Source organism: Pseudomonas sp. FW300-N1A1, assembly GCF_058789115.1.
The window spans coordinates 1-54886 of record NZ_JBYTBK010000038.1 but is presented as its reverse complement, the minus strand read 5'-3'; the positions used below and the strand labels follow the sequence as shown (position 1 = coordinate 54886).

At 60.8% G+C, this 54886-nt stretch carries 45 protein-coding genes and 2 pseudogenes; 36 read left to right on the top strand and 11 right to left on the bottom strand.

Going from position 1 to position 54886, the window contains the following annotated elements; genetic code table 11:
* From AC3WQN_RS21220 to AC3WQN_RS21170, 11 genes are all read left to right on the top strand, one after another.
* Positions 1–186, top strand: a 186-nt coding sequence (locus AC3WQN_RS21220; protein ID WP_492606953.1) for a hypothetical protein, incomplete at its 5' end; no start/stop codon positions are given.
* Between the two features lie 334 nt (positions 187–520).
* Positions 521–1312: an enoyl-CoA hydratase/isomerase family protein gene (locus AC3WQN_RS21215; protein ID WP_103400338.1), complete on the top strand. Its 792-nt coding sequence runs from the start codon at positions 521–523 to the stop codon at positions 1310–1312.
* A gap of 61 nt (positions 1313–1373) precedes the next feature.
* Entirely contained in the window at positions 1374–2534 is a 1161-nt protein-coding gene (locus AC3WQN_RS21210; RefSeq protein ID WP_103400337.1) for an acyl-CoA dehydrogenase family protein, read from the top strand.
* Positions 2535–2551: 17 nt separating this feature from the next.
* Positions 2552–4651 carry an acetate--CoA ligase family protein gene (locus AC3WQN_RS21205; protein ID WP_103400336.1) on the top strand — a complete coding sequence of 700 codons (2100 nt, stop codon included), beginning with the start codon at positions 2552–2554 and terminating at the stop codon, positions 4649–4651.
* A 10-nt stretch (positions 4652–4661) separates the two neighbouring features.
* Positions 4662–6269: a 5-guanidino-2-oxopentanoate decarboxylase gene (locus tag AC3WQN_RS21200; protein WP_103400335.1), complete on the top strand. Its 1608-nt coding sequence runs from the start codon at positions 4662–4664 to the stop codon at positions 6267–6269.
* 30 nt (positions 6270–6299) lie between these two features.
* Positions 6300–7490 (top strand): pyridoxal phosphate-dependent aminotransferase, encoded by a 1191-nt coding sequence (locus AC3WQN_RS21195; RefSeq protein WP_103400334.1) that lies wholly within the window; start codon positions 6300–6302, stop codon positions 7488–7490.
* Positions 7483–8898 carry an aldehyde dehydrogenase family protein gene (locus tag AC3WQN_RS21190; protein WP_103400333.1) on the top strand — a complete coding sequence of 472 codons (1416 nt, stop codon included), beginning with the start codon at positions 7483–7485 and terminating at the stop codon, positions 8896–8898. The genes AC3WQN_RS21195 and AC3WQN_RS21190 overlap by 8 nt, the downstream gene beginning before the upstream one ends.
* A 65-nt stretch (positions 8899–8963) precedes the next feature.
* Positions 8964–9674: an NAD(P)H-dependent oxidoreductase gene (locus tag AC3WQN_RS21185; protein WP_103400332.1), complete on the top strand. Its 711-nt coding sequence runs from the start codon at positions 8964–8966 to the stop codon at positions 9672–9674.
* Positions 9675–9886: 212 nt separating this feature from the next.
* Positions 9887–10777: a universal stress protein gene (locus tag AC3WQN_RS21180; RefSeq protein ID WP_103400331.1), complete on the top strand. Its 891-nt coding sequence runs from the start codon at positions 9887–9889 to the stop codon at positions 10775–10777.
* Between the two features lie 247 nt (positions 10778–11024).
* Complete coding sequence (locus AC3WQN_RS21175) at positions 11025–12635, top strand: mechanosensitive ion channel family protein (protein ID WP_103400330.1); 1611 nt, start codon at positions 11025–11027, stop codon at positions 12633–12635.
* A 174-nt stretch (positions 12636–12809) separates the two neighbouring features.
* A complete protein-coding gene (locus AC3WQN_RS21170) occupies positions 12810–13517 on the top strand; it encodes a phosphoribosyltransferase (protein WP_103400329.1) in 708 nt (235 codons plus the stop codon).
* Positions 13518–13521: 4 nt separating this feature from the next.
* Here AC3WQN_RS21170 and AC3WQN_RS21165 read toward each other — a convergent pair whose 3' ends face one another.
* Positions 13522–14499, bottom strand: coding sequence for a site-specific integrase (locus AC3WQN_RS21165; RefSeq protein ID WP_103400328.1), 978 nt, complete (start codon positions 14497–14499; stop codon positions 13522–13524).
* Between the two features lie 450 nt (positions 14500–14949).
* Here AC3WQN_RS21165 and AC3WQN_RS21160 point away from each other — a divergent pair, with 450 nt between their 5' ends.
* The 8 genes from AC3WQN_RS21160 to AC3WQN_RS21125 all read left to right on the top strand — a co-directional run bounded on the left by AC3WQN_RS21160 (position 14950) and on the right by AC3WQN_RS21125 (position 24081).
* The gene (locus AC3WQN_RS21160) at positions 14950–16320 is read left to right on the top strand and encodes a flavin-containing monooxygenase (RefSeq protein ID WP_103400327.1); all 1371 of its coding nucleotides are present in this window, start codon (positions 14950–14952) and stop codon (positions 16318–16320) included.
* Entirely contained in the window at positions 16320–16730 is a 411-nt protein-coding gene (locus AC3WQN_RS21155; RefSeq protein WP_003201555.1) for a RidA family protein, read from the top strand. The genes AC3WQN_RS21160 and AC3WQN_RS21155 overlap by 1 nt, the downstream gene beginning before the upstream one ends.
* A gap of 10 nt (positions 16731–16740) precedes the next feature.
* A complete protein-coding gene (locus tag AC3WQN_RS21150; protein WP_103400326.1) occupies positions 16741–17415 on the top strand; it encodes a DUF1028 domain-containing protein in 675 nt (224 codons plus the stop codon).
* Positions 17408–18577 carry an acetylornithine deacetylase gene (argE, locus tag AC3WQN_RS21145; protein ID WP_103400325.1) on the top strand — a complete coding sequence of 390 codons (1170 nt, stop codon included), beginning with the start codon at positions 17408–17410 and terminating at the stop codon, positions 18575–18577. The genes AC3WQN_RS21150 and argE overlap by 8 nt, the downstream gene beginning before the upstream one ends.
* 10 nt (positions 18578–18587) lie before the next feature.
* Positions 18588–20087, top strand: a complete 1500-nt coding sequence (locus tag AC3WQN_RS21140; protein WP_371918506.1) for an aldehyde dehydrogenase — start codon at positions 18588–18590, stop codon at positions 20085–20087.
* A gap of 73 nt (positions 20088–20160) precedes the next feature.
* Positions 20161–21606 (top strand): APC family permease, encoded by a 1446-nt coding sequence (locus AC3WQN_RS21135; protein ID WP_103400324.1) that lies wholly within the window; start codon positions 20161–20163, stop codon positions 21604–21606.
* Positions 21606–22988, top strand: coding sequence for an aspartate aminotransferase family protein (locus AC3WQN_RS21130; RefSeq protein WP_103400323.1), 1383 nt, complete (start codon positions 21606–21608; stop codon positions 22986–22988). Before AC3WQN_RS21135 ends, AC3WQN_RS21130 begins: the two co-directional genes overlap by 1 nt.
* Before the next feature lie 52 nt (positions 22989–23040).
* Complete coding sequence (locus AC3WQN_RS21125; RefSeq protein WP_103400322.1) at positions 23041–24081, top strand: ABC transporter substrate-binding protein; 1041 nt, start codon at positions 23041–23043, stop codon at positions 24079–24081.
* A gap of 131 nt (positions 24082–24212) precedes the next feature.
* Here the strand turns inward: AC3WQN_RS21125 and AC3WQN_RS21120 are convergent, their stop codons facing one another.
* Positions 24213–25124 carry a LysR family transcriptional regulator gene (locus AC3WQN_RS21120; RefSeq protein WP_103400320.1) on the bottom strand — a complete coding sequence of 304 codons (912 nt, stop codon included), beginning with the start codon at positions 25122–25124 and terminating at the stop codon, positions 24213–24215.
* A 287-nt stretch (positions 25125–25411) separates the two neighbouring features.
* Here AC3WQN_RS21120 and AC3WQN_RS21115 point away from each other — a divergent pair, with 287 nt between their 5' ends.
* The 5 genes from AC3WQN_RS21115 to AC3WQN_RS21095 all read left to right on the top strand — a co-directional run bounded on the left by AC3WQN_RS21115 (position 25412) and on the right by AC3WQN_RS21095 (position 31110).
* Positions 25412–26419 (top strand): DNA-binding protein, encoded by a 1008-nt coding sequence (locus AC3WQN_RS21115; RefSeq protein WP_103400319.1) that lies wholly within the window; start codon positions 25412–25414, stop codon positions 26417–26419.
* Between the two features lie 424 nt (positions 26420–26843).
* Positions 26844–27791: a pirin family protein gene (locus AC3WQN_RS21110; RefSeq protein WP_103400318.1), complete on the top strand. Its 948-nt coding sequence runs from the start codon at positions 26844–26846 to the stop codon at positions 27789–27791.
* Between the two features lie 22 nt (positions 27792–27813).
* Complete coding sequence (locus AC3WQN_RS21105; RefSeq protein WP_103400317.1) at positions 27814–29961, top strand: FUSC family protein; 2148 nt, start codon at positions 27814–27816, stop codon at positions 29959–29961.
* The gene (locus tag AC3WQN_RS21100) at positions 29951–30154 is read left to right on the top strand and encodes a DUF1656 domain-containing protein (protein WP_103400316.1); all 204 of its coding nucleotides are present in this window, start codon (positions 29951–29953) and stop codon (positions 30152–30154) included. The genes AC3WQN_RS21105 and AC3WQN_RS21100 overlap by 11 nt, the downstream gene beginning before the upstream one ends.
* Positions 30151–31110, top strand: a complete 960-nt coding sequence (locus tag AC3WQN_RS21095; protein ID WP_103400315.1) for an HlyD family secretion protein — start codon at positions 30151–30153, stop codon at positions 31108–31110. Before AC3WQN_RS21100 ends, AC3WQN_RS21095 begins: the two co-directional genes overlap by 4 nt.
* Before the next feature lie 76 nt (positions 31111–31186).
* Here AC3WQN_RS21095 and AC3WQN_RS21090 read toward each other — a convergent pair whose 3' ends face one another.
* From AC3WQN_RS21090 to AC3WQN_RS21080, 3 genes are all read right to left on the bottom strand, one after another.
* Entirely contained in the window at positions 31187–33307 is a 2121-nt protein-coding gene (locus tag AC3WQN_RS21090; protein WP_103400314.1) for a TonB-dependent receptor, read from the bottom strand.
* A 379-nt stretch (positions 33308–33686) separates the two neighbouring features.
* The gene (locus tag AC3WQN_RS21085; RefSeq protein WP_103400313.1) at positions 33687–34418 is read right to left on the bottom strand and encodes an SDR family NAD(P)-dependent oxidoreductase; all 732 of its coding nucleotides are present in this window, start codon (positions 34416–34418) and stop codon (positions 33687–33689) included.
* Positions 34419–34504: 86 nt separating this feature from the next.
* Positions 34505–34711, bottom strand: coding sequence for a tautomerase family protein (locus tag AC3WQN_RS21080; protein WP_103400312.1), 207 nt, complete (start codon positions 34709–34711; stop codon positions 34505–34507).
* Positions 34712–34881: 170 nt separating this feature from the next.
* Here AC3WQN_RS21080 and AC3WQN_RS21075 point away from each other — a divergent pair, with 170 nt between their 5' ends.
* Positions 34882–35802 carry a LysR family transcriptional regulator gene (locus AC3WQN_RS21075; protein WP_103400311.1) on the top strand — a complete coding sequence of 307 codons (921 nt, stop codon included), beginning with the start codon at positions 34882–34884 and terminating at the stop codon, positions 35800–35802.
* Between the two features lie 45 nt (positions 35803–35847).
* On the opposite strand, the pseudogene AC3WQN_RS21070 reads toward AC3WQN_RS21075, so the two are convergent.
* Positions 35848–36028 (bottom strand): annotated as a pseudogene (locus AC3WQN_RS21070) (winged helix-turn-helix domain-containing protein); the annotation flags it as partial.
* Positions 36029–36293: 265 nt separating this feature from the next.
* Here AC3WQN_RS21070 and mhpA point away from each other — a divergent pair.
* From mhpA to AC3WQN_RS21035, 7 genes are all read left to right on the top strand, one after another.
* Positions 36294–37952, top strand: coding sequence for a bifunctional 3-(3-hydroxy-phenyl)propionate/3-hydroxycinnamic acid hydroxylase MhpA (gene mhpA, locus AC3WQN_RS21065; protein ID WP_103400310.1), 1659 nt, complete (start codon positions 36294–36296; stop codon positions 37950–37952).
* A 2-nt stretch (positions 37953–37954) separates the two neighbouring features.
* Positions 37955–38599, top strand: a complete 645-nt coding sequence (locus AC3WQN_RS21060) for a TetR/AcrR family transcriptional regulator (protein WP_103400309.1) — start codon at positions 37955–37957, stop codon at positions 38597–38599.
* A gap of 271 nt (positions 38600–38870) precedes the next feature.
* Positions 38871–39485, top strand: a complete 615-nt coding sequence (locus AC3WQN_RS21055; protein ID WP_095144202.1) for a TetR/AcrR family transcriptional regulator — start codon at positions 38871–38873, stop codon at positions 39483–39485.
* An 85-nt stretch (positions 39486–39570) separates the two neighbouring features.
* Positions 39571–40662 (top strand): VOC family protein, encoded by a 1092-nt coding sequence (locus tag AC3WQN_RS21050; RefSeq protein WP_103400308.1) that lies wholly within the window; start codon positions 39571–39573, stop codon positions 40660–40662.
* 175 nt (positions 40663–40837) lie between these two features.
* Positions 40838–41794 carry a fumarylacetoacetate hydrolase family protein gene (locus AC3WQN_RS21045; RefSeq protein WP_103400307.1) on the top strand — a complete coding sequence of 319 codons (957 nt, stop codon included), beginning with the start codon at positions 40838–40840 and terminating at the stop codon, positions 41792–41794.
* Positions 41794–43695, top strand: a complete 1902-nt coding sequence (locus AC3WQN_RS21040; protein ID WP_103400306.1) for an acyl-CoA synthetase — start codon at positions 41794–41796, stop codon at positions 43693–43695. The genes AC3WQN_RS21045 and AC3WQN_RS21040 overlap by 1 nt, the downstream gene beginning before the upstream one ends.
* 156 nt (positions 43696–43851) lie before the next feature.
* A complete protein-coding gene (locus tag AC3WQN_RS21035) occupies positions 43852–45171 on the top strand; it encodes an outer membrane protein transport protein (protein WP_103400305.1) in 1320 nt (439 codons plus the stop codon).
* A gap of 466 nt (positions 45172–45637) precedes the next feature.
* On the opposite strand, the gene AC3WQN_RS21030 is transcribed toward AC3WQN_RS21035, so the two are convergent.
* The gene (locus tag AC3WQN_RS21030) at positions 45638–45868 is read right to left on the bottom strand and encodes a hypothetical protein (RefSeq protein ID WP_103400340.1); all 231 of its coding nucleotides are present in this window, start codon (positions 45866–45868) and stop codon (positions 45638–45640) included.
* A 175-nt stretch (positions 45869–46043) separates the two neighbouring features.
* On the opposite strand from AC3WQN_RS21030, the gene AC3WQN_RS21025 reads away from it, so the two are divergent.
* Complete coding sequence (locus AC3WQN_RS21025) at positions 46044–47705, top strand: SulP family inorganic anion transporter (RefSeq protein ID WP_103400304.1); 1662 nt, start codon at positions 46044–46046, stop codon at positions 47703–47705.
* 21 nt (positions 47706–47726) lie between these two features.
* On the opposite strand, the gene AC3WQN_RS21020 is transcribed toward AC3WQN_RS21025, so the two are convergent.
* Entirely contained in the window at positions 47727–47915 is a 189-nt protein-coding gene (locus AC3WQN_RS21020) for a ribbon-helix-helix protein, CopG family (RefSeq protein ID WP_095144208.1), read from the bottom strand.
* Positions 47916–48363: 448 nt separating this feature from the next.
* On the opposite strand from AC3WQN_RS21020, the pseudogene AC3WQN_RS21015 reads away from it, so the two are divergent.
* Positions 48364–48623: pseudogene (locus AC3WQN_RS21015) on the top strand (IS3 family transposase); the annotation flags it as partial.
* A 166-nt stretch (positions 48624–48789) separates the two neighbouring features.
* Here the strand turns inward: AC3WQN_RS21015 and AC3WQN_RS21010 are convergent.
* On the bottom strand, positions 48790–49074 hold the full coding sequence (locus AC3WQN_RS21010) for a hypothetical protein (protein ID WP_103400302.1): 285 nt from the start codon (positions 49072–49074) through the stop codon (positions 48790–48792).
* Between the two features lie 554 nt (positions 49075–49628).
* On the opposite strand from AC3WQN_RS21010, the gene AC3WQN_RS21005 reads away from it, so the two are divergent.
* The gene (locus AC3WQN_RS21005; protein WP_103400301.1) at positions 49629–50804 is read left to right on the top strand and encodes a sensor histidine kinase; all 1176 of its coding nucleotides are present in this window, start codon (positions 49629–49631) and stop codon (positions 50802–50804) included.
* 680 nt (positions 50805–51484) lie between these two features.
* On the opposite strand, the gene AC3WQN_RS21000 is transcribed toward AC3WQN_RS21005, so the two are convergent.
* Entirely contained in the window at positions 51485–52783 is a 1299-nt protein-coding gene (locus AC3WQN_RS21000; protein ID WP_103400300.1) for a cation:proton antiporter, read from the bottom strand.
* A gap of 177 nt (positions 52784–52960) precedes the next feature.
* On the opposite strand from AC3WQN_RS21000, the gene AC3WQN_RS20995 reads away from it, so the two are divergent.
* Complete coding sequence (locus AC3WQN_RS20995; protein WP_103400299.1) at positions 52961–53695, top strand: Crp/Fnr family transcriptional regulator; 735 nt, start codon at positions 52961–52963, stop codon at positions 53693–53695.
* A 246-nt stretch (positions 53696–53941) separates the two neighbouring features.
* On the opposite strand, the gene AC3WQN_RS20990 is transcribed toward AC3WQN_RS20995, so the two are convergent.
* Positions 53942–54496, bottom strand: a complete 555-nt coding sequence (locus AC3WQN_RS20990) for a Crp/Fnr family transcriptional regulator (RefSeq protein WP_256587279.1) — start codon at positions 54494–54496, stop codon at positions 53942–53944.
* Positions 54497–54886 lie beyond the last annotated feature (390 nt).

Genomic DNA, 54886 nt, shown 5'->3' with positions numbered 1-54886 from the left:
CCTGCACTGATCGGTGGAGAAGTCGGTTTCGGCAACGATGATGTTGATTTGATCGCCGAGGGTCATCGGGCTGCTCCCCGAACGACATCGTTGAAAAAGGTCGTCTCGCAGGACGACGCGCAGGGAGCGAAGAAGCAGGTCCGTTGTGACATAGGCTTTCCTTGTCTGAAGTGCCAAGCACCCTAAGCAAGGAGTAGGGAAGGGATAAATCAGATGTTTCGGTGTTAGGTGTAGGACAGGTCTATTTGTGTCCTTTTGATTGTGACCTTCACAAAAGAGCTGTGGGAGCGGTCTTGTTTAATCGTTCATTCCTTGTTGTGTCGTCAGTTGTGCGAAGTTGTAACAGCACAATCCTCGTCATACCGAATAACAAAAAATATTCCTTTAAATACAGACGGATAAGACATTTTTATCCCTGTTACAGGGACTTTTTCGACCAATTGCCGCCTTGCTGAACACTCGTTTAGTATGGCCGCAAGTCGCCTCACCTCATGCCAACCACAACCATCCGAGGACTCGCATGACTACCCATTCTTCTCTGCTCGCCCAGGTCGAAGCAGGCGTTGCCTGGATCACCCTCAATCGTCCGGCCCAGCGCAATGCACTGGACATCCCGACACTCAAAGCCATTCACACGTTGCTCGACGGCTACAACGCCGATCCCGCGGTCCGAGTCGTGGTACTGACCGGCAGTGGCCGCAGTTTCTGCGCCGGTGCCGACCTCGACGAGTGGGCCGCCGCCGAAGCCCGGGGTGCGCTGGAAAGCTACGGTTGGACGCAAACCGCCCATGCCCTGATGGCCCGCTTGTACAGCCTGGAAAAACCGACCATCGCCGCGATCAATGGCACCGCCGTCGGCGCCGGGATGGACCTGACCCTGTGCTGCGACTTGCGCATCGCCGGGCAGTCGGCGCGCTTCAAGGCCGGCTACACCAGCATGGCCTACTCGCCGGACGCCGGTGCCAGCTGGCACTTGCCACGCTTGATCGGCAGCGAACAGGCCAAGCGCCTGCTGTTCCTCGACGAATTGTGGGGCGCCGACCGTGCCTTGGTCGCCGGGCTGGTGAGCGAAGTCTGCGCCGACGAGCAGTTGCTCAGTGTCGCCAGCGAACTGGCCGCGCGCTTGGCCAATGGTCCGACGTTCGCCTTTGCCCAAACCAAGCAGCTCATGCGCGAAGGCGCTGATCGTAGCCTGCCGGAACACCTGCAAGCGGAGCTCGCGGCCGGCTTGCTCTGCGGTCGCAGCGAAGACGGCAACGAAGCCCTGCGCGCCGCCATGGAAAAACGCCCGGCGCGCTTTATCGGTCGCTGAAACCTGGGCCGCCATTGCCTTGCACACCTCTCTATCCGTACAACGAACAACAGGTAGCACCATGAATTTCCAACTGACCCAAGAACAAGAAATGTTGGTGGACGCGGTACGCAGTTTCGTCGCCAAGGAACTGCTGCCCCATGAGGAAGCGGTGGATCGTGCCGACGAAGTCTCCCCCCAACTGGCGGCGCAGATTCGCGGCAAGGCGATCGCCGCCGGGTTCTATGCTTTCAACATGCCGGAAGAAGTGGGCGGTGGTGGCCTGGATTACCTGTCCCAGGCGCTGATCGAGCGTGAGCTGTCGAAGGTGTCCTGGGCGCTGCATGTGTTTGTCGCCCGCCCGTCAAAAATTCTCATGGCCTGTACCGGCCAGCAAATCAACGACTACCTGTTGCCGTGCATCCAGGGCGAGAAGATCGACTGCTTCGCCCTCACCGAGCCGGGTGCCGGTTCCGATGCCAATGCAATCAAGACCCGCGCCGTGCGCGAGGGCGACGACTTTGTGCTCAATGGCAGTAAGCACTTCATCAGTCACGCGGGCCACGCCGATTTCGCCATTGTCTTCGCCGTGACCGACACCTACGAACACAACGGTCGCAAGCGCAACGCCGTGACGTCGTTCCTGGTGGACCGCGACACCCCGGGCATGACGATCCGTCGTGGCCCCAAGTGCGTGAGCAACCGGGGTTACCACACCTACGAGATGTTCTTTGACGACTGCCGCGTGCCGGCCTCCAAGGTGTTGGGCGAAATCGGCAAGGGCTGGGACGTGGCCAATGCCTGGCTCACCGCCGGACGCGTGATGGTGGCGGCCAACTGCGTCGGCCAGGCACAGCGCGCACTGGACGTGTCGCTGCAGTGGGCAGCGGATCGCAAGCAGTTCGGCCAACCCATTGGTACCTATCAGGGGGTGTCGTTCAAGCTGGCGGACATGGCCACGCAGATCCGTGCGGCCGAGCTGCTGACCCTGCACACCGCGTGGAAAATGGACCAGGGCACCATGACCGACGGCGAGGCCGGCATGGCCAAGCTGTTCGCCAGTGAAGTGCTGGGGCGTGCGGCCGACGAGGCGGTGCAGATTTTCGGCGGCATGGGCCTGATGGACGAAGGTCCGGTGGAGCGCATCTGGCGTAACGCGCGGATCGAGCGGATCTGGGAAGGCACCTCGGAAATCCAGCGCCACATCATTTCCCGTGAACTGCTGCGGCCCTTGCTGCGCTGATCGGCCTGGAGAATCCCATGTCCCAGACTATACGTGACAATCTCAAGCGCCTGCTCGCGCCGCGCCACCTGGCGTTTGTCGGTGGCCGCAGCATGGCCCGTGCCCTCAAGCGCTGCGCCGACGGTGGCTACCGTGGGCAAATGTGGCTGGTCAATCCGCAGCACGACAGCCTCGAAGGCGTGTCCTGTGTGCGCAGCATCGCCGAACTGCCGTGCGGCCCGGACGCGGTGTTCATCGCCACCAACCGTGAGTTGACCCTGACCTGTGTCGCCGAGCTGGCCGCCATCGGCGCGGGCGGTGTGATTTGCTATGCCTCGGGCTTTGCCGAAACCGGCGCCGAAGGCCAGGCCCTGCAACAGCAATTGCTCGAGGCCGCGGGCAACATGGCCTTGCTCGGCCCCAACTGCTACGGCTTGCTCGACTACCTGCACAGCTCGGCGCTGTGGCCGGTGGCCCATGGCGGCCAGGCGGTGGAGAAGGGCGTGGCGGTGCTGACCCAAAGCGGCAACTTTGCCTACAACCTGTCCATGAGCGATCGCTCGCTGCCGGTGGCCTACATGGCATCGGTCGGCAACCAGGCACAACTGGGGGTCGCCGAATTGATGGACGTGCTGCTCGACGAGCCACGCGTTACTGCCATCGGCTTGCACCTCGAGGGCCTGAAAAACGTTCCGGGGTTCGCCCGCGCCGCACACAAGGCGCTGGAGAAGGGCATTCCGATCATCGCCCTGAAAACCGGGGTCTCGCAGATCGGCGCCGAACTGGCCCTGAGTCACACCAGTTCGCTGTCCGGCTCCGATGCGTTGTACGACGCGCTGTTTGACCGTCTCGGGGTGATCCGCGTCAGCGGCCCGGTGAGTTTTGTCGAAACCCTGAAAGCCGCCGCGTGCGGCAACCTGCCGGCGGGCAACAGCCTGATCGCGCTGGCCTGTTCCGGCGGCGATGCCGGGTTGATCGCCGACTATGCCGAACGCAACGACTTGAGCCTGCCCACGCTCGATGAAAGCCAGCGCGCAGCGTTGGCACAGGTGCTGCCCAGCTATGCCAACCTGGTCAACCCACTGGACTTCACCACCGCGATCTGGGGCGATGGCGATGCCTTGAACCGCATGCTCGACAGCGCCCTGGGCACCGAAGCCGATGCGGCGATGCTGGTGCTTGACTACCCGTCGGAGTCCACCGGCGAGCGCAAGGAGTGCGACCTCCTGCTGGAGCTGTATTGCGCGGCGCTGGTGCGCCATGGCAAGACGGGCTTTGTCACCTCGGCCTTCCCCGAACTGCTGCCGGCCAGCGCCCGTGAGCGCTTGCATACCCAGGGCGTGGCAGCGTTGCAAGGCGTTGAGGACGGGCTGACGGCGTGGGGTCGTATCGCCGGCTATCAGCGCAATCGCCAGGCGTTGCTGGCGCTCGGTGAGTCGGCGCTGGTGCCGCTCTGTCCTAGGGCGCTTGCCGGTGAGGGCCGGGTGCTCAATGAGTGGGACGCCAAGCAGGCCTTGCGCGGGTTTGGCCTGCCGACGCCCAACGGAGTACTGAGTACCCCGGACACGGCACTCAGCGACGCCGAGGCACTGGGTTATCCCTTGGTGCTCAAGGCCGTCAGCGCACAGTTGCCCCACAAGACCGAAGCCGGCGCCGTGGCGCTGAACCTCAAGGATGGCGTGGCCTTGAGTGCCGCTCTGGAAAAAATGCGCGCCAGCATCGGCGATTACGCACCGGGCGTGCCCTTCGATCAACTGCTGCTGGAACCCATGGCCATGCCGCCGCTGGCCGAGCTGATCGTCGGTATCAAGCGCGAAAACGATTTCTGCCTGGCCCTGGTGATTGGCGCCGGCGGCATTCTGGTGGAGTTGCTCAAGGACAGCCGCAGCCTGCTGTTGCCCACCACCGATGGCGCCATCCGCAACGCGGTGTCGAGTCTGCGCAGCGCCGCCTTGCTCCAGGGCTTTCGCGGTCGCGAGACGGCGGATCTGGACGCGTTGGTGGCGGCGATCCGTGCCGTGGCCGACTACGCCTGCGAAAACGCCGGGCAGTTGCTGGAACTGGATGTGAACCCATTGTTGGTCGGTGCCCAAGGCACGACGGCGGTCGATGCGTTGATTCGCCTCGGCCATGTGTGAGGATTTGAACATGCAAACAACACCTTTGACCGGTGGCCAGGCGCTCGTACGTCTGCTGGCCAACTACGGCGTCGATACCGTGTTCGGCATTCCCGGGGTGCACACCCTTGAGCTGTACCGTGGCTTGCCCGGCAGCGGTATCCGTCATGTGTTAACTCGCCATGAACAGGGCGCCAGCTTCATGGCCGACGGCTATGCGCGGGTCAGCGGCAAGCCGGGCGTGTGCTTCATTATCACCGGCCCCGGTGTGACCAATGCCGCCACCGGTATCGGCCAGGCCTATGCCGACTCGATCCCGATGCTGGTGATTTCCAGCGTCAACCACACCGCCAGCCTCGGCAAGGGCTGGGGCTGCCTGCACGAAACCCAGGACCAGCGGGCCATGACCGCGCCGATTACGGCGTTCTCTGCGGTGGCCCTGACTGCCGAAGACCTGCCGGAACTGATCGCCCGTGCCTATGCGGTGTTCGACAGCGAACGGCCACGGCCGGTGCACATCTCGGTGCCGCTGGACGTGCTGTCGGCACCGGTCGCCCGCGACTGGAGCAACGAGGTGGTGCGTCGTCCGGGGCGCGGCATACCGGCGGCCACTCTTCTGGACGAGGCAGTGGCCAAGCTGCACGGCGCCAAACGGCCGATGATCATCGCCGGTGGTGGCGCCTTGAATGCAGCGCCGCAGTTGCAGGAACTCAGCACCCGACTGGCCGCGCCGCTATTTACCAGTGTCGCCGGCAAAGGTCTGCTGCCACCGGACGCCCCGCTGAATGCCGGTTCGGTGCTGTGCGTGGAGCCGGGCTGGAACCTGATCGCCGAGGCCGATGTAGTGCTGGCGGTCGGCACGGAAATGGCCGACACCGATTTCTGGCGCGAACGCCTGCCGCTCAATGCCGAGCTACTGCGGGTAGACATCGACCCGCGCAAGTTCAACGACTTCTATCCATGCACCGTGGCGTTGCATGGCGACGCGCAACAGACCCTCCGTGGATTGCTTGAGCGCCTGTCACCGGATGTGCGCGACGCCAGCGCGGCGATTGCCTCGGTCACAACACTGCGCGAAGCGGTGAAAGCCGGCCATGGTCCGTTGCAGTCGATTCACCAGGCGATCCTCGACCGCATCGCCGCCGAACTGCCAGACGACGCCTTCATCAGCACCGACATGACCCAGCTGGCCTACACCGGCAACTACGCCTTCGACAGCCGGGCACCGCGCAGCTGGCTGCACCCCACGGGCTACGGCACCCTGGGCTATGGCTTGCCGGCCGGCATCGGCGCCAAGTTCGGCGCACCGCAGCGTCCGGGCCTGGTGTTGGTGGGTGACGGTGGCTTTCTCTACACCGCGCAGGAACTGGCGACCGCGGTCGAGGAACTGGACAGCCCGCTGGTCGTGCTGTTGTGGAACAACGACGCGCTGGGGCAGATCCGCGACGACATGCTGGGGCTGGACATCGAACCGATCGGCGTACTGCCACGCAACCCCGATTTCGCCGCCCTGGGCGGTGCGTTCGGCTGCACCGTGACCCAGCCGCAGAGCCTGGCCGAGCTGCAAACCGATCTGCGCCACGGCTTCCAGCGTAACGGCGTGACCCTGATCGAACTCAAGCACGCCTGTGCTCACTGATTTTCACTTTTGACTTGCGGGGATAGGGCCATGCGCTTTTCCGATCTGACTCAACGTATCGCCGGTGACGGCGCCGCCGCCTGGGATATCCACTACCGCGCACTGGCGCTGCGGGAACAGGGCGAAGACATTCTGCTGTTGTCGGTGGGCGACCCGGACTTCGACACGCCAGTGCCCATCGTGCAGGCGGCCATCGACAGCCTGCTGACCGGCAACACCCACTACGCCGATGTGCGTGGCAAACGCGCCTTGCGTGAAGCCATTGCCAGACGGCACCAGCAACGCAGCGGCCAGTCGGTATCGGCGGACCAGGTCACCGTGCTGGCCGGTGCGCAATGTGCGCTGTTCAGTGTTGCCCAGTGCGTGCTCAACCCGGGCGATGAAGTGATTGTCGCCGAGCCGATGTACGTCACCTATGAAGCGGTGTTCGGTGCCTGTGGCGCAGTCGTCATTCCGGTGCCGGTGCGTTCCGAGAACGGCTTTCGGGTCTTGCCCGAAGACGTGGCGGCACGCATCACCCCACGGACCCGGGCGTTGGCGCTGAACAGCCCGCACAACCCTTCGGGCGCCAGCCTGCCGCGCACCACCTGGCAGGCGCTGGCCGAACTGTGCATCGCCCACGACCTGTGGCTGATCTCCGATGAGGTCTACAGCGAATTGTTGTTTGAAGGCGAGCACGTCAGCCCGGCGAGCTTGCCGGGCATGGCCGAGCGCACCGCGACCCTCAACAGCTTGTCCAAGTCCCACGCCATGACCGGCTGGCGCGTCGGCTGGGTGGTGGCGCCGCCGGCCCTGGCCGTGCACCTGGAAAACCTCGCTTTATGCATGCTCTATGGCTCCCCGGATTTTGTCCAGGACGCCGCCGTGGTGGCGTTGCAAAGCAACCTGCCGGAACTGGAAGCAATGCGCGAGGCCTATCGCCAGCGGCGCGACCTGGTCTGCGAGCAGCTCGCCGATTGCCCCGGCGTGCGTGCCTTGAAGCCTGACGGCGGGATGTTCGTGATGGTCGATATCCGCTCCACCGGGCTCAGTGCCCAAGCCTTTGCCGACCGATTGCTGGATCGTCACGGCGTCTCGGTACTGGCCGGCGAAGCCTTTGGCCCCAGCGCGGCCGGGCATATCCGCCTCGGGCTGGTGGTGGGGGCCGAACCCCTGCGCGATGCCTGCCAGCGCATCGCCCGTTGCGCTGATGAATTGATGGAGGCTCAGGTCCATGCTTGAACACAAGGCGCTGTTTATCGATGGCCGCTGGCAAACGCCGTCAGGGCAGGGGATTGCCGAGGTCATCAACCCGGCCACCGAAGAAGTCGCCGGCAGCGTGCCGCTGGGCGATGAGCGCGACGTAGACCGCGCCGTAGCCGCCGCGCGCCGGGCTTTTGCCGGCTGGTCGCGGACACCCTCCAGCGTGCGTGCCGGCTACATCCGCGCCCTGGCCGAGCAACTGCGCACCCGGGCCGACGAGATGGCCGGAGTGATCACCGCTGAACTGGGGATGCCGGTGCAATGGTGCCGTTCGGTGCAGGTGGACGGGCCCATCACCGGGCTTGAGCAGTATGTCGAATTGACAGGCTTGATGGACGAGGTCCGCGAGGTCGGCAACTCCCTGGTGATCCGCGAACCGGTGGGCGTCTGTGCCTTCATCAACCCGTGGAACTACCCGCTGCATCAACTGATCGGCAAGCTGGCCCCGGCGTTGGCCGCCGGCTGCACCGTGGTGGTCAAGCCGAGCCAGGAAACCCCGCTGCACGCCTTCCTGCTGGCGCAGATGATCGAGGCCATCGGCCTGCCTGCCGGGGTGTTCAACCTGGTCAGCGGCCCGGGCTCCAAGGTCGGCGAAGCACTGGCCAAACATCCGGACGTGGACATGGTGTCGTTTACCGGCTCTACCGGTGCCGGCGTGCGTGTGGCCCAGGCGGCGGCACCTTCGGTGAAACGGGTGTGCCTGGAACTGGGCGGCAAGTCGCCGCTACTGATTGCCGAGGACGCCGATCTGGCCGCCGCCGTGCGCTACGGCGTGCAGGACGTGATGATCAACTCCGGCCAGACCTGCACGGCGCTGACCCGCATGCTGTTGCCGGCCAGTCGTTACGCCGACGCGGTGGAACTGGCGCGGGCAGAGACCCTGAGCCTGACGATGGGCGATCCCCTCGATCCGCAGAGCTTCCTTGGCCCCATGTGTTCGGCGGGGCAACGACGCACCGTGCTCGATTACATCCGTGTCGGCCAGCAGGAAGGCGCACGCCTGCTGTGTGGTGGTGACACGGCGCAGGCGTTCGAGCGCGGTTACTACGTCAGCCCGACCCTGTTCGCCGACGTCGACAACCGCATGCGTATCGCCCAGGAAGAGATCTTCGGTCCGGTGCTGTGCCTGATTCCCTACCGCGATGAGGAACACGCGATCCAGCTCGCCAACGACTCGCCCTTTGGCCTGTCCAGCGGCGTCTGGGCCGGCAGTGCGCAGCGGGCGCTGCAACTGGGTCGTCAGCTACGGGCCGGCCAGTGCTTCCTCAATGGTGCGGCGTTCAACTATCAAGCGCCGTTCGGCGGCTATAAACAGTCGGGCAACGGCCGCGAATGGGGCGAAGAGGGGCTTGGCGAGTTTGTCGAAGTCAAGGCGATCCAGCTATGAGTCCCGATGACTTTTCGCACAACCCCGCAGTCACCCCCTACGCGGCAAACGTCTAAGGAATCACCATGAAAGTACTGATCGTTCACGCCCATCCCGAGCCAAATTCCTTCACCGCGGCCTTGCGTGACCAGGCGGTAAGCACCCTCGAAGCCCAGGGCCACGAGGTTCAGGTCAGCGACCTGTACGCCATGGACTGGAACCCGGTGGCCAGTTGCAATGATTTTTCTTCCCGGGAAAACCCCGAGTACCTGGTGTATGCCCTGGAGCAACGCCTGGGGGTGAAGAGCCAGTCACTGGCGGCGGACATCCAGGCTGAACTGGACAAGTTGCTGTGGGCTGACCTGTTGATTCTCAACTTCCCGATCTTCTGGTTCTCGGCCCCGGCCATGCTCAAGGGCTGGATCGACCGGGTGCTGGTGTCCGGCATCTGCTACGGCGGCAAGCGGTTCTACGACCAGGGCGGCTTGAGCGGAAAGAAAGCCCTGGTGACCGTGACCCTGGGTGGCCGCGAGCACATGTTCGGCGAAGGCGCGATTCACGGGCCGCTTGAGGACATGCTGCGACCGATCCTGCGCGGGACCCTGGCCTACGTGGGTTTCGACGTGCTGGAGCCCTTTGTCGCCTGGCATGTGCCGTACATCAGCGACGAAGCACGCCAGGCGTTCCTGGTTGACTACGGCCAGCGCCTGCAACGCCTGGAAGACGAGCAGCCGCTGGAATTTCCACGGCTGGCGCAGTTTGACGAGCAGTTGCATCCACTGGCCGTGGATGCCTGACTGACTCCCCCTGCGGGAACGCTCTGCGTGGGAACGCCTCACCGGACGCTCCGCGTCTGCTCTTGGGACGCAGAGCGAGGAACGATCATGTATGTCTCATCGGGCAGCACTAGGCGCCGACGATGCATGCGCTTGATCGGGATCAACGAAAAAAGCCGCCAGAGGTTCGGTCTTGGGTCAATACTTCCTATATGCCACTCAGGAGTCAGATCATGGGCCAGTATCAACGCTTGTTACTGATCATCAACCCGACCCTGCGCCAGTCTCCGGCGATCCCGCATGCCGGTGCCCTGGCCACGGCCAGTGGCGCGACCTTGCACATTGTCGCGTTGGTCAAGTCACTGCACATTCTGGCCCTGCTCGAGGAGGGGAATCGGGCCACGGCGCGGGCGGCTTATCTAAAGGACCAGGACGATTGGCTGCATGACCAGGCGCAACGACTGCGCGCCAGCGGGATCGAGGTGACGGCCGAAACCGCATGGTCCGACGACCTCGAGCGGGACATCCTGGATCACGTCACCGAGTGGCAACCCGACCTGCTGATCAAGCAAGTGCAGCACGAGTCGTTGCTCAAACGCACATTTTTCACCCCGCTGGATTGGCATTTGTTGCGCCACTGTCCGGTGCCGATCTACCTGGTGGGCGCGCAAGGGCATGCCTTGCCGCGCAAGATCGTGGCAGCGATCGATACCGCCACTGACTCGCCGCAGCGCAACGAGCTCAACGAGCGGATCATCCAGCAGGCTGAACGCCTGGCACTGCAGTGCGATGCCGAACTGCACCTGCTCGTGGCCTCTGACATCAGCGCGGAGTTCCTGGGGGACGCGGGTGGAGGCGGGCTGATGCTGGGAGAGCTGACACTGCAGTTGCGGCGGGATCTGGAGCGGTCGTTTCAACGGAGCGCCAACCATTTCAGCGTGCCCTCGGAGCGTCGCCATTTCATCAAGGGCGGTCCGGTCAAGGTGCTGGCCGAGTTCGCCCACCAACATCAGATCGATGTGATCGTAATGGGCAGGAACCAGTCGTCTGGCCTTGAGAAACTGATCGGCAGCACCACCGAACACGTGCTGTACCAGGCGTCCTGCAGTGTGCTGGCGGTCTGATGGAGTGGTCTGATATCGCTATCTCAAGCTTGGGATCAACTCGCAGTCGGAGTTGTTCGCACCGTTCATCGAGTGGCTGCGTCAGGACTGAGCGGTCACGCCCTCGATTGCCTCGCAAAGTTCGCGGGCGAATCTGACAAGCCCTCGGCGCTGAACTACGCTGCGCTGCATGTCCGGTCATGGGGATGACCCGGATAACGATCATTATGGATATCGCCCTGGAACCGGTGGCGTAAGGAGCTGGAACATGGGGAACAGGGCGCTGGCAATGTTGCTTGCGGCGTTGGGGGTGTTCTGGTCGGTGGCGCTGTGGGCGGCGGATGAGTCCCAGGCGACGGATCCGACGGCGGAGCTGAAAGTCGCCAACCGCAGCATCATGGTGTTTCGCGCCACCGTGCTGGGTGAGGCACCGCAGGCACGGGTCAACCGGGCGAGGGTGGTGATCAACGAGGCGCTGGCCGAAGGTGAGAACCTGGATGTCAGCCTCGACACGGTCCAGAACAGCTACCTGGTGCTGCTGGGCAACAAACGGGCCTTTATCGTCGCACCCAAGGACGTCGATACACTGCAGTTCGCCTCGGTGCAGCAAGCGGCCGAGAGCGCGGCGCAGAATCTGCGCCAGGTGGTGTCCGAGACCCGGGAAGCCCGCAGCCTGGACATGATACTCAGGGCCTTGATCGCCGTAGGCATTGCCACCGGTATCTATATCGCACTGCTCTGGGGCCTGTTTTACCTGCGTCGCAAGCTGCTCGATCGGTTGCCCGAGTTGATGCAACGGCATACCGCGGCCCTGAAAGTGGGGCGTGTGCAGATCATCGACGCCAACTACCTGTACCCCTTGGTCGGTCGGCTGTTCTGGCTGGTGCGCTGGGCGCTGGTGTTGTTGTTCAGCTACGAATGGCTGGGGTTCGTGCTCTCGCGTTTTCCCTACACCCGCCCTTGGGGCGAGCGCCTCAACAACTACCTGCTGGATGTAGCCCGCTACTTGTTCGAAGGCATCATCGGCGCGATCCCAGGGCTGGGCGTGGCGCTGGCGATCTTCTTCATCGCCCGGGGCGCGAGCAGTTTGAGCAAGCGGATCTGGCGGCGCATGGCAACGTCCGGAACCTTCAGCTGGCTGAACCACGAAACCCTGCAACCGACCATGCGCCTGACCTCCCTGGCGATCTGGCTGTTCGCCCTGGCGATGGCGTATCCCTACCTGCCGGGCGCCGGCACCGATGCCTTCAAGGGCTTGTCGGTATTGCTCGGCCTGATGATTTCCCTGGGCGCCAGCAGCGTGATCGGGCAGGCCGCCGCCGGCTTGATCCTGACCTATACCCGCACCCTGCGCCCTGGAGAATTCGTGCGCATCGGCGACCATGAGGGCACCGTGACCGAACTGGGCATGTTCACCACCCGGATCCGCACCGGCCTGGGGGAAGTGCTGACCATCCCCAACTCGATGATCACCAACACCGTGACCAAGAACTACTCACGCACCGTGCAGGGCCCCGGCTACGTGGTCGACACCACCGTGACCATCGGCTACGACACCCCTTGGCGGCAGGTGGAAGCCATGCTGCTGGAAGCCGCCAGGCGCACCAACGGTGTACTGGAGGTTCCCGCGCCCCAGGTGTTCCAGACCGCACTGTCGGATTTCTACCCCGAGTACCGCCTGGTGGCCCAGGCCATCCCCAGCCAGCCTCGTCCGCGAGCGGTGCTGCTGAGCGAATTGCACGCCAACATCCAGGACGTGTTCAACGAGTACGACGTGCAGATCATGTCGCCCCATTATCTGGGCGACCCGCCCGAGGAAAAACGCGTGCCCCGCGACCAGTGGTTCAAGGCGCCGGCACACAGCCCCGACAAGTCTTGAGTGTGTTGATTCAGGGCCACTTTCCCGTCGGGGAAGGGCCCGGGGGCAGACGTCGTGGTACGTTTGCGCTCGCCCCCCCAGTGTGCAGAGCTTGATAAATAACCATGGAAAACCACACTTCAGAGGAGGAATCTGGATGAGCGTGGGCGCTTGATTGCGTCAGGAGGTGTTCAAATGACTCATAGCCCCTCAGTTCAAACCATCTTGCGTGACCGTGCCGCCGCCGGCCAGCGCCTGGTGGAACCGCTGCTCAGATACGCACAACGATCCGACGTGATTGTCCTGGCCTTGCCACGGGGCGGGGTGCCGGTCGCCTATGAAATCGCCACGGCCCTCAAGGTCCGGCTGGACCTGATGCTGGTCCGCAAGCTGGGGGTGCCCACCCACCAGGAGTACGCCATGGGCGCGATTGCCAGTGGCGGCATTCAAATCGTCAATCAGGACGCGTTGCGGGCCAACCGAATCGAGCAAAGCACCTTCGATGCGGTGGTCGCCCGGGAAACCCGGGAGCTGCAGCGTCGTGAACAGGCCTACCGGGCGAACCGCGCGCCACCCGTACTAAAGGATCAGGTGGTGATTCTGGTGGACGACGGCCTGGCGACCGGCGCCTCGATGATGGCCGCGATCCAGGCCGTGCGCCGGCACGGGCCAGCGCGCTTGGTGGTGGCGGTGCCGGTGGCGCCGCTGGACACGCTGGAGGCATTGCGCGACGAAGTGAACGAGCTGGTGTGCCCGATCATTCCCGAGTGGTTGGTGTCGATCGGGTACTGGTACCAGAACTTCGAGCAAACCTCGGATCAGGAGGTGATCGATCTGCTGCAACGGGCCTGGCAACGGGAGGCCGAGAGCGGCGCGGGCCCTGAAGGGCAGGCCAATGAATGAGGGCCTAGCCTGCCGGCAGGGTGCCGGTCGTGTACGTGGTGAGCGCTGACGCCTCCTTCAGGGTGTTGGAGGCCAGCTCGCCAAAGGATGCCGCGGGATCGACATAACGCAGGGCCGACTTGACGTCCTTCCAGCCCACATAGTTCATGATCGCCTTGATGTCCCAGCCATTGGCGGATGCCCAGGTGGCGAAGCCCCTGCGCAACGAGTGGCTGGTGTAGAACGGCGCGGGCACGCCGGTGCGTTGAAAAACCCGGCGCAGCAAGGGGATCAGGCTGTTGGTGTTGAACCCGTCCTCGGCCAGGTTGCCCCAACGATCGAGTTTGCGAAACACCGGCCCATAAGCCATGCCCGCGGCGGTAATCCAGTTCGAGTACGCCTCGACCGGGCAGAGTTTTTTCAGCGCAGGGGTGCGAAAGGTGGTGCCCAGGTGCTGGCGATCGCCTTTGCTGTGGGGCAGGTAAAAGGTGATCCCCGAGCCCGGGTCGACCTGGACATGCTCGACCCTCAGGCGTGACAGCTCATCGCCGCGAAACCCGCGCCAGAACCCGATCAGCACCAGCGCGATATCACGCCGGCTGCGCAGCACGGTCGTCAGGTCATGCCGCTCGGCGGCCTGTTGCGCTTCGTGCTCCAGCCAATTGACCGCTTGCTCCAGGTGCTGCAGGAGCAGGGGAGGCGCCTGCTTTTCCCGGGCCGGATGCAAGGTCCGGATGCCCTTGATCATTTGCCGCACCGCCGGCGTCTTGGTCGGGTCGGGAAATCCCTGGGTGATATGCCACTGCGCCAGGGCGGCCAGGCGCTGCTTCAACGTGCTGATGGCATGCTGGTCGGCGTACTCGGCCAGGTAACGCACGATGCTGTCGCCGGTCGCCGGCAGGAACCCGCCCCAGGTCACTTCGAAGTGCTCCACCGCCGCTCGGTAGCTGCGCCGGGTGTTTTCCCGGGTACCGGCCTGCAGGTAGCGGTCTACCTTGTTCATCTCGAAATTCCTCCACGGCACGCCCGCTGTGTGCTCGTGGCAGTAAATCCTAAAACTGGGCAAACAGCAAAAGTCCTTGAGAAATAACGGGTTGGCGCTTTGCAGATGACGAAAGCGGGGATGCCGAGCACAGGCCCTGTGGCGAGCGAGCTTGCTCGCGCTGGGGCGTGAAGCGCCCCCCTTCCAACAAGACCATTGCAGTCTTTCAAACACGACCCGGTGACCCTTTCGGGGCTGCTGCGCAGTCCAGCGCGAGCAAGCCACGGGACAGCGCACATCCCCGCAACCCCCTGTGCCCGGGCCTTTGCGCGGGAGCAGCTTTTTCCTCGTCAGCAATGACAAAAATCATAATTTCGCAAATTCCCGCCTCCCAACAGAATGCCGCCAACACCCCTTGCACCGATAGCCGCAACCGTAAAACAACAATGATCAGCCTCAGAGGCGGCAGCCATGGTCGATCTGAATCAACCCAACTTTCAGAAGTACACAGCCATGACAGTTGAAAAAAGACACATAGATACCCTTGTCGTTGGCGCCGGTCAGGCCGGCGTGGCCATGAGTGAACACTTGAGCCGACTGGGCGTCCCGCACCTGGTTCTGGAGCGCAACCGCATCGCCGAAGCCTGGCGCACCGCGCGCTGGGATTCGCTGGTGGCCAACGGCCCGGCCTGGCATGACCGCTTCCCTGGTCTCGAATTCCAGGGCCTGGACCCGGACGCCTTTGCCGGCAAGGAACAGGTCGCCGATTACTTCGAAGCCTATGCCCGCAAGTTCAACGCACCGGTACGCACCGGCGTGGACGTGCTGAAGGTGGAGCGCAACAGCGGTCGGCCGGGGTTCACCGTTGAAACCTCGGAGGGCGTGATCGAGGCCAACCAGGTGGTGGTGGCGACCGGTCCCTTCCAGCGTCCGGTGATCCCGCCGATCGCCACTGAAGTGCCAGGCATCACGCAGATCCACTCGGCCCAGTACCGTAATCCGCAGCAACTGCCAGAAGGTGCGGTGCTGGTGGTGGGGGCTGGCTCGTCGGGCGTGCAGATTGCCGATGAACTGCAGCGTGCCGGCAAGCAGGTCTATCTCTCTGTGGGGGCGCACGATCGTCCGCCGCGCGCCTATCGCAACCGCGACTTCTGCTGGTGGCTGGGCGTGCTCGGCGAATGGGATGCGGAAGTGGTCCAGGCGGGGAAGGAGCACGTGACCATCGCGGTCAGCGGTGCGCGTGGCGGCCATACGGTTGATTTCCGCCGGCTGGCCCATCAGGGCCTGACGCTGGTCGGGCTGACGAAGGCGTTCGCCGATGGCGTGGTGACCTTCAAATCGAATCTGGCGGACAACATTGCCCGCGGCGATGAGAACTACCTGGCGCTGCTCGATGCGGCCGACGCCTACATTGCGCGCAACGGCCTGGACCTGCCGGAAGAACCGCAAGCCCGCGCCTTGCTGGCGGACCCACCGTGCCTGATCCAGCCCATTTTGCAACTGGACCTGGCCGAGGCCGGGGTGACCTCGATCATCTGGGCCACCGGTTACTCGGTGGACTACAGCTGGCTGAAGGTCAACGCCCTCGACGCCAACGGCAAGCCCCGGCATCAACGCGGGGTGTCCAGCGAGCCGGGGGTGTACTTCGTCGGCCTGCCGTGGCTGACGCGCCGGGGCTCGGCATTTATCTGGGGCGTGTGGCACGACGCGAAGCACATTGGCGACCACATCGTTAAGCAGCGCACCTACCTCGCTTATCGCGATGCCTCGCAACGCCAGGCAGAGCCCGAGCCGACGTCCGTTTCACCGGTCCACACCGCCAGCCTCATGGGAGTCCGTTAATGCCTACTCATACCCGCATCCGCATGTTCAACACTAAGGACACCTACCCGAACCAGACCCTGGACAACGACCTGTGCCAGGCCGTGCGCGCCGGCAACACGGTGTATGTCCGTGGCCAAGTGGGGACCGATTTCAACGGTCAGCTGGTGGGCCTCGGCGACCCTCGTGCCCAGGCGGAACAGGCCATGCGCAACGTCAAGCAACTGCTCGAGGAGGCCGGCAGCGACCTCAGCCATATCGTCAAGACCACCACCTACCTGATCGACCCGCGCTACCGCGAGCCGGTGTACCAGGAGGTCGGCAAGTGGCTCAAGGGTGTGTTCCCGATCTCCACCGGGCTGGTGGTCAGCGCCCTGGGCCAGCCGCAGTGGCTGATGGAAATCGACGTGATCGCGGTGATCCCCGAATAAGGAGTCAATCATGACCTTTTCCATTGTCGGCCGCTGTGCCGAGACCGGTCAGCTGGGCATTGCCATCAGTTCCTCGAGCATTGCCGTGGGGGCTCGCTGCCCCTGGTTGCGCGCCGGGGTCGGCGCGGTGTCGAGCCAGAACATCACCTTGCCGGCCCTGGGGCCGCAGATTCTGGACGGGCTGGCCGTTGGACTGACCCCGGACCAGGCGTTGGACCGTGGCTTGAGCAGCAATGGCTTCAGCCAGTACCGCCAGGTGGCGGTGGTCGATGCCCAGGGCCGCACGGCCCTGTTCAGCGGCAACCATGCGCTGGGCACGCACAACGCGCTGGCCGGCGTGCAATGCGTGGCGGCCGGCAACCTGTTGGCCAGCCGCGCCGTGATCGACGCCATGGTCACGGCATTTGAAAGCAGCGAAGGTTGTCTCGCGGCGCGCTTGCTCAGTGCCTTGCAGGCCGGCCAGGGCGCCGGCGGGGAAGCCGGGGCGGTGCACTCGGCGGCGCTGTCGGTGGTCGGTGACCTGACCTGGCCCATCGTCGACCTGCGTGTGGACTGGGCCGAGGACAATCCGATCGGCGAACTGGCCAGGCTCTGGGACGCCTATCAGCCCCAGTTGCAGGACTACCTGACCCGCGCCCTCAATCCGACCCTGGCCCCCAGCTATGGAGTGCCCGGCGATGAGTGAGCTGCGCAGCCGGGCCCTGTTGGCGCAACTGGTGGGCTTTGCCACGGTCAGCCGCGACTCCAACCTGGAGCTGATCGCGTTCGTCCGTGACTACCTGCACGGCCTGGGCGTGGATTGCCAACTGATCTACAACGCGCAGCGGACCAAGGCCAATCTGCTGGCCACGATCGGCCCGAAGGTGGCTGGCGGCATCCTGTTGTCCGGGCACACCGACGTGGTGCCGGTGGACGGACAGGCCTGGACGGTCGAACCGTTCTGCCTGAGCGAGCAGGGCGGCAAGCTGTTCGGGCGTGGCACGGCGGACATGAAAGGTTACCTGGCCTCGGTACTGGCCGCCGTGCCGGTGTTTCTCGAGAGCCAACTGCGGCGCCCGGTGCACCTGGCGTTTTCATACGACGAAGAGGTGGGATGCCTGGGGGTCCGCAGCTTGCTGGAGGCCCTGCCAGCGCATATCCCGGCGCCGGCGCTGTGCCTGATTGGCGAGCCGACGGAGCTCAAGCCGGTGCTCGGCCACAAGGGCAAGCTAGCGATGCGGTGCCATGTCCGAGGGGCGGCCTGTCATTCGGCCTACGCGCCGTATGGGGTCAATGCCATCGAACAGGCCGCACGACTGATTGGCCGGCTGGGGGAGATCGGCGCGGCGTTGGCCGACCCTCGGCGGCATGACGAGCGCTTCGACCCGGCGTACTCCACCGTGCAGGTGGGGGTGATCGAGGGCGGCACGGCCTTGAACATCGTGCCGGCCGATTGCCGCTTCGACTTCGAAGTGCGGGCGCTGCCGGACTTCGCCCCGCAAGGGGTGGTGGAGGCGCTGCAAGGCTACGCCGAGCAGACGCTGCTGCCAGCGATGCAGGCGGTGAAGGCCGACAGCGCCATCCACTTCGAAACCCTGTCGGCTTACCCGGGCCTGGCGACACCGATGGACAGCGCCGCCGCCCGGCTGATCGCGAGGCTGTGTGGCAGCGATGCCTTTGGCACGGTGGCGTTCGGTACTGAAGGGGGCCTGTTTGACCAGGCGGGCATCCCCTCGGTGGTCTGCGGCCCCGGCAGCATGGAGCAGGGACACAAACCCGACGAGTACGTCAGCGTCGAGCAAATGGCGGCCTGTGACCGCCTGATGGATCGCCTGGCGGTCTACCTGAGTGAACCGGACGATGAATAACGACAAGGTAATGACGGTGAACGATTTCAATCAATGGAAAGCCCTGGCGGCACGGCAGCGCTTGATCGACACCGCGCTGATCGACGGCGCACCCTGTGAAGCCGCGGACGGTGCACGGCTGGCGGTGATCAACCCGGCGACCGGCCGAGTGCTCGCCGAGGTGGCGGCCTGCGCTGAGCAGGATGTCGACCAGGCCGTGCGCAGCGCCCGACGCGCGTTTGCCCAAGGCCCTTGGGCGCGCATGGCGCCGACTGAACGCAAGGCGGTGTTGCTGCGCCTGTCGCAGTTGATGTTGGCCCACCGCGAGGAACTGGCGCTGCTCGATTCGTTGAGCATGGGCAAGCCGGTGATGGACGCCTGGAACATCGACGTGCCCGGCGCTGCCCATGTGTTCGCCTGGTATGGCGAAAGCCTGGACAAGCTGTATGACCAGGTCGCGCCCACGGCGGCGAATGTGTTGGCCACCATCACCCGGGAACCACTGGGGGTGATTGCGGCCGTGGTGCCGTGGAATTTTCCGTTGGACATGGCCGCCTGGAAACTCGCCCCGGCACTGGCCGCGGGTAACAGCGTGGTGCTCAAGCCTGCCGAGCAGTCACCGTTCTCGGCCTTGCGCCTGGCTGAACTGGCGCTGGAAGCCGGCTTGCCGCCCGGGGTGCTGAATGTGGTGCCGGGGCTCGGTGAGCAGGCCGGTCGCGCGTTGGGCCTGCACCCGGACGTGGATGCGCTGGTGTTCACCGGATCCACCGAAGTCGGCAAGTACTTCATGCAGTACTCGGCGCAGTCGAACCTCAAACAGGTCTGGCTGGAGTGCGGTGGCAAGAGCCCGAACCTGGTGTTCGCCGATTGCCAGGACCTGGATCTGGCGGCTTCAAAGGCAGCATTCGGGATCTTCTTCAATCAGGGCGAGGTGTGTTCGGCCAACTCGCGCCTGCTGGTGCAGCGCTCGATCCTTGATGAGTTCGTCGAGCGCCTGATCGCCCAGGCGCGCCTGTGGCAGCCGGGCAATCCGCTGGATCCGGCGAGCCGCGCCGGGGCCATTGTCGACACGCGCCAGGCCCGGCGAATCATGCAGTACATCGAACAGGCCACCGCCGAGGGCGCTCGCCTGGTGTGCGGTGGCCGGCAGCTGACGGTCGACGGTTCGAGCAACTTCATCGAGCCGACGATCTTTACCGACGTACACGCCGGGATGCAGTTGGCCCGGGAAGAAGTGTTCGGCCCGGTATTGGCGATCACCGTGTTCGATGACGAGGAGCAGGCGATCGCTCTGGCCAACGAACACATCTACGGGCTGGCGGCGTCCGTCTGGACCGACGACCTGAACCGCGCGCACCGCGTGGCGCGGCGACTCAACGCGGGCACGGTGTCGGTCAATACGGTGGATGCGCTGGATGTCACGGTGCCCTTTGGCGGCGGCAAACAGTCGGGCTTTGGCCGGGACCTGTCGCTGCATGCGTTCGACAAGTACACGCAACTCAAGACCACCTGGATTCAGTTACGCGGCTGACGGCCCGATCACCGGGCATCCGCCGTACAAACAATCGATTTGTTCTCCCTACAACAACAAAACGGAGCAACCGATGGACAGTTCCTCAAGCGTGCCGCTACACCCCCTTGCCCCGGCGCAGGCCGGCCCCCGCAAACGCCTGGGCTTCAGCGCCCTGTTGGCGGTTGCCGTGGGCCTGGTGGTCTCCCAGGGCGTCATGGTCCTGATGCTGCAAGGTGCCGGGATCGCCGGCATGGGCTTTATCGTACCGCTGGCCCTGGCCTGGCTGTTGGCCCTGAGCTACGCCTGTTCGTTCTCGGAACTGGCGCTGATGATTCCCCGCGCCGGCAGCCTGAGCAGCTACACCGAAGTCGCCATCGGCCAGTTTCCGGCGATTCTCGCGACCTTCTCCGGTTACGTGGTGGTGGCGATGTTCGCCCTGTCGGCCGAGCTGCTGCTGATGGAGTTCATCATCGACAAGGTCTACCCGCACTCGATGCCTCCCCTGAGCGTGGCCTTCGGCGTGCTGTTGCTGTTCACCGTGCTCAACCTGTTCAACATCGACATCTTTGCCCGCCTGCAGACCGTACTGGCGCTGGTGATGATGGTGATGTTGCTGGTCATGGGCCTGGGCGCGTTGACCAGCGAAGGGGCTGGCAGTGTCTCGTCCCTGGTGGCGACATCGGGCTGGAACCCCATGGGCCTGGGGGTGATCGCACTGGCCGCGATGGCGGTGTGGGGCTTTGTCGGGGCCGAGTTCGTCTGCCCGCTGGTGGAGGAGACCCGGCGCCCGGAACGCAATATCCCGGCCTCGATGATGGTCGGCCTGACGGTGATCTTCCTGATCATTGCCCTGTATTGCGTGGGCGCGCTGCTCACCGTGCCGCAGGCGGAGCTGGCGAGCAATGGCCTGCCGCACTACCTGTTCGCCACCACGGTGTTCGGTGAAGCGGGGCAGGTGTTGCTGGTCACCGCCGCGATCACCGCCACCTGCAGCACCCTCAACAGTTCCCTGGCGGCGATCCCGCGCATGTTGCTGGGCATGGCCCAAAGCGGCCAGGCGTTTGGCGTGTTCAAGCGCCAGGGCAAACGCAGCGGCGCCCCTTGGGTCGCGGTGCTGTTCGTGTCTGCCGTCACCGGCCTGCCATTGCTGCTGATGCACGACAACCCGGACGCAATCAATCGCCTGCTGTTGGCGGCGGCCCTGGCCTGGCTGCTGGCCTACATCATCACCCACATCAACGTGATCGCCCTGCGTCGCCGTTACCCGCATGTGCACCGGCCGTTTCGCACGCCGTTCTACCCGTTGCCGCAGCTGTTCGGCATCGCCGGCATGCTCTTCGCCATCTGGCACGTGTCACCGAGCCCCGAGATGACCGTGCCGATCTTCGCCAGCGCCGGCGTGGTGCTGGCCATCGTCTCGCTGATCGCCGTGGTGTGGATCAAATGCGTGATGCGCAAGCCACTGTTCAGGCCCGAGCCGCTGGAGCCTGCGCTGGGCAGCCGTACTGACAACCTCAATAATCAAGGAGAGCTGTAATGAACGCAAAACTCGACACCCCCCGCAGCACCCAGGACTACCAGGCGCTGGACGCGGCGCACCACATCCATGCATTCCTGGACCAGAAGGCACTCAACGCCGAAGGCCCGCGGGTGATCGTGCGCGGTGAGGGCCTGGCGTTGTGGGACAACGACGGCAAGCGCTACCTGGACGGTATGTCGGGCCTGTGGTGCACCAACCTCGGCTACGGCCGCAAGGACCTGGCCGCCGCTGCCAGCCGCCAGTTGGAACAACTGCCGTACTACAACATGTTCTTCCACACCACCCACCCGGCCGTGGTGGAGTTGTCCGAGCTGCTGTTCAGCCTGCTGCCGGATCACTACAGCCACGCCATCTACACCAACTCCGGTTCCGAAGCCAACGAGGTGCTGATCCGCACCGTGCGCCGTTACTGGCAGATCCTCGGCCAGCCGCAGAAGAAGATCATGATCGGGCGCTGGAATGGCTACCACGGCTCGACCCTGGGGGCCACGGCGCTGGGCGGGATGAAGTTCATGCACGAGATGGGCGGGGTGATCCCGGACGTCGCGCACATCGACGAGCCGTACTGGTTCGCCCACGAAGGCGACCTGAGCCCGGCCGAGTTCGGCCTGCGCGCGGCTCGCCAGCTGGAAGAGAAGATCCTCGAACTGGGCGTCGAGAATGTCGCGGCGTTCGTTGCCGAGCCGTTCCAGGGCGCCGGCGGGATGATCTTCCCGCCGGAAAGCTACTGGCCGGAAATCCAGCGTATTTGCCGTCAATACGACGTGCTGTTGTGCGCTGACGAAGTGATCGGCGGCTTTGGTCGCACCGGTGAATGGTTTGCCCACGAACACTTCGGTTTCGAGCCCGACACCCTGTCCATCGCCAAGGGCCTGACCAGCGGCTACATCCCCATGGGCGGCTTGATCCTGTCCAAGCGCATGGCCCAGGTGCTGGTGGAGCAGGGCGGAGTGTTTGCCCACGGCCTGACCTATTCCGGGCACCCGGTCGCGGCGGCGGTGGCCATCGCCAACCTCAAGGCCCTGCGCGACGAAGGCATCGTCACCCGGGTCAAGCAGGACACCGGGCCTTACCTGCAGCGTTGCCTGCGCGAGGCCTTCGACGACCATCCGTTGATCGGCGAGATCCAGGGCACCGGCCTGGTGGCCGCCCTGCAGTTTGCCGAAGACAAGGCCAGCCGCAAGCGCTTTGCCAACGAAAACGAGATGACCTGGCAATGCCGCACCTTCGGCTTTGAAGAGGGCCTGATCATTCGCTCGACCCTGGGCCGGATGATCATGGCGCCGGCACTGGTGGCCAGCCATGCCGACATCGACGAACTGGTCGACAAGACCCGTATTGCCGTAGACCGCACCGCCCGCGCCTACGGTCGCCGTTAAGCAGTCCGCGCCGGCTCGTGCGGGCGAGCCGGCATTCCCGAGGAACCGATCCATGTCCAGATCCTTGCGTTGCAGTGTTCCGTTTGCCTTGGCGCTGTTGTGCGGCAGTGTGTCAGCCGCGCCCCAGAGCCTCACCGTGATTTCATTTGGCGGTGCCACCAAGCAGGCCCAGGACAAGGCCTACTTCCAACCCTTCAACGCCAGCGGTGCAGGAAACATCATCGCTGGCGAATACAATGGCGAGCTGTCGAAGATCAAGGCGATGGTCGCGGCGGGTCACACCAGCTGGGACGTGGTCGAAGTCGAAAGCCCCGAGTTGCTGCGTGGCTGTGAAGAAGGCCTGTTCGAGAAACTCGACCTGACGCGCCTGGGGGATCCGGCGCATTTCGTCCCCGGAGCGCTCACCGAGTGCGGGGTGGCCACCTATGTCTGGTCGATGGTCCTGGCCTTTGACCAGAGCAAGTTGAGCAAGGCACCGGGGTCCTGGGCGGACTTCTGGAACGTTGCCGAGTTTCCCGGCAAGCGCGGCTTGCGCAAGAGCGCCAAGTACGCCCTGGAAATCGCCTTGCTGGCCGACGGGGTCAAGGCCGACGACCTGTACAAGGTGTTGAACACGCCCCAGGGGGTGACGCGGGCCTTTGCCAAGCTGGACCAGCTCAAGCCGAACATCCAGTGGTGGGAGGCCGGCGCCCAACCGGCGCAGTGGCTGGTGGCGGGGGATGTGGTGATGAGCGCGGCCTACAACGGGCGGATTGCCTCGGCGCAAAAGGAAGGCATGGCGCTGAGTATCGTCTGGCCCCACAGCCTGTATGACCCGGAGTACTGGGCGGTGGTCAAGGGCACGCCGAACAAGGCACTGGCCGAGGACTTCATCGCCTTTGCCAGCCAGCCCCAGACCCAGAAGGTGTTTTCGCAGAACATCCCCTATGGGCCGGTGCATCGTCAGGCGCTGGCACTGTTGCCGCCTGCGGTGCAGGAGCAACTGCCGACCGCCGCCGCCAACCTGGCCGACGCGCGGGCGGTGGACGCGGAGTTCTGGGTCGATCATGGCGAAGAGCTAGAGCAGCGCTTCAACGCCTGGGCGGCTCGCTAGCTAGAATGTAGGAGCGAGCATGCTCGCGATGGATGTCAACGATAACGCGTGCGTTCTGAATAAACGCGTTGCGCTTGAGTTCATCGCGAGCATGCTCGCTCCTACTAATGCGGCAGGCATCAAGCGCGGCCTCACATCAACCATTGCGCAAACTGTTCCTTGCAGTACTCCACAAACAACTGCGCAGGCTTGGTCAGCTGCGCACGTTTGAGCCAGCCGGCGACCAGCGCCGAACCCGTGACGTCCTCGGCAATCTCCACACAGACCAACTGCTGGCCATCGTAGGTGCTGCTTGAGTGTGGCCGCGTCACCAGGACCGCGAAGCCGAAGCCCTGGCCCACCATGCCGCGCACCATTTCGATCGACGGCGAGCTGAAGACGATGTTCGGGGTCAGCCCCAGCTCTTCGAAAATACTCACGAAGTAGGTTCGGCTCGGCTGCACGTCCAGCAGGATCATCGGCTCGAGCGCCAGGTCACGCAGCGACACCTGGGCCTGGTCGGCAAACCGGTGCCCCACCGGCAGCAAGGCATAGGGCCGTTGCGGGGCCATCAGCGCTTCGGTCTCGATGGTGCTGTCCAAATCGTGTTCATAAAAGATCGCCAGGTCGAAGCGCCCACCCGTGAGGCCTTGCACCAGTTCCTGCTGTTCGCCGTCCTGCAGACGAATCTCCACACCCGGGTAGCGCTGGTGAAAACCGGCGATCAGGCGCGGCAGGTAGAGCGGGGCGACGGTTTCGAAGCAGCCGATATCGATCTGCCCGCTGACCACATCGTTGTCGGCCAGCGCATTCTGCTCGAACTCCCGCGCCATGCGCAGCAGTTCCTGGGCTTTGCGGTAGAAGCGCGCGCCGCTGGGAGTCAATGACACGCCCTGGGCGTGGTGACGGATCAGCAACTGCACACCGAAACTGTCTTCCAGGCCCTTGATGGCCGTGGAGATCGACGGCTGGGCGATGTACAGCTTGCGGGAGGCTTCTGCAACGCTGCCACATTCGACGGTGGTGACGAAGTACTTCAACTGACGCAGGGAATAGGACGCCACGGCGTACCTCAGGCTTGGGGTTTTACCTACCTTACTCCGTCCGGCGCCTGGCGGGGTGTGGGTGCTGCTACGGATTTTGCTGGGCATTGAAGACATTTAAGCGTGCGCGTCTCCGGGCCGGTCCTGGCGTACTGGATCACACGGGTAAACGCGGTTTTGACGATAACAGATGCGATAACGCTCAATTATTCAATCAGATAAACACGCCCATTAGCACCGTTGGATTTGACATGAATGGAATGTATATACATAGTATGTAATACAGTACGAAATCGTAGGAGCAACACATGGCCCGTGGCGGCGTAAACAAGGCAATCGTGCAGAAAGCGCGGGAGGCATTGCTGGCGCGTGGAGAACATCCAAGCATCGATGCCGTACGGATAGAGCTGGGCAATACCGGCTCGAAAACCACGATTCATCGTTATTTGAAGGAGCTTGAAGACCTCGATCTGCGCCGTGGCGCGCCCCAGCAGACCCTCAGCGACGAGCTTGGCGAGCTGGTCTCGCGTCTGGCGTTACGCTTGCAGGAAGAGAGCGAGGAGCGCATCGAACAGGCCCTGAAGGTGTTCCAGGTCGAGCAGGCCGCACTCAATGAACAACTCAGCGCCAGCCAGGCTGCGCTGGCGCACCTGCAACAGCAGCACGATATCCAGCGTGTCGCCCTGGAAACCGAGTCCGGCGAGCTGCACACCTGCCGTACGACCTTGCAGGCCGAGCAGACTCGCAATGCACGGCTGAGCCAGTCGAACCTCGACCTTGAGGTGCACCTCAAGGACAAGCAGGAGCAAGTCCGCTCCCTGGAAGAAAAGCACCAGCATGCCCGTGATGCGCTTGAGCACTACCGCGCCGCGAGCAAGGAGCAGCGGGAGCAAGAGCAGCGCCGGCATGAGGGGCAGTTGCAACAGGTGCAGATGGAAATGCGTCATCTGCAGCAGACGCTGATCATCAAGCAGGATGAAGTGACGCAGTTGAACCGGGATAACGAGCGCCTGCTCACCGAAGCCCGGCAGCAGCATAAAGCCAATCTGGGACTGGAGATGGTGGTGGATCGTCAACGCAGTGAAATCGGTGCGCTGAAGATCCAGGTGGCGCAAGTGGAGGGCGGCAAGCAGGTGTTGCTGGAGCAGGTCGCGAGCTTGCAGCGCAAGGTTGGCGAATTGAGCGATGCCTCGGCCCGTCAATCCGCCGAGATTGCCGAACTGGTGAAAACCCTGGAGGCGGTTGAACATCCTCCTGAGGACCGGGCAGAGGGGAGCCGATCAGTAGCGCCAGACAGCGCCGCCGATCACCTGTAGCCGCACGAGTGTATCGGCCTGAAGTCGTAGACCCTGATCGACATCGCCGGCAAGCAAGGCTGTCGAACAGGCCCTGAGTGATCGGGGCCTGTTTGTGTCGACGGTCGTCGGTCAGCCCTGGCAGTCATTGCCTATATACCTTGCCCGACGACGCGCAACACCCCCAACCCAGCGGCTACGCTTAGGGGAGAAGGCGAACGCATGCCCGATTCATCCGCTGTTGAAGGGCGCGTAGCCGTTTGAACCGAAGGGCAGGGCACACACGATGAACCGGCCAGAGGTGCTGATCGCTGGGGTTCCAACGCTTTTCGAGGCCCATAGCCGGCCGGCCGCTGGGCGCATTCTCGAACAGCTACGCGCCCTGCTTAACGCCATTCAAGACTGGCTCACGAAACCCTGGTCCTGGTTATCCGAGAGATAAACGATGAGTAATCAAGAATCTCCCTGTCAGTTGTACACCTCCTGGGACTGCCCGGTGCAGGAGGGCAGTCGTGCAATCCAGCGGATCACCGCGCGGGCCGCTGAAGTGGGAGGCGGAATCACGGTCAACCGCCTGATGCCCTCGCGCCAACGACGCATGATCGGTGCCTGGTGTTTTCTCGATCACGCCGGCCCCGCGGTGTTTGAAAGCAAGGCCGGCCTGCGCGTCGGTCCGCATCCGCACATTGGCTTGCAGACCTTCACCTGGATGATCAAGGGCGAGGTCCTGCACCGCGACAGCCTGGGCAATGTCCAGGTCATTCGCCCCGGCCAGGTGAACCTGATGACCGCCGGGCGTGGTATCACCCACACCGAAGAATCCCTGCCCGATGAGCATCATCTGCACGCCGCGCAGTTATGGATTGCCTTGCCCGCGGCCGACAAGGAGTGCGCGCCCGCGTTCGATCACTATCCGGACCTGCCGGGCTGGGTCGACGGCGGGGTACAGGTCATCCTGCTGGCGGGCACCTTCGCCGGTCGCACCGCCCCGAGCCGTATCTATTCACCGCTGGTGGGGCTGGACCTGTCGAGCCAGGGCGCGGCCTCGATTCGATTGGCCGTGGAGCCGCGCTTCGAGTACGGCATCCTGCCGCTGGAAGGCGCGTTCACGATCAACGGGCAGGCCTTTGCCAGTAACGAACTGGCCTACCTGGGGCGCGGCCTCAATGAGATCGAGCTGTCCTGCGCGACGGGCTCGCGTGCCTTGCTGTTGGGGGGCGAACCCTTTGCCGAGGACATACAGCTGTGGTGGAACTTCGTTGGCCACAACAAGGAGGATATCGCCAAGGCCCTGGAGGCCTGGAACAGCCGGGACCTGGCGCGCTTTGGCGAGGTAGAAGGGTTTGACGGGGCACGTCTGACCGCGCCTGCGTTGCCGTGGCAACGCGTGTGATGAGCCGCCTCGGCGTTTCCCGATGCAGCCACTGATCCATTACTTCAAGGTCGTGTTCAACCCCGGCCTCGGGGTGTTGCTGTTTGCCTTGCGCACCGTCGTCGCCGGCCTGCTGACCTTGTACCTGGCGTTCATCTTCGACCTGGATCAGCCCAAGTGGTCGGTCATGGCGGTGATCATCGTCAGCCAGCCGCTGGGAGGCATGGCCCTGCAGCGCAGTTTCTCGCAAATCATCGGCACCACGGTGGGCGCTGCGGTCGCGGTGTTGATCATGGCGGTGTTTCCCCAGGCACCGCTGCCGTTCATTGTCACCCTGGCGCTATGGCTGGCGTTGTGTACCGCCGGGGGCACCTTGCTGCGCTACACCAGCTCGCATGCCTTTGTCCTGAGTGGTTTCACGGCGGTGGTGGTGGCCTTGCTGGCGGTGCCCGAGCAGGAAAACACCTTGATGCTGGCCATTACCCGGATCACCGAGACCCTGCTGGCGGTCGCCTGTGTCTGCGTGGTCAGCCTGCTGACGGCGCGGCCGGAGGCGGTGGCCCGGGGCTACTTTGCCAAGGTCGACCAGGTCCTGAAACTGATGGCGCAGCACGCGGCGGCCGTGATCCGTACCGAAGAAAGCGAAGCGGACTTTCACAAGCGCCAGTTGCAACTGCTGGGTGAGATCAGTGCCCTGGAAGGGCTGCGTCGGCACTTGTACTTCGATGCCCCGCGTTTGCGCAGTGCCAACGGCCTGGTGCAACTGCTGGGCAATCAGTTGGTGTTGTTGACCTCACGCCTGACCGTGTTGCGCCATCAGCGCAAACTGATCGGTGAACGCTGGGAAGGCGAGTTTCCCGAGCATATCCAGCGGCTGCGTGAAGACGAGCTGGTGTTTCTCGACGAACTGGCCAGGCAAGGGCGCTCGCTGCCCAACGAGGCTCGGCATCAGTTCAAGGTGCTCCAGCAACGGTTTGATCACCTGGCGGAACAGGCCGAACAACTGAGCGAACGCATGCCGGCCACCTTGCGTTCGCTGGCGTGGGCGTTGCGCTGGGAGCAGGCGCGCTTGCTGCAACAGCTCGAAGAAATCCTTGAGCTGAGCGACGCCATCCAGAGCGGACGTGAAGCCAGCTGCGTGTACCCGCAACCACGTAGCAACCCCTTGCACCTGGACGTTCGCCTGGCGGCAATGAACGCGACCCGTGCATTCATTGCACTGCTGGTGTCCGGCTTGATCTGGATCGAAACCGGCTGGGACGGCGCCCGTGCCGGGATGATTCTGGTGGGCATCCTGTGTTCGTTGATGGCCACCTTTCCACGGCCACTGTTGGCCAGCCAGAATTATGTCCGGGGCTTAGGGTTGGCTGTGGTCGTGTCAGCGCTCTATCAGTTCATGCTGGTGCCGGCGGTCACTGATTTCGCAATGCTCGCCTTGATCCTGGTGCCCTTGCTTTACGTGATCGCGGTCGGGCTGGCGAGCCCGGCGACTGCGGGGATCGGCATGGGGCTGGGACTGTCGACGTTCCTGATGGTCGGCCCGCAGAACATCGGGGCCTTTCAGAACAGTGCGATCCAGTGGTTCGAATTCACCGGGGCCTACGTCTGCGCCGGGGTACTGTCGCTGCTGGTCTATTCGTGGGTCTTTCCCTTCAATCCGGTGCAGCGCATCAACCGGCTGTACCGTGAGACCCGAGAACAGGTCTACCTCCTGCTCAAGACCTCGACCGCCGACCAGCAGCAGTTCGCCTTTGAAAGCCGCATGGTCGATCGCCTGACGATGATGCTCGGGTTGTTGCCGGCGGCCAACGACTCTCGCAGCCATCAACGGTACGAGGTCAGCCTGGCGTGTATGTCGCTGGGTGTCGCCCTCAATCAGCTCAAGCAACAAGGCCAGGACAATGGGTTGCTGAGCCCACAGGTCAAGGACCGCTTGCAGTCGATTCTGCACCAGACCGGCCGCTACGTCGCAGATCGGCCGGGTATCGATCTGGATCAGCTGACGGATGAACTGCACGCCCTCGGAGAGGAGCTCGACCAGCTGCATTCCGGCGAACGGGCATCCGGTCACTCACAGCTATGGTCCGTGTTCCGCATCCGGGTCGCACTGTTGATCGTGGCCTCGTTCATCGAACGCTATCGCGCGTTTCTTCAACCCTCGGACATGGGAGTGCCGGTCCTTGCCCATTGATTTCGAACTGGGCGGCGTCTACTTGCCGCCGATTGCCCAGGCCCTGCTGTTGGCGCTGCCGGTCTTCCTGTTGCTGGACTGGGGCATACGGCGCAGCGGTCTGTTGAAGTTTGTCTGGCATGAAGCACTGTTCGAAGGGGCGCTCTATGCCTGCGTGTGCGCGGTGGTGATTTTGCTGATGGGGGCCTCATGACTGCGAAGAGAATCGTTGCGCAACTGGTGACGCTGGTCGTTGTCGCACTGGCCGTGTTGCTCGGCTGGTTCGCCTGGGAGCATTACACACGGTCGCCCTGGACCCGGGACGCGCGGGTGCGTGCCGATGTGGTGACGCTGTCCGCCGATGTCTCGGGGCGGATTGTCAGCTTGAAGGTGCAGGACAACCAGCATGTGGAAAAGGGCCAGTTGTTGCTGGAAATCGATCCGGCGCGCTATGCACTGGCGGTCGAACATGTCCGGCGCTCGGTTGAAGTGGCCAAGGCGACTCAGGGTCAGTCGCAGGCGGCGATCATTTCCAGCGAGGCCCTCCTCAAGCAGCGCCAAAGCGAGGAGCGCAGGCGGCGCGAACTCAAGCAGGGCTTTGCGATCTCTGGCGAAGAGTGGGAGAAATCCAGCACCGAAGTGGCCGTGGCACAGGCCGAGCTGCTGAGCAACCAGGCCAACCTGAGCCTGGCGCAAGCCAATGTCCAGCTGGCCATGGCGGTATTGACCCAGGCCGAACTGAACCTGCAACGCACCCGGGTGATGGCGCCGGTCAGTGGCTATGTGACCAATCTGCTGACCCGCGAGGGCGACTACGCCAGTGTAGGCAGTGCGCTGTTGGCGCTGGTCGACAGTGACTCGTTTTATGTCAGTGGTTACTTCGAAGAAACCAAGCTGCCGAGGATCGAGGAGGGCAGCAGGGTGCGGATTGAGTTGATGAGTGGCGAGACCTTCGGTGGCGTCGTGCAGAGCATCGCCTTTGCGATCAGCGATCGAGAGAACCTGCCGGGCAGTCGCTTGCTGGCCAACATCAACCCTAGCTACACCTGGGTCAAGCTGGCCCAACGGGTGCCGGTGCGGATCGCGATAGACCCACAGTACGCCGGCAAGGGGCGCCTGCGCGCCGGTACCACCGCCACGGTGACCGTACTTGAGCCAGCGTCCCGTTGACGGCACGCGGTTGCAGTAACACATAAATATGCCCGGCAGTGTTGCAGTGCCGGGCACGGGTGCTTGAGGTTGGCACTCAGAAACGGTAGTTGGTGCTCAGTTCCAGCGTCCGTGGCGCGCCGGGCGTGATCAGGTCCACCGAACCATGCGCCGAGGCGTAATAGTCCTCGTCGAAGACATTGCGCAAACGCAGGGCCATGTCCCACTTCGGCTGGTTGTACAGCAGCGCGGCGTCCACGGTCGTGTAGGCCGGCATGACCACGTTGTTATCCAGGGATGTATAGCGGTCATCCACGTAGTTGGCGCCCATGCCCACTCGCCAGGTTTGTGTCAGCGAACGCACCAACCACAGGTTGGCACTGTGGCGTGGGGTCAGGGTCGGCACCTGGCCCTCGTTGGGGACACCGTTGGTACGGCTGTTGGACTTGGTGATCTCGGCATCAAGATAGGCGTAGCCGGCATAGACCTGCCATTTGTCACTCAACTGCCCGCTGGCGGTCAGCTCCAGGCCGTCAGTGCGCTGCTCACCGGCCAGCACCAGTTTGGTCGGGTTCGCCGGGTCGGTGGTTTTCATGTCGGTACGTTCCAGCCGGAACAACGCGGCCGTCAATGCCAGGCGATTGTCGAGCAGGTCCCATTTGCCGCCGATCTCGTAGTTGGTGGTCTGCTCCGGTTTAAGTTCCTGGTTAGTGGTACTCAGGGCGAACATTTCGGCCGAAGGCTGGTAGGAACGGCTCACCGAGACGTAATAGGACTGGATCTGATCAGGCTGGTACACCAGGCCCACTCGCGGGCTCCAGGTGGTGTCGGTGCGCGACATTTGATTGTTCGTCAGGTCATCGGCGTATTCCTGGTCGAACACGTCATAACGCACACCCACCAGCGCCTTCCACTGCGGTGCCAGTTCGATCAGGTCCTGCACGTAAAATCCGGCAGTGTCCTGGGTATTGGTGCCCTTGGCGGTTTGCCGGTTGGCCTGGAACGGCACATCGACCAGTCCGTTACGGTAGACCGGGACCTGGGCCACGTTGGTCTGGCTGAACACCGACTGATCCTTCACCTGGCGCCCCAACTCCACGCCATACAGCAGGTTGTGGTTCATCCCGGCGAGTACGGCGCGCTGCTTGAGCTCGGTCTGGTTGAACCAGCCGTCTTCCTTGCGTTGCACATTGCCGCGGTTGAGTTTCACCAGCAACTCACCATTGGCGGCGGTGACGAAACGCGTCGGGCTGGAGTCCGCCAGTGTGTTGTTGCGGTCAAGGTCATAGTGGTAGTAGCGGCTGGTATTGCTCAGGGTGAAGTCGTCGTTGATCCGGTAATTGGCACCGGCGGTGAACGAAAACACTTCGCTGCGGGTGTAGTCGTCATCCGGGTCGGCGGAACCGAAGCGCTTGTCGCGATCCACATCGACCGGACGGTCGCCTTGCGCCGGGATGCCGAAGTCGATCAGGCGCTCGTCATACAGGTAGCTCGCGCCCAGGTTCAGTTCCAGGTCGTCGGACAGCTTGAAGTAGGCCGAAGGCGCGATGGCCTTGCGGTCGATGTAGCCGTCATCGCGGAAGGTGTCGCTGTTTTCCAGCGCGCCCGTCACACGCACAGCCTTATCGCCCTGTTGCTGATCGGCCCAACCGGCGTCGAACTGAGTACGTTTCTTGCCCTCGCTGTCGACCGTGGCACCGACTTCCTGCTTGGGGGTGAAGTTGGGCATCTTGCTGATGCTGTTGATCAGGCCACCCGAAGAGCCACGGCCATAAAGCACCGCCGCCGGCCCCTTGATCACTTCCACCCGTTCGACGTTGGACAGATCACGGAAGTACAGCGCATCGTCGCGAATGCCGTCGACGTACATGTCGCCAATGGCGCTGAAGCCGCGGATGGTGACCTGGTCGCGCTGGCCATCGCCATTGGACAGGCCGACTCCCGGGACATTCTTGAGTACGTCTTCCATCGACTGGGCCCCCTGATCCTTGATGAGGCTCTGGGGGATCACGTTCACCGTTTGCGGGATATCGCGTAGCGGGGCATCGATCTTCAGCGCGCTGCGGCTCTCGGTCGGCATGTAGCTCTGTTCGCTGTACTCACTGTTCACAGCGGTTGCCGGTAGGGTAAGAGCAGACTCCGTTTCTGCCTGTAACTCAGGTACGACCAGAACGCCCAGCAACGACAGAGAGGCCGGGTAAATGCGCGATAGAGACACCGTTGACACCTTTTGTATGAATTATCGCGCGAATGATAACGATTATCTTTCGATAGTAAATACATATCGTTACGATTTGAGAGAGTGATGCTTCTTTGTACGAACGTACCCGGCGAAGCACTCAAAAAGGGGAGGCATGGCCTTAATGCCAGTCAGTCAAGGCCAGGGTGCCCAATGCCCCTCCCGTGGCGAGGGAGCTTGCTCCCGCTGGGTTGCGCAGCAGCCCCAAAACGATAGCCGAGTTCATTCTGAAAGACCGCGGTGGCATTGTTGGGCGCGCTTCGCGCACCAGCGGGAGCCTGCTCCCTCGCCACGGGCCTCTCACTCAGTTCAAGACGTTTCTTGACTGACCAGCATTCAGCTTTCTTCTTTCAGGCTATTACCACTTGCCGGTGCTCATGCCGCCGTCCACTGCCAGGACGACACCTGTGGTGAAGTCCGCCTTTGCCAGGTAGAGCACAGCCTCGGCAATTTCCTCAACAGTGCCGACCCGGCCGGACGGCGCCAGGTTGTTGAGGAAATCACGAGCGGCCGGGGCGTGCATGGGCGTGTCAATGATGCCGGGGGCGACTGCGTTCACCTGGATGTTGTGCGGTGACAGTTCCAGGGCCAGCGCCCGGGTCATCTGGTTGATGCCACCCTTGATCAGCACCGGCAGGGCGGCCGGTACATCGATGTTGGGCTGCAGGGCTATGGCCGCGGAGATGTTCACGATGTGCCCGCCACCTTGCCGCTGCATATGTGCGGCGGCCACCTGGGAGGTGTAGACCACGCCCCTGAGGTTGGTGTCCAACAGCGTTTCCAGGTCTTCTGACGTGTAATCGATGAAAGGTTTGGGCAAGAAAAAGCCGGCGTTGTTGATCAGGACTTCGACGCTGCCAAAGGCTTCAATCGCCGAGTCGAAGATCTTTCGGGCAGTAGCGGGATCGGCCACGTCGCCAGCGACGCCCATGAAGTTGTGCGGACTGCCCAGGCTGGCGGCGGCCTCTTGCAGGCGCTCGGGGGAGCGACCGGTACCGACGACGTTGTAGCCACTATCAATGAAGGCTTTGGCCAGACCCAGGCCGATACCGCTGGATGCACCGGTGATGACGACGGTTTTCTTGCTCATGGGTTTCCTCGCAAAGTGGTCACAGAGCTTGTTGTAGCGGCGGGTCAGGGGAGGTCCCTGCTCGGGCAGGAGTGTTGAAACGAATGTCAACCAGGTGGGTTCTTTCGGTACTCGGTCGTCGTCATTCCGGCGTAACCCCAGTTATCGGTGTCGACTTCCTCGATAACGATGTGCGTGAGGTCAGGGCGCTTGCCCAGTACGCGCTGCAGGGTGTCTGTGATCTCGGCGATGACCTGGGCTTTCTGCTCCCGGGTAACCCCGTCACGAGTGATTCGAACGCTTACGAACGGCATTTCAACCTCCTTGGAGGGTTGGTGAGTAAGACCTGGGCAAGCAACTCGGCGCCTCCCCCGACCAGGCCGAAGGGCGTCGGGATCGACTGCGTGACGTGAACTATATTTGTACCCTCGAAGCCGATAAAGGTAGTCTCTGACACTTCAGTTGATACGCAGTGTAATGAAACGTGAAACGTCACTTTGATGACATCCAGCTGGGCAGCATCGAGCTCTTCTGTATGGCTGTGGAGGAGGGCAGCTTCACGGCCGCGGCACTTTCGGCCGGGGTTACCCCGGCGGCGGTAAGTCGGACAATTTCGCGACTGGAGGAACGCCTGGGCACGCGGCTGTTCGTGAGGACGACCCGCAGTATCCGACTCACGGAAAGCGGTCGAGCCTATTTCGAGCAGTGCCGGCAGGCGCTGACCCAACTGGTCGAGGCGGAGCGCGAAGTGATGGGCAGGCAGCTCGAACCCGCCGGCGAACTGCGCATCAGCATTCCCACGACTTACGGCCACTACCGCATCCTCCCGCTCTTGTCCCGTTTCCGGGAGCGCCACCCCGGGGTGAAGATCGATATCCACCTGAGCAATCGCAACATCGACTTCGTCGGGGAGGGCTACGACCTGGCGATCCGCGTGCGCGCCCAGCCCGACTCGACACTGATCGCCCGGCACCTTGAAGATGCGCGTCTGGTGGTGATAGCCACGCCGGAGTACCTGGCCCGGGCTGGCACACCCACCGCCTTGGACGACCTTGCCAGGCACGACTGCATCCAGTTCGAGCTGCCCAGTAGTGGACGCCGGATTTCCTGGCTGTTCACTGAGAACGGCAAGGAGCAGGAGATCCTGGCCGAAGGCAACTATTGCTGCTCGGACGATGTACTCGGCGGAGTCACCCTGGCCAAGCACGGCGCGGGCCTGTTCCAGACCTATCGCTTTATCGTTGAGCGAGAACTGAAGGAGGGGTCCCTGGTCGAGGTCCTCCAGGATTTCGGCGGGCGTTCCCGCCCCTTCACCCTGTTGTACCCTGGCAGTCGCTATGTTCCGCTGCGCCTGCGCGCGTTTATTGACTTCCTGATGGAGTGCAAGCAGGAGTGGAAGGTCTGAGCAGGCGGGCAGGGCGCGAGGCTGGGGGAGTGGGGTGAACCCCGCGACCAACCAATCCTTGGTCACCAGCGATCCAGGTTGGCGTGCAAGTGCGCACAGCAGGGTGAAGGGCGGGCGTCAACGGCACGGCTTCTCCGTTACGTAACAAGCACGCGTTGGTCTCGTCGAGCTCGAACTCGACGAAACAGAGCTGGACTGGGTTCGGATGGGGCTGCGGACGCGCCACGTTGGATTCCTGAAGTCAAAAACATAATTTCTAGCACTGGGCCATTACTCCAATAACAACGCTGATCTGCTCAGAAGCCAAGCCTCACCGGTCGGAAACTGGCCCTCGGCATAGCCCACATGACCTCATCACGGTGCGGTAATGAACCAAAAATGGTAATGACTAAAATATCAATATTGAAATATATCTCAATTCTACATACCTTCACCTTGCCTGACGATGAGATCTCCACGTCTCACGACTTCAATCACAACAAGGGCTCGAGATGAACAACAACAAGAAAGGTACCGAACTGCCTCCCACCGCTGTCGATGTGCTGGTCGTCGGTAACGGTCCGGTAGGGGCGACAATCGCGGCGCTGCTCGGCCGCTATGGGGTAAAGACACTGGTATTGGACAAGACCCATGAGGTCCTACTAATGCCCCGCGCCATTGCTCTGGATAACGAGGCGCTTCGCATCCTGCAACTCGCCGGATTGTCGGAAGACGCTTTCGAGAAGATCGCTATCCCTGAAGTGAGGATGCACTCCCCGGTCCTCGGGCAATTCGGTCGGGCCAATACCGCGGGATGCATCGACGGCCATCCCAAACTGGTGACTTTCTATCAACCCGACCTCGAACACGCGATGCGCAGCCAGGTTTCCCGGCTGAAGACAGTGACCAGCCTGGGAGGATTCGAGCTCGAGAATCTGGTCGAGGAATCAGATTGTGTCGTCGCCACCGTACGGGGCGATGATGGCCAGGCGTATCCCGTTCGCGCCCAATACCTGGTAGGTGTGGATGGCGCAAGCTCCAGGGTCAGGGCACTGATTGGCCAGGAATTCGAAGGACAGACCTATGGTGAGGATTGGCTGATTGTCGATGCCAAGAACCGGCATAAGTCAGCGATCGATCACGTTGAGTTTATCTGTGATCCACGGCGTCCAACGCCGCACATGCCCGCTCCCGGCGGAAGGGAGCGTTGGGAGTTCATGCTACACCCGGGCGAATCCCGGGAAGAGCTGGAAAGCCCCGAAAGCATAGCCCGACTGATCGCGCCATGGATCAATCCGCAGGAGCTGGAAATCGAGCGAAAGGCGGTGTATCGGTTCCACGCGCGCTGCTGTAACAGATTCAGCAAGGGACGCATCTTTCTCGCGGGAGATGCAGCCCACATCACCCCCCCATTTGTCGGGCAAGGTCTCGTAGCGGGACTGCGCGATGCAGCCAATCTTGCCTGGAAACTGGCGTGGGTCCTTCGCGGTCAAGCCGCGCCTTCAATACTCGAAACCTATGACGTAGAGCGTCGCCCCCATGCCCAGGCGATGATCAATCTGGCGAAACTCATGGGCCGCCTGGTGATGCCGAGAAACAAGGTCGCCGCTTTCTTCATCCACGGCCTGATGCGCACGCTGGCGTTGACTCCCGCAACCAGAAAGTACTTCGAGCAGCTGGACATCAAGCCAAAGAACATCTTCAAACAGGGTCTGTTCGTGCAGCATCGTCGTGGCGACAAGCTGGTTCGTGGCAGTCTGTTTCCCCAAGCCTGGGTTCGCAACATGCAACAGCAGATCCAACTGAGCGACGATGTACTTGGAGACAACCTGACCCTGGTGGGATTCGGTGTTGACCCGTTGTCACTGCTGACCGCTGCTCAGGTCGTTTCCTGGGACAAAATGGGAGGCCACTTCTTGCAGATCGGACCCTGCGGCCAGCGCTCCGGCAGCGGCTGCGACTTCATCGAAGACCTGAACCATGGCATCCTGCCGCTGGCTGCCAAAGGCACGCTGGTTGCGGTTCGCCCCGACCGTATCATCATGCACCACGCCCCCGGCTTCGATGCAGGCAGTCTCGTTCGAGACTGTATGGGCCTGTTGGCTAGCGCCGACGCCACAGCCGATAGCGTTTCCATTACCATAAACGAGCCCCCTCGATTAAGAGCCTGAAGATGCCTTCCCCCACTTTTCCTTCAGAAGCAACTGAGCAAGAGCCTCTCACTCGGGGGCACAAGAAGCGTGAGCGCACCCGTCGCGGCCTGGTGGATGCGGCATTGCGTCTTGTCGCACGTAAGGAGGTGGGGGAGATTGCACTGCTCGATGTCGCCTCGGAGGCCGCGGTATCCAACGGCACCATCTACAACTATTTTCGAACGCGCGACGAAGTACTCGAGGCGGTTGGCATCGCCATGGCGAGTGAGTTCTCCGATGCCATTTCCGCCTTGAGTTCGGGCGTGCACTGCGGTGCACAGCGGCTTTCGATTGGAGTGCGCATGTTCGTATGCCGGGCCGCGTACGACCATCAATGGGCCAACGCACTGCTGCGCATCATCCATTCCGATCAGGCCATGCGCTCGCGCTTGGCTGCCCATGTGCTTGGCGACCTGCGTGAAGGCCTGCGCGCGGGCACTTTCACTTATGAGGACGAGGGGATCGCCCTGGACATGGTCGTATCGTGCACAACCGGAGCCATGCGCTCGGTTGTCGAGGGGCGTGCGGTGGGGGAGCACGACCAGCGGGTCGCCGAGATGATTCTCAAGGCTCTGGGCGTAACACCTGCCAGAGCCAAGAGAATCGCCGGTAAGCCGCTACCCTAGTTCCGATGTCATCTCGGCCCGCCAAGGTTTACAGGGGCCGGTTTGACGGCCTTGCTGAGATTTGTATTGAACACGTACGTTCAATAATTTCAGTGTGAAGAAATCCAAGCCCCCCCCCCATAAATCTTGCCGTATCCCTCGTAAGCGCGGTTAATTCGAGGGATGCAGCGCTTTATATCATGGTGAATCGGACCTGATTCAAAAAACAGGGTTGACTAAGAATGAACACGAGCGTTCAATTGATCCATGAGATAATCCTGGAGAGAGAACCGTGGAATCCCTGAACCCAACACAGCGCCGCATTCATCAAGCCGCTTTTCGCCTGTTCGCTGAAAGAGGCACCTCACAAGTGAACATCCTCGACCTCGCGCAAGAGGCGGGAGTGGCGCGCGGAACGGTCTATAGCAACATCGACAGCATGGAAAGCCTGTTCGAGGCGGTCGCCAGTCATCTCGCGAGGGAGATGCATGAGCGCGTCAACAAGAGCTTCAACTCCCTCTCCGATCCGGCTCAGCGCCTTGCCAATGGCATTCGGTTCTTCATTCGTCGAGCTCATGAGGACTCCCAGTGGGGGGCGTTCATCCACAAATTCGCCATGAGCAATTCTTCGTTGCGCGAAATGTTCAGCAGCCAAGCGACTACGGATCTTCTGAACGGACTTTCCACTGGGCGCTACACGTTTGCGCAGGAGCAATTGCTCTCGGTACTGACGCTCATATCGAGCAGCGTTCTTGGCTCGATTTTCCTGGTGCTGGAAGGTCACAGAACGTGGCGAGAGTCGGGCTCTGATACCGCCGAGCTGATATTGCGGGCATTGGGTGTGCCGCCAGAGGAGGCGCGTGCGTTGGCGACCATAGAGTTGCCGGTACTTCCGTCTCTCGACTGAGTTCGTAACTGGCTTAACTGGACAAACCCCTGATTTTTCAGGGGTTCGGGACAGCTTTGCCCTAAAAACCCGGAAAACAAGAACAATGAACAACAGAATTGAATTGCACCGGTTGGCGACACCACACCCCGCGCGGCATCCGCAACCGACGGTAAAGGCCCAGGATCTGACTCACCTGATTTTCCAACGGCCGGACTTGAATGAGGCGGCGCGTTTCCTGACCGACTTCGGCCTGACGCTAGGTCGGCAGGACGCCGATACGCTCTATCTACGGGGCACCGACGCCACTTCATATTGTTATCGCGTCCATCGTGCCGAGCATGCACGTTTTATCGGGTTCGGACTCGCAGTGCAGTCTCTAGAGGATCTGGAAAAACTCACTCGAATCCCAGGTGCGTCATTGGTAGAGAAGTCGGAACATCCCGGCAAAGGGTATTGCGTCAGACTGACTGACCCATCCGGTTTCATTGTGGAAGCTGTTTGCGACCAGACTCCAGGCAAAACTCTGGCACATAGAGCTCCTCTGCACTGGAATCTGGCGCACGAGCAACCGCGAATCAACGCCACGCAGCGCCCGCCGATTGCTCCCCCTGAAGTACTCAGGCTTGGCCACATCGTGATCGAAGTGGCCGACTACCAGGCGACCTGTGCCTGGTATACGCAGCATTTCGGGTTTATTCCCAGCGATGTGCAGGTACTCCCCGATGGCACACCTATCGTCGCTTTCATGCGCCTTGATCTTGGTGACATTCCCGCGGCTCACCATACGCTCGCGATAGCGCAAGGGTTCATGGCGACCTATAGCCATAGCGCCTATGAGGTCGTCGATGCCGACGCGGTGGGCATGGGGCAACGGGTCCTGCGAGAGCGGGGTTGGGAGCACTCATGGGGAATCGGTCGGCACATCCTGGGCAGTCAGATTTTCGATTACTGGCAAGACCCTTGGGGTGATAAGCACGAGCACTACTGCGATGGGGATATTTTTACGGCCAAGCAGCCTACGGGCATACATCCCGTGAGTCCCGAGGCAATGGCGCAGTGGGGGCAGCGCATGCCCAAGAGTTTCACAAAACCCAAGATGAGTTTAATCAATCTGCGAGCACTGATCTGTAACCTGCGACGCAGCCCGGACTTAACCATTCGCAAGTTGATAACGCTTATGCGGATGTTCGGGTAGAGCTGCCGTCATGTCGGGCAAATCTACTCGGTATGGCCGGCGAGACATGCTCAAAGCCGGCGCTTTGATCGCCGGCGGTTCGTTGATCTACAGCATCGCCAGCCCACCCTCAGAACAACACCTCAGTTCTCGTGCCACCGAGCGCGGGACAAACGCCGCTCCAGGAGTACCTTCAATGTCTGCTGTACACGTAGTCCGCTTTGAATTTCAGAACGGTGTCCACTGGGGCGTGCTTCGCCAAGGCCGTATCACTGTGGTTCCCGGTGCTTTTGAAACCACCGGTGACTTCATTCGCCAGAACAGTATCGACGACCTCGCTCAACTGAAAGGCCCTGAGCTGGAGGAGGGCGAAGTAAAGCTGCTGTCGCCGGTGACCCGTAACCAGCAGTTCCTCTGCCAGGGCGCCAACTATCGTCAGCACATGATCGAGTCGGGCATGGACCCGGATGCGAAGAAATTCAACATGATCTTCACCAAGGCGACGAGTTGCCTGGTAGCGGCTGACAGCGACCTGATCAAGCCGCGCACCGTGCGCTTTCTCGACTACGAAATTGAACTGGGGCTTGTGATGAAACGCGCGATCACCGGCGCTGTTTCTATCACCGACGCCAATCTGCATGAGTTCATTGCAGGCGTCGTTATTGTCAATGACTACTCGGCTCGTGACATTCAGATTCCCCAGATGCAGTTCTACAAGGGCAAGAGCTTTCGCACTTTTGGCCCGGTCGGTCCTTACCTCTGTCTTCTGGATGCCAAAGACATGCATTACCTCAAAGCACTGCAGCTGCGCCTGACAGTCAACGACCAGGTGCGACAGAGCGACAGCACGGCCAACCTGGTTTACGGTCCGGCTGAAACCCTTACCGAACTCTCCTCAGTGCAAGATCTTGCCGTTGGAGACCTGATCGCTACCGGCACTCCCGCGGGTTGTGCGTTAACGATCCCTTCACCTGCGAAACAGCGCATTGCGGCCCTGATGCCAGAAGCCACCAAGTGGAAACTGTTTCTCAAGGCGCAGGAGAGCCGGCCGCAGTACCTCAAGCCCGGTGACGTGGTCGAGGCGCGCATTCGCAGCGCCGATGGTGTGGTCGACCTCGGAGTGCAATGCAACCGAGTCGTGGGGGAAGCCTGATGGTTGTGCAGACCCTGAACGACATCGAAAGTCTCGAACGAGTCCCCTTGTCGGAGCGTGGCCTGGCTTCCAGCACTTATGACGCGCTGCGACAGGCGGCCGAGTACTTCCCTAAGGCACCGGCGCTAAGTTTCTTCGCCGATGCCGCCGATTTCAAACGTACCTACGAGTGGAACTACTCCCAGCTCTTCGCGGATATCACCCGCGCGGCAAATGCCTTCCATGACCTGGGCATAAAACCGGGAGAGGTGCTTGCCTTCGTCCTGCCCAACCTGCCGGAAACCCATTTCACTATATGGGGCGGGGAGGCGGCGGGCATCGTCATGGCGATCAATCCTCTGCTCGAGGCCAAGCAGATGGCTGGCTTGCTGAATGCCGCGAAGGTATCCGTGGTGGTAACGCTTGCGCCGACTGGGGGCAGTGATCTGTGGCCCAAACTGGCTTCGCAGCTGGATCAGCTACCCACGGTCAGGTCTGTCGTTTGGGTCAGCATGGAGCCCTATGTCGTCGAACCTGTGCGTGGGACTCTAAAAGCCGTGGCACTCAAGGAGCGAGACTTACACAGGGGGATCGCGATCCACGATTGGCAATCGCTGATGAATACTCAGCCGCACACACACCTGAAAAGCGGTCGACAAATCCGCCAGGATGAATGCTCCTCCTATATCTGTACTGGCGGCACCACCGGGCTCCCCAAGATCGCCGCGCGTACCCATGGTTCGGAAGTATTCAATGCATGGGCTGTGTCCGCTCATTTGCAGCCACGCAGTGGTGGTCAGGTTATCTTTTGTGGCCTGCCGCTATTTCATGTCAACGGACAACTGGTTACTGGACTGATGCCTTGGACTCAAGGCGACCATGTGATCCTCGGGACGCCTCAGGGGTATCGTGGCGAGGGGGTGATCCCACGATTCTGGGAGATGGTCGAGCACTTCGGTATCAACCTCTTCTCCGGCGTGCCAACTGTCTATGCAGCACTTCTGCAAAATGAATGGCAGGGCCGCGACCTATCCAGTCTTCGCTTTGCAATGTGTGGCGCCGCACCCATGCCGGCTGAGCTTTTCCGAGAGTTTGAGCGCCGGACCGGGGTAAAGATACTTGAAGGTTACGGTCTTACTGAGGGCGCCTGCGTCTCCTCAATCAATCCACCCCATGGCGAGCGCCGTATCGGCTCCATCGGGATACGGATCGCCTACCAGAATATGCGCGCGGTCCTGCTCGATGATTCTGGAGAGTACCTGCGCGACGCTGACGTGGATGAGACCGGCCTCATCACGATCAGTGGTCCGAATCTCTTCGAAGGCTATCTGGAGGAGCGTCATAACCAGGGCCTCTGGATCGATGTCGACGGTCGGCGCTGGCTGAATACGGGCGACTTGGGTCGCCAGGATGCACAGGGTTACTTCTGGCTGACCGGACGCAAGAAAGAGTTGATCATCCGCGGCGGCCACAATATCGATCCCAAGCAAATCGAGGAGGCGCTGCAGGCGCATCCCGCCGTCGCCTTAGCCGCGGCGATCGGCAGCCCCGACGCCTATTCGGGCGAGGTGCCGGTCGCCTACGTTCAACTGCGCCCCGGGCACACCTGCAACGCTGAAGAACTTGAGTCGTTCGCTCAACTCAACATCAGCGAGCGGGCTGCAGTTCCCAAGCGCATTGAAATCCTCGAAACGTTGCCACTGACTGCCGTGGGCAAGATATTCAAGCCCGCCTTGCAGCAGCGCGAGATCGCCAGGGTAGTCCAGCAGGAAGTGGAGCGCCTGTGTCTGCAGGAGATTGCGGTAGACGTGGTGCAGGATGGTCGTCGTGGGCTAGTCGCATGCATACGGGCCGGGGCCGATGAGGAAAAGCTGGCCCGCCTTCTGGGTCGCTACAGCTTTCAAGTGGAATGGCTTAAATGAGCCCGAATTAGCCACCGTAAGCCCCGCAAACATGTCTTGGTGTTGTTCAGCCAGGGCCTTTGCACAACTTCGGTCAACTTCAACTGGCACTGACAAGTGCACAGGAAGGCGAAGCCTTGCCTGCGTGCAATCAAAAAAATAATAAAGAGGTGGAAAATGAAACTGAATAGTCGTGCGATCCCTTATTTCTCCGCTCCGCGAGCAAGTGCTGCCTGGATTAAGTTTGTCGGCGCCATTGCAATTCTCACCACCTCAACAACCGCGGGCGCCAATGGCATTGCCCTTAATGAACAGAGTGCAAGCAGTGCGGGAACTGCATATGCGGGAAGGTCGTCTTCCGCGTTGGACGCCAGCACCATCTTTGGAAATCCAGCGGGCTTGACCAAGTTGAAGCGTAGTGAGATTTCTGGCGGAGCCGCGGTCATCTCGGTGAGCGACGACATTAGTGATGCGCAGAGCAGCGCCTCAGGAACGAATAAAGGGGACTCGGTACCTTTGGGGGCCGTGCCCTTCGCCTATATGTCGACGCCGCTTGACGGTCGTTTTTCGATTGGTCTGGGCCTTTATGCTCCGAGTGGTCTGATCAATGATTACGAGAGCAGTTTTCAGGGCCGCTACCATGGTTCCTATAGCACGACCAAGGAAATAACCCTGCAGCCCACCATCGCCTATCGAATCAATGATTACGTGTCCATTGGTGGCGGGCCGACCATAAACCGTTTCAATGCAAAGCTTCAGAATTACCTGGCCACCGGCGCCCTGAACAACGGCGAGGACACACTGGTTACCATCAAAGGCGATGACACGGCACTTGGCTATAACGTCGGTATCTTGGTTGACTTTACTGAGGCTACCCGTTGGGGGATTAACTACCACTCGAAGGTGGACTATGAACTCGAAGGGCATACTGAGGTTTCCGGCTCCCCGAGCGTTATCCCGCTGGACGGAAAGTATGAAAACAAGATAGACCTCACTATGCCCGAATCAGTGGACACGTCCATCACCCATCAATTCAATAGTCGCTGGACGGGATACCTGGGGACCACTTGGAAACGTTGGAGCCGGATCCAGAAGGTCGAGGCAGTCAACAGCGGTCTTTCCCCTTTGGGGCAGGCGGCTGGCCTGGGACGTGTGACCGAAGAAATGAACTGGCGCGACACTTGGGCCACGGCAGTTGGCGCCTCCTATCAATTGAACCAACAATGGCTACTGCGCGCAGGCTACGCCTATGATCCGTCGCCCATTAGAAATGCCGATCGCAGCGTGCGCGTTCCAGTTGGGAATCGCCAGGCCGTGACCTTGGGCGGTGCTTATTCGCCGAATCCCGATCTGACGATAGACTTTGCTTATGGTTATCTCTGGGATTCCAAAGTTTCCGTAAAACAGTCGAACAACTCCGGTCTTCAGCCTGAATACAGTGCCAAATATGACAATAGTGCGAATGGAGTTTCAGTGCAGGCAACCTATCGGTACTAATCGACAGGACTCCATTTTTAATGGAGTCCATTTGCACAAATCTTCCGCTTTTAATCGATAGGCGACTATCCCTATGGGCGTGATGCAGTTCCGCCTGTCAATCAGCACCAACTGCCGCGAATACTTTCGCGGTAGTTGGTGGGTTGTCGGCAATAACCCATTCGAGAATGTGCCGGTCGCGACGGGCAGCAAACGACCCAAAGTTGCCGGTAATTTTTTTCTATAGAATCAGGGGTAATTCAAGGTTCCAGTCAACCATGAGTGCTCTCTGGATGATCTCTTCGAGGGTAAACATCCGGAGCCTCGATTCTCTCCTTGAGCTTGGCAGCATAGTCCTGAGCACTTTTTTCACCACGAAACTGCACACGTCTGGTACCGAAACGTACGGACCAAGGAGCTTGGCTTTGACTGGGTAGATACTCGCCCCACACTGACATGATCATGTCTCCAGAGTGTGACCCAAGGGTTAAAAGTGGATTTCAGCAGTCTTGAGGCCCAGATCCCGAAGCTCGACGATTAAGTCATCCAGATGCCCGAAAGACTCGACCTCTTCGTTGTCATCAACCAAGAAATAACTTCTCCCAGCGTCCTTCTTGAAAAACACAATCCACTCCTTGGGGTTGGTCGGGTTTGCGATCACATGGGTGTCGAAGGTCACGCCTTTGGCATGTTTGGTTTTCACAGCTTTACGATTCATGTCTGTCACCACGCTACGCGCGTTCTCAAAATTCTCTATTTGCAGTGCATGCCCGTCCAGCTCCATCTGAGCTTTCACTATAAACATCTCCAGCCGCACGAAGCAGTGGATCTAGGGCATTTCAATTATCACTGTATGTTAATACCATGCACATGCATCCACTGAGGAGCTAGCCATGATTGCGATAGGTGAGGCATGGAAGGTGGGGTTGTTAGGGCGAGGACACTGGCTTCGCAATATGGTGTCTGGTGTTATCGTCGGGGTCGTGGCGCTCCCTCTGGCAATGGCGTTTGCCATTGCATCTGGCGTCAAACCTGAGCAAGGCATCTACACCGCAATCATCGGTGGCCTGCTGGTTTCGCTCTTCGGGGGAAGCCGCTTGCAGATTGCCGGGCCGACAGGTGCGTTCATCGTGATTCTGGCGGGAGTCACGGCCGAGCATGGTGTTGACGGTCTGCAAATCGCGACGATGATGGCGGGGGCCATGTTGTTATTGCTGGGGATGGCCCGGCTCGGTGCAATCATTAAGTTTATCCCCGATCCGGTGATCGTCGGATTCACTGCGGGCATTGGGGTGATCATCTGGGTCGGGCAGTGGAGAGACTTTTTCGGTTTACCGAAGATCAGTGGAGAGCACTTCCATGAAAAGCTCTGGCATCTGCTCCAGGCCCTGCCGGATCTTCATATCGCCACGTCCCTGCTGGCGGTGCTTAGCCTTTTCCTAGTTATCACCGCGTCCAAAACTCCCGGACTCAAACGAGTACCTGGCCCGCTAATCGCAATGGCGGTCGCTACAGCGATACAGTCAACCTTTCATTTCAAGGGGGTAGCCACAATTGGCAGCGCTTTTGGTGGCATACCTCAAGGCTTGCCAGGGTTGAGCCTGCCCGAAATTACGCTGTCCCGCGTCATCGATTTGATTGGTCCGGCGTTCACTATCGCCATGCTTGGAGCAATCGAATCGCTGCTGTCCGCGATGGTGGCCGATGGCATGGCGGGTACCAAGCACGATTCCAATCAGGAGCTGATCGGTCAGGGCGTGGCCAACCTGGTCACGCCGTTGTTTGGCGGCTTCGCCGCTACCGGGGCCATTGCCCGCACTGCAACCAATATCCGTAACGGCGGCACGAGCCCGCTGGCTGGTATTACGCACGCAGCCACCTTGGTGCTTGTTGTTCTGTTCCTGGCACCTCTAGCCTCAAACATCCCGCTGTGCGCCCTGGCCGCCATTCTTTTCGTGGTCGCGTACAACATGAGCGAGTTGAAGCATTTCAAGCGCATGGTCCAACGGGCTCCACGCGCAGACGTAGCTATCCTGCTCATCACCTTCAGCCTCACCGTGTTCAGCGACTTGGTGATCGCCGTGAATATAGGCGTCATTCTTGCCATGCTGCACTTTATGCGTCGCATGGCCTCATCTGTGGAGGTGCAACAGGTCGTCGAGCACGAGCTTGAAGAAGAGCTGAGGGCCAACGGGCATGCTCGCCTGCCGCAAGGGACATTGATATATACGATTGAAGGGCCATTGTTCTTTGGCGCGGCTGAGACCTTCGAGCGTGTGTTGGCTCAGACCCATACCGACCCACGCCTGCTGATTATCCGTTTGAAGCGCGTACCGTTCATGGATATCACTGGCTTACAGGTGCTGGAGGAGGTGATTCAGCAGCTGCACAAGCGGCATATCGTGGTGAAACTTTGTGAGGCGAATACGAAGGTGCTTAACAAGCTCGATAGGGTGGGCATCTTGCAAGAAATCGGCACGGAGCATTACCACACCGACTTCAACACCGCGCTGGCTAAAGCTGTCAGTCTCGCAGAGGGCATGTCGGCCCTCTAGAGGCTAACTGCTCGTGTTGGGTTATAACTTGGTGCTGATGGCATGCTTACTCTTGGTCGAATAACTGGCACCATGAGTGTCCAGGTAGTCACGAATCAGCTGACGTACCACCTGCGAAGGCGTCAAGTCTTGTGCTGCACAGAGCTCCTCGAAAGCTTTTTTCTTGATGGGATCAATGAGCACAGTGAGGCGCGCAGTCTTGCTTTCCATGGGGTATTCAATCACTCAAGTCGCTAGATGTTAATCAAATTGTAATTTCCTTGTTCGGTGCTGTCACTGTTGCGGCCGTGGGTTGTACGGTATCTCGGCTTAATTCCTAGAAAGCAATTGGCGCCTACGGTGGATGAGGAAGCGGATGTGCGTTGACTCAATATGGATAACTCCCGCCCGCGAGCAAGAGAGCGGATTTATTCTAAGCGGATCGACTGTCGGCAGCAGGTCGATTGTGCTCAGTCATGAGCGACCGGGAAAGACTTCACGGCTATCCTGAGTTTTTAGTTGTGATTTGTGTGCAGGGGCAGACAGGCCAGCGTTTTTTGGCGTCAAAACCTGGTATTGAATGTTGCTTTCAATGATGACTCACCCTCTAGTGAAGAGCGCTCTTATGGTGCTCCACAGGCCTTTAAGGATAAAGCCCGGTGGCCGTATGGAAAGTAGCAGCAGTCGCTTAAAGAAGATGTATGCCGAGGAGCGCCTCAAAGCCGAAATCATCCAGGAAGCGATGGCAAAAAAGTGGTGAAGCCATCTCGGCGACGAGAGATGGCGCAGCACGCTGTACGCTCAGGAAAAATCAGCATCAAGCTGGAGTGTATGGCCTTCGGGGTCAGCCACTGCTGCTATCGCTACCAACCGCGTCTGTCGACGGAAAATGCCGAGATTGCCGATCACCTGATTCGGCTTACGCATAACCAGCGTAACACGCGCAAAACCAACGCCCAGATAGACCATGGCGCTGCTCAGCAAGACGCGAGCAAGCAGCGTTCTAGCCAACACCATGGTGATAAGCAAGGCGCCAAGCAGTAATGACCGGAAGGCTACTGAGATGGAGTTCTACTCTAAGTGGGCTTTCTTGAGCTGAGCCCAGCTAGACGTAGGGTTGACCACCATATCCCCTTGGGAGTCGCTGCAGCCCCGGCATGGCGGTGAGCTTGTCCTTCCAGGCTTCGCGCCAATTATTAGAGATGTGAAGGCCCTTGGCTTTCCGCGCGGCTCTGCGCGCTGCGTTGCGGGCATCTTTGCGGGCATCTTTGAATGCGTCGGTGCTACGACAGCTGCGGCATTTCACGCGCCTCAGTTCAGTGGTTGAGATTAGATTATCGCCATGATGGCCGCAGGCGAGATGTCCGGCGACCTTGAAGTGAGTGATCATTGGTAAGCTTCCTCGTGGTGAGTGCGGTGCAGGGAGCAATCCGATACGAAGCACGGGAGCGCCCCCAGTAATCCAGTTTTTCGAGTCTGACGGATAGTGGGCCGATGTTCTGTTCGCTGAAGCACATATCGGCGGCAGATAGTGGACTGAACCGGTGCTGGCCGGCCAGGAAAGTACCGTGCTCGGCCATCTGTTCGGCGCTAAACAACTCCGAAAGCCGTTGAAGCGATGCAAGTGCGCGGGGCCAAGGGTTATCCATAGTGACCTTGCTGAACGAGGTCGGGCTGGAAAGTCAGTTTGCCAATGCCTCGCGCCGGGGTCTGTTCGGTAGCGAACAGACCCGTTACACCGTTGTACTCACTCTAGAGCCTGTCATTTACAGTAAGCCGGCAGACGCCGGTGCCGGAGTGCGCCATGAAACAGTCACTGAGGCCTTTTCTCGCCATCGCCCTGATGACCCTGTCGTTGCTTGGTGCGGGCCTGCGCAGCACAGCCAGTGCCACCACTGCAGATGATCTGGACGAAGCTTGAACCTCTTATTGGACTGCACAGTGATGCCAAACCAAAATGAGTCTAATCCTGCAGCAGAACTACCCTGTGGCGACGCTGATCAAGGGTTGCTTCTGACCGCAGAAAACGGGTGCATCGAAAGTGCGAACCTGACGTTCTGCCGCTGGATGGGCTACTCGCAGCAAACACTGCTTGGCATGCGCATTCAAGAGCTGATGAGCCTAGAAACTAGGACTTTTCATCAGGCGTACTGGCAGCCACTCATGCAACTTCAGGGGGGCGTAGCCAACGTAAAATTCGACCTTATGCACCATGATGGATACAAGATGCCGATGATGTTGAGTGCAATAAGCTGTGCGCATTCCAATGGTGCTTTTCATGAGTTGGCTCTTTTTAAGGCAGAGGATCGGCACAAATATGAGCTGGGGCTGGTCAATGCTCGCTTGCTCGCTGAGGGGCACTTGACCAAGAACCTGAAGACCCAGCGCTCCAGGGAGATCGCGGAAGGTAAGCTACGTACTGTGTATGCTGCCGCCGAAGATCGGGCGCTCTTTGCTGAGCAGATGATCGGAATTGTCAGTCACGATTTACGCAATCCGCTTTCAGCAATAAGAATGGCGGCCGAAATTCTGTCGCGTCGTGATCAGGATGCCAAGACTACCCAGATGCTGGGCCATATTAGCCATTCCGTCGAGCGTGCCCAGCGACTTGTAGCTGACCTGTTGGACTTTACGCTGGTTCAGGTAGGGCGCGGGATTACAGTGGATCGCAAGCCGCTAAGCTTCCATGAGGTGGTTGCTGACTGCCTTGAAGAAATTCGGCTTTCATTCCCCAAAAACGATCTGGTCCATCTAAGTAGCGGCCTGGGGGAATTCTCCGCAGACAGTGATCGGCTGTATCAGTTGGTGGGTAATCTTGCGGCCAACGCTATCGCCTATGGTGCAAAGAGTTCAACTGTCACTGTGTCCACCCACATTGAGGACGACACAGTGACTATTTCTGTGCACAACTTCGGGACACCGATTCCTGCGGCACTGCTGAACAATCTGTTCGAGCCGATGATCCGTGGTAGTCATGACAATGCAGAACTACGTAGTGTCGGGCTGGGGCTGTTTATCGTTCGTGAAATCGTAAGAGCTCATCATGGTGAAATTGCTGTCAGCTCTACCGCGGCGTCGGGAACCACATTCATCGCAACCTTCCCGCGGCTTGGGGGCTAGTTTTTGTGTCGTTGTTTCGCCGCTTGAATAGGGTGGCGGTGGAACCATAAGACCGCTAACGACCAGTAGCTCGCCTTCACCTGCGCATCATGTTTTGACTTTTTACAGGAGCGACTATTTCGGCCGCTCTCTGCTCGCCAGAAGACTGGAAACATTGTGTGCTTTCCGGATAATTCCTACAGATCTTAGGGGGAGTGAAAGTGTATTTTTACTCGCTCGCCTGACTCACGGGATCTTTACCGACGCATGGACTGCAGGTTTTTTTGCATCGGGCGAGCACCTTCAATCAATTGTTCACCTGCATTTGGAGTACACCATGTTCCTCCTGCCCATCACCGCCCCGCTTTACATGGCCTGGCTCATCTTTCCTGTGGTGAGGGCAGGGGAGAGAGTTACGATACCTCACAAGATAGCGCTCGATGTAATCGTCTCTAACGCTGATCTTGGCCGCCTTGTTACATTTACCGAAAATGTGAGACCACAAGTTGCCCGTGGTATCCGGCCGTAAATCTCCCATTGGTCTTTGCATTAGCTTTCACCCTTTATGATGGAGGCCCGGTGGGCGTACATCATTGCATCGGGCTGGAGTGCATTGTGACTGCGCAGACAGTTGGCGTCGGTGGTAAGCGTTGGCGTTGCCAGGTATGCCTGGAAAGGGCACATCAGCGTTATTGCAAGTGTTAGTCTTGCTGCTCATACCACTTCATCAGAGGCAGAACCGACATGCCGTGTACCACGATAGAGACAGTGACGGTCACCAACGTCAGCGTTATCAATTGTTGAGCCAAGTGGGGGTTCAGGCCATGGCGAATGGCGAACATCAGGTAAAAGATGGAACCTATTCCTCGTATCCCGAACCAGCAGATCATCGTGCGTTGTGGTTTGGGCATGTATTCACCCAGCATCCCAATCGCAACGGCTATCGAGCGCAGGAGCACGAACAACAAGGGTATGAACCACCACAAAGCTGGCCAATACACCACGTAGGGCAGTAATGCCCCTACGAACAGCACCATCCCAAGCTCGGCCAACTTTTCGAGTTGTTCATTGAACCCGATCACTGCGCTCGTCATGGTTGCGCTGGCATGGTGCGAGTGCGTGGCCAATGCCTTGTAGGCGTGGCCGCTCACGCCAGGTCTCGTGCTCAGTGATGCCGCGTCGGGCTGCGGTTGTTCCTTGACCCTTTGTAGCGCCAGACCCGCGGCGAATACTGCCAGGAAGCCGGATGCCAGACTCAGTTGCGCAGCGCCATAAGCCATCGCCAGCAGACCGAGTGAGAGGAATTCGTCCAGACCTACGGCCAGTTTATAGCGTGTACGCAGGTGAACAACGAGGCTACCGATGATTGCACCTAACGTAGCGCCGATTAGCAGGCCTCCTGCTGTGGCCCAGATCAGGTCTATTGTCCACCAACGCCAGCCACCCCTGCCGAGGTCGTGCAACCCCAGGAGCCCGAGGCCTAGCATCACGAAGGGAAACGCCGTTCCGTCGTTCAAGCCACCTTCCCCGGAAAGGCTGAAACGCAGGCGATCTGGATGTACCTCACTGTTAGTTTGCACCCCGGAGGCCAGCACAGGGTCTGTTGGGGCAAGGATGCCTCCCAGCAACACAGCTGCCCCCAGTGGAAGCCCCAGTCCCCAGAAACCGACTGCTGTGATAAGCCCTACCGTGAGCGCCATGGATATGAGCGCCAAGCGTAGCGGCAGCCTCCAGCGTCTGTCGGAGAATGGAACGGCACCCATCTTCAATCCCACATTGAACAGTGAGATAAGCACTGCGACCTCGGCGACCCATTCCAGCACATCGGCATGATCCGCAGGGTCCAGTGTGATCACCGCCAGCACCGCAGGCCCTAGCGTGTAGCCGACAAAAAGGTAGACCATAGCGCTGCTCAACAGCAACCTAGTGAGTAGGGTTCCACCCAGCACCATGATGATGAGTAAAATCCCGAGGAGTAGTGACCATAGGGCAATAGACATGACAGTCAGTTAACCTGGGGCGCGTCGTAACCTTGTCTAGCATCCTCTACCGTAGGGCCTGGTACTACAGAAAACTGAATCCTTGTGCCCGAGTCGCCGGGAGGTGGAAATTCCCCTGCGGGTCTATCATTGTGAAAACAAGTGTGGTTACAGGCCATTGGCAACGTTGGAGAAACCATGTCTGAGCTTCCCCACCCGCTGCAGAACCGTCTGCTGGCGGCCTTGCCCATTGAGGTTCAAGAGCGGCTGATTCCCCAGTTAGAGTTGCGGGTCTTGCCCTTGGGCAAGGTCGTGTATGAGTCAGGTGATTCTCTGCAGTATGTCTATTTCCCTACCGACGCCATTATTTCCCTGCTTTACGTGATGGAAGACGGGGCCTCGGCGGAAATATCCGTGGTAGGCAACGAAGGGCTCGTTGGTATAGCCGTGTTCATGGGCGGCGAAAGCACCCCAAGCCGGGCCATTGTGCAGAGCGCCGGGCACGCCTACCGACTGGCGGGGCAGCGCCTGAAAAGTGAGTTCAACCGGCATGGCGAAATGATGCAGATGTTGCTGCGCTACACCCAGGCGTTAATTACTCAAATGGCACAAACGGCAGTGTGCAACCGCCATCACTCAATCGACCAGCAGCTTTGTCGTTGGTTGCTGCTATCGCTGGATCGCTTGCCGAGTAATCAGTTGATCATGACCCAGGAACTGATCGCCAACATGCTTGGCGTTCGTCGCGAGGGCGTCACGGAAGCTGCGGGCAAACTGCAGAAACTCGGTGTGATCGAGTACAACCGTGGTCATATTGAGGTGTTAGATCGCGCGAAGCTTGAGGCGCTGTGTTGCGAGTGTTATGCCGTTGTAAAGAAAGAAACCGATCGTCTTCTTGCGCATACAGTCTTTAGCCATACCACTTCGCACTGAACAGGCTCAACAGCCAGACTCACAGTGCGCCTCTGTACCTGTCGCTATCGTGCTGTCCCGTAAAAGAAGAACTTTCCTGTTTCGGCCGTCTTGGTGTATTGCTTGGCCCAGTCGGGCGTTACGCCTTTGCTATGGTGTTCATGATTACGCCTATTGCAGCGAATGCTGCTTTTCCATAGCTCCATTCTGTTCCTGAAGAGGGGCATGATATGAACGCCATCGCACACAGTAACCCGGGCGTGATTTTCAGGCTTCTGTGTTGATCGCTCGATAGCATTCGCTTGACGCAGCCTCCAATCCCTTGCGGTCAAGGATGGTAATGTCACCGCGGGTGTATCGAATCAAGTTGCGCTGCTGCAGCGCACCGGCAGCCAAGGTCACCCCACTGCGCCTTACGCCAAGCATGTTGGCCAGGAGCGCGTGAGTTAGATAAAAATGCTTGGCGTGCGCACGGTCATGGGCCATCGATAGCCAACGTGCAAGGCGCGGCTCGATCTCATGGAAATAGATGCAGGCTGCCGTTTGCGCCAGTTGCTTGAGCAACACATACAGGTATTTATTCAGCCGTTGCAACAGCAAGGGATGATCGCGGAGCGCGACCTGCAACTGCGCGCAATTCATTCGCAGGCTGCTGCCGGCCCCTTGTACGATCGCGTGCATGGGGGCAGTGTTGACCCCTAGGGCAAGGGTCGCACCGAGCATGCCTTCATAGCCGATTAGACCTGTCTCAAGGGGTGGATGGCCGCGCAGCCCCGTCATCAGGGAAATAAATGCGGTACCTGGGAAGTACACATGCAGCATGGTCTGGCCGGGTTGATACAAAACCGTACCAAAGGCCAGGTCGACGCGCTCGCACTGATCCAGTATTGAGTTGAGGTCCTTTTTAGGCAGGCCCTAGAGCAAGCGGTTCTCCACCTGCCGTGGTGTTTTGGCTAGCACGCGTTTGTCCTGCAGCACTGTGACGGTGGCGAGAAAGGTGCTGTATGGTCTCGTGCAGAAAGTTTGGACGACGTTCGCCTGACAGTCTGTTCGCTACAGCACGCTCTCGTGTATTTGCGAGAGTGAGTTCAGCGCTCTGTCCACCGGCTACGCTGTTTGTGTTTCCTGGTCTCACGGGGGTGTCAGAAATTTTGTGTTCGGGCATAACATGAGTAAGAGGTGCATGTATGCCAACCAAGAAGAAACCCGCGT

Coding starts and splice junctions, on each gene's coding strand:
- AC3WQN_RS21180 (WP_103400331.1), top strand. CDS start 9,887: ATGGGCCAGTATCAACGCTTGTTACTGATCATCAACCCGACCCTGCGC.
- AC3WQN_RS21210 (WP_103400337.1), top strand. CDS start 1,374: ATGAATTTCCAACTGACCCAAGAACAAGAAATGTTGGTGGACGCGGTA.
- AC3WQN_RS21095 (WP_103400315.1), top strand. CDS start 30,151: ATGACTGCGAAGAGAATCGTTGCGCAACTGGTGACGCTGGTCGTTGTC.
- AC3WQN_RS20995 (WP_103400299.1), top strand. CDS start 52,961: ATGTCTGAGCTTCCCCACCCGCTGCAGAACCGTCTGCTGGCGGCCTTG.
- AC3WQN_RS21185 (WP_103400332.1), top strand. CDS start 8,964: ATGAAAGTACTGATCGTTCACGCCCATCCCGAGCCAAATTCCTTCACC.
- mhpA (WP_103400310.1), top strand. CDS start 36,294: ATGAACAACAACAAGAAAGGTACCGAACTGCCTCCCACCGCTGTCGAT.
- AC3WQN_RS21010 (WP_103400302.1), bottom strand. CDS start 49,074: ATGATCACTCACTTCAAGGTCGCCGGACATCTCGCCTGCGGCCATCAT.
- AC3WQN_RS21080 (WP_103400312.1), bottom strand. CDS start 34,711: ATGCCGTTCGTAAGCGTTCGAATCACTCGTGACGGGGTTACCCGGGAG.
- AC3WQN_RS21105 (WP_103400317.1), top strand. CDS start 27,814: ATGCAGCCACTGATCCATTACTTCAAGGTCGTGTTCAACCCCGGCCTC.
- AC3WQN_RS21060 (WP_103400309.1), top strand. CDS start 37,955: ATGCCTTCCCCCACTTTTCCTTCAGAAGCAACTGAGCAAGAGCCTCTC.
- AC3WQN_RS21130 (WP_103400323.1), top strand. CDS start 21,606: ATGAACGCAAAACTCGACACCCCCCGCAGCACCCAGGACTACCAGGCG.
- AC3WQN_RS21000 (WP_103400300.1), bottom strand. CDS start 52,783: ATGTCTATTGCCCTATGGTCACTACTCCTCGGGATTTTACTCATCATC.
- AC3WQN_RS21165 (WP_103400328.1), bottom strand. CDS start 14,499: ATGAACAAGGTAGACCGCTACCTGCAGGCCGGTACCCGGGAAAACACC.
- AC3WQN_RS21160 (WP_103400327.1), top strand. CDS start 14,950: ATGGTCGATCTGAATCAACCCAACTTTCAGAAGTACACAGCCATGACA.
- AC3WQN_RS21190 (WP_103400333.1), top strand. CDS start 7,483: ATGCTTGAACACAAGGCGCTGTTTATCGATGGCCGCTGGCAAACGCCG.
- AC3WQN_RS21135 (WP_103400324.1), top strand. CDS start 20,161: ATGGACAGTTCCTCAAGCGTGCCGCTACACCCCCTTGCCCCGGCGCAG.
- AC3WQN_RS21170 (WP_103400329.1), top strand. CDS start 12,810: ATGACTCATAGCCCCTCAGTTCAAACCATCTTGCGTGACCGTGCCGCC.
- AC3WQN_RS21140 (WP_371918506.1), top strand. CDS start 18,588: ATGACGGTGAACGATTTCAATCAATGGAAAGCCCTGGCGGCACGGCAG.
- argE (WP_103400325.1), top strand. CDS start 17,408: ATGAGTGAGCTGCGCAGCCGGGCCCTGTTGGCGCAACTGGTGGGCTTT.
- AC3WQN_RS21005 (WP_103400301.1), top strand. CDS start 49,629: ATGCCAAACCAAAATGAGTCTAATCCTGCAGCAGAACTACCCTGTGGC.
- AC3WQN_RS21175 (WP_103400330.1), top strand. CDS start 11,025: ATGGGGAACAGGGCGCTGGCAATGTTGCTTGCGGCGTTGGGGGTGTTC.
- AC3WQN_RS21215 (WP_103400338.1), top strand. CDS start 521: ATGACTACCCATTCTTCTCTGCTCGCCCAGGTCGAAGCAGGCGTTGCC.
- AC3WQN_RS21115 (WP_103400319.1), top strand. CDS start 25,412: ATGGCCCGTGGCGGCGTAAACAAGGCAATCGTGCAGAAAGCGCGGGAG.
- AC3WQN_RS21195 (WP_103400334.1), top strand. CDS start 6,300: ATGCGCTTTTCCGATCTGACTCAACGTATCGCCGGTGACGGCGCCGCC.
- AC3WQN_RS21050 (WP_103400308.1), top strand. CDS start 39,571: ATGAACAACAGAATTGAATTGCACCGGTTGGCGACACCACACCCCGCG.
- AC3WQN_RS21085 (WP_103400313.1), bottom strand. CDS start 34,418: ATGAGCAAGAAAACCGTCGTCATCACCGGTGCATCCAGCGGTATCGGC.
- AC3WQN_RS21030 (WP_103400340.1), bottom strand. CDS start 45,868: ATGAATCGTAAAGCTGTGAAAACCAAACATGCCAAAGGCGTGACCTTC.
- AC3WQN_RS21200 (WP_103400335.1), top strand. CDS start 4,662: ATGCAAACAACACCTTTGACCGGTGGCCAGGCGCTCGTACGTCTGCTG.
- AC3WQN_RS20990 (WP_256587279.1), bottom strand. CDS start 54,496: ATGCTGCATGTGTACTTCCCAGGTACCGCATTTATTTCCCTGATGACG.
- AC3WQN_RS21020 (WP_095144208.1), bottom strand. CDS start 47,915: ATGGAAAGCAAGACTGCGCGCCTCACTGTGCTCATTGATCCCATCAAG.
- AC3WQN_RS21155 (WP_003201555.1), top strand. CDS start 16,320: ATGCCTACTCATACCCGCATCCGCATGTTCAACACTAAGGACACCTAC.
- AC3WQN_RS21045 (WP_103400307.1), top strand. CDS start 40,838: ATGTCTGCTGTACACGTAGTCCGCTTTGAATTTCAGAACGGTGTCCAC.
- AC3WQN_RS21110 (WP_103400318.1), top strand. CDS start 26,844: ATGAGTAATCAAGAATCTCCCTGTCAGTTGTACACCTCCTGGGACTGC.
- AC3WQN_RS21035 (WP_103400305.1), top strand. CDS start 43,852: ATGAAACTGAATAGTCGTGCGATCCCTTATTTCTCCGCTCCGCGAGCA.
- AC3WQN_RS21125 (WP_103400322.1), top strand. CDS start 23,041: ATGTCCAGATCCTTGCGTTGCAGTGTTCCGTTTGCCTTGGCGCTGTTG.
- AC3WQN_RS21040 (WP_103400306.1), top strand. CDS start 41,794: ATGGTTGTGCAGACCCTGAACGACATCGAAAGTCTCGAACGAGTCCCC.
- AC3WQN_RS21025 (WP_103400304.1), top strand. CDS start 46,044: ATGATTGCGATAGGTGAGGCATGGAAGGTGGGGTTGTTAGGGCGAGGA.
- AC3WQN_RS21150 (WP_103400326.1), top strand. CDS start 16,741: ATGACCTTTTCCATTGTCGGCCGCTGTGCCGAGACCGGTCAGCTGGGC.
- AC3WQN_RS21205 (WP_103400336.1), top strand. CDS start 2,552: ATGTCCCAGACTATACGTGACAATCTCAAGCGCCTGCTCGCGCCGCGC.